The sequence below is a fragment of the Undibacterium hunanense genome (genome assembly GCF_014284335.1).
Classification (GTDB): Bacteria; Pseudomonadota; Gammaproteobacteria; order Burkholderiales; family Burkholderiaceae_D; genus Undibacterium; species Undibacterium hunanense.
In genome coordinates this window covers 1-57439 of record NZ_JACOGF010000022.1, presented here as the reverse complement: position 1 = coordinate 57439, position 57439 = coordinate 1, and the positions used below count along the sequence as shown (strand labels likewise).

The window sequence follows — 57439 nt, the reverse complement described above, 5'->3', positions numbered from 1 at the left end:
GCTACCAACCGGGCTCGTCATGCCCGCATGGAAACGTGGGTTTTGCAACAACAAGGCCGCCAGCAAGGTTGAGCCCGAGCGTGGCAAACCAGAAATAAAATGGTACTTTGCTGCTGTCATAAGGCGCTGACTTCTTTGACGAAGGAAAAAAGTTGATTGGTTGCATCCGCGACTGAGACCTTGTCAGTATCAATCACGCACTCTGGTGAAAGCGGTGCTTCGTAAGGAGCAGATACTCCCGTCAATTGCAAGGCAGGGTCATTTTTTGCCCTTGCATACCAGCCTTTGGGATCACGCTGCTGGCAGACGTGTAAAGGTGTGGCGACATAGGTCTCTATGAAATGCTGCACGCCTACGATGCCTCTGGCCAATGCCCTGCCGCTCATGGTGGGTGATACCAGTGCGACTATCGCATGGATGCCATTGCTGTTGAGCAGTCTGGCCATTTCTGCCGTGCGGCGACCTTGTTCTTCGCGATCAGCGGGGCTAAAACCCAGATCACGGGACAGGCCCTTGCGCAATTCATCACCGTCCAGAACACAAACTGGGAGGGCATGCGTACGCAGGCGATCTGCCAGGTTTTGGGCCAGGGTCGTTTTACCAGCACCTGGCAGGCCACTTAGCCACCAGGTTTTTGTTGCGCCTTTGACTGTATTGGAAAGAGTCTTTATTTGTTCCTGATCACGCATCCGACCACCACCGATAAGCCTGAGTAACATCGGGTGTCATTGATGCCCGATACGAGATACTGCAAAACTGAAATCTGATTGCCTGTCACTCCCGATAATTCAATCATTTCAGTGATTGATATTGAGTCAGCTATTTTTTAACACCATTATTAATGGGTTGCTATCAACGATTTTCCTGATAGCACTATGCTTGCATAGTTAAAGTATCAAAAAAATAACTGTAATACTAACATTGAAATAAGTAAAAATGGCAAGAAACACGTGTTTCTTGCCATTTATTTGAGCAACTATTGCTTGTGAGTAGCTTTTATTAATTGAAAAATGCCTGGTAAAAAAAGCAAGTACTGCCATCTTCGTGCTTTTGTTTGTCTTGCCCCTTGTCGTAATCGGGCATGACGGGTGCGATCAACCAGACGTTTTGCCCCATCTCTGGATGATGGACGATGTAGTTATCCTGCGATAGCAGCTTGGTACCGGTGCCGGAAAATATCAGTAGTAAGGGCGTAGCGAAATGGCTTGGCAAGCCACGGCGTGAACGTTCATCGACTTCTTCCAGTTTAAGTTCGATGTCACCTATGGAGGTTTCTATACGAAAGATGTTGCCAATGTAGGCGTTAAGCTGCTCTTTGGATAATGTCATTGTTTTACGTGGTTAAAGTTTCACTTGCAAGAACACACAAGCATAGGCAGGATGATAATCATGTATTTTAATCATCTTGGGAGTGCTTGTGTACAAATTAACTGGCGGGTGTCAATTGCGAGCACCGGGAGAGGACGATCAGGTTTTTCTGGATGCACTGTATGCCAGCCGTCGCCCGGATTTGCAGCAACTGCCTGTGGACCCCGTAGTCGTGGCGCAAATGATCAAGATGCAACAGCATGTGCAGATGGCTGGCATACGGCAGCATTTTCCTGATGCGCAGCATTGGATTGTGGAACAGGCAGGCCAGCCTGCTGGTCGCGTGATTATTGATGCAGGCACAAACGACTTGCGCCTGGTGGATATCGCCATTGCACCGGAGGCACAACGCCAGGGCATCGCCAGATCGGTATTGCTGGCCATGCAGGAAGAAGCGACAGCGCAAAATCTGTCCGTCAGTTTGGCGGTGGAGTTGAGTAACCACGCGGCAAGGGCGCTGTATCTGCAAATGGGTTTTTTGGTACAGAGCACTGATGGCCTGTTTGAACAGATGCACTGGCATGGCGGTGCTGGCGTAGTTGATGTGCGTCATGTGCTTGATGTGGGCGATGTGGACGATGTGGACGGCATACAAATGGAGCAGCGCGATGTCACAGCCTAGTCGTTATCTGAAGTTACCCTTCTCTTTTGACCTGGAACGCCTGCGTGCAGAACTGACAAGGCTGGAAGCCTCGCAATGGATCAGTCATTTCAATACCAGCGCTTACGAAAACAACTGGCTATGCCTGCCTTTGCGTGCAGTGGATGGGCGTATTGATCACATCATGCCGGTCAACGAAGGGCAGTTTCAGGACACTGTGCTCTTGCAGGATTGCCCCTATATGCGCGAAGTGATTGATTTCTTCCAGTGCGAAAAAACATCCATACGCCTGATGTCGCTGGAGGCCGGCGGCATCATCAAGGAACACCGGGACGATGCCACCTCGCTGGAAGACGGCATTACCCGTTTGCACATACCGATTAATACCACGCCCGATGTACTGTTTCGGATTGACGGAGAAGAAGTGCATTTTTCTGCCGGGGACACCTGGTACCTGAATGCCAGTTGCCTGCATGCCGTGCGTAACCCTGGTACGCAGGCGAGGGTGCATCTGATGCTGGATTGCGTCAGCAATGCCTGGCTGGAAAACGTGTTCCTGGAAGCTGGCTGGGTTGCCAGGCCAAAATCAAAATATCCGGATTCTTCCATCAATGATGACAATGTGCTTGTCGTGATTGAACAACTGCGTGCGTCCGGTCACAGCGCAGGTATCAGGATAGCCGATGAACTGGACGCCATCAGGTTGGCTGGCTGATTTGAATGATCGTTTAAAAAAATGAATATGAAGCAGGGCTTTGCTGCCGAAGAACGCGCACTGCTGCGCGGTCAGCAGATTGATGCACATACTATCGACACCATGCAGGGCTGGTTCCCGGTAGCGATTGCTACAGAAACGAATCGTCTGTGGTGGCGTTATATGGGGGAAAAAAGATTCACAGAATCATTCTTTCAGGACAGTCTGTCCGGCCAGACGTATGAACAAAGAAGGGTCTGCCATACGCCCATCGCCGGTCTGGGCGAATTATGTAATGGCATACAGAGCATCGCGCCGACTGCGTTTATTTTCCATGTGTCACGTTGTGGTTCTACGCTGCTGACACAGCTGCTGGCATCGCTGGAGCAGTGCGTAGTGATGTCTGAACCACCAGTACTGGATGCGTTTTTTCGTTATTATCATCAGCAGCCCGACATGCCGGGTGCGCTGGATTTATTGCGGCAACTGGTAACCATGCTGGGGCAAAAACGGCATGTTGACGAGACCCATTTTTTTATCAAGTTCGATAGCTGGCATATGCCGTGGCTGGCCTTCATACGGCAGGCGTTTCCTGATACCCCTTTCATATTTCTGTATCGTGAACCGGATGCGGTGCTGGCGTCTCACCGGCGTCAGCGTGGGCCGCAAATGATACCCGGGCTTTTGGATATCACCAGGCTGGATGTGCATTGCCAGCCTGTGCCTGCCGCAGATATGGACAGCTATGCGGCAGCGGTGCTGGCGGCCTTGTTCAGGTACGGACTGGAGCAAGTGGCGACATCGCGCCTGCATTTGTTGAACTATTCTCAATTACCGGCGATTTTATGGGATCAGTTGTTTAAGCTCTTTGCGCTTGAGTGTGACGAGGCACAATTGTCCAGCCTGAAAGCCAGATCCACTTTACATTCCAAGCACAGACACATGAGTTATCTGGGTGACCCACCTGCTGCTGAACGGCAGGCGATGCAGGTGCTGGAGTCGAATGAAAATGCTGCAAAGCAATGTCAGATAATGTATGAAGAGCTGGAAAAACTGCGCTCGGAAAAATGATTTTTTTGATGTGTCTGTTGCAAAATTGCGTCGTCTTGCCGCGCTGTAATGTGGCTTTCTCCGCATAGACAGATGCATCTGAGTTTTGCAATCATTTTTGTACCTCATTTTGTATCTTAATAAGAGAAAAGCTAGTGTATTTTTTCTAATAAGGATTGTAGAATTGGTTTGCTTTTTTTGAAATTGCTTTTCGCAAGTACAAGAGGTTGTTGCAAAGCTGGTTATTGCTAAGCTAAGAGGGTTAGATATTGCCTTCGCCATGGCCTCCGGAAAAGTTCCTGATTAAAGCTGTTGATAAAAGTTCTTACTTTTATCAGGGCATCTTCGTATGCCGGATTATTTAATCCCTGTATCAACCACAACTTGAATTGGAGTAAGTAATGGATGCATTTATGGGCACTATATTGGCCGTTGGTTTTAATTTTCCACCACGCGGCTGGCTGTTCTGTAACGGACAAACAGTTTCTATTGCGCAAAACTCGGCGATGTTTGCCTTGTTAGGCACCATGTATGGTGGTGATGGACAAGCGACTTTTGGCATTCCAGATTTGCGCGGCCGTGTTGCGGTTGGTTCACAAGGTGCGGGTCCTGGCATTGCAAATGTATCGCAGGGCGAAAAAGCTGGCGTGAACAATGTCACTGCGATTGCAACAGGTACTGGCAGTGTGACGTTGACAGTGGGGAACTTGCCCCCGCATACGCATGTGGCGACTCTCGATCTGACTGGTGTTTCAGGTAATACTACGGTTAATGTAGGTACTGGCACCAATGGTGGTGTTGCTGCTGTAACAAATAATGGTGGTTTGACAAGTACAGCAACGGGCTCGGGTCTTGCCGCTGCAGTATATTTGCCTGCCGGTACAGCGCCAACCGCACCGGTTGCTTTAGGTGGTGTTACCACCGCATTGCAGGGCACAGGTACAGTAACTAATGCAAATACAGGCTCGGGCACTCCTACAGCATTCCCAGTTACAACGACATCAACTAACACGGTTATGCAACCATACCTGGGTTTGAACTACATCATTGCGATGGAAGGCATTTTCCCATCCAGGAACTAAGCGTCGGTAGCTTCATGAAAATGGCGCCACTTCATTTTGGCGCCATTTTTTATTTCGGTATCGTCTTGCTTCATTTACCTGAAGTTCTTATGTTTAAACAGCTGAATTGAGCCTGCCGCCAGATACCCGCTCTATTGACGCCAGGTCCTGCCAGCTTTGTACTTGTTCAAAGCCAGCCTCCAGCAGCATGGCTCGTACCGCTTCTGCCTGATCGTAGCCGTGTTCCAGCAGGATCCACCCATTTGCTTGCAGATGCAGATGTGCTGCGCCAATCAACTGGCGGTAAGCCGTCAGGCCATCGGCATGATCTGTCAGTGCATCTGCGGGTTCAAAGCGCAAGTCGCCTTGTTGCAGATGACTATCGCCAGCGACGATGTAAGGCGGGTTGCTGACGACGGTGTGGAATTGCCTGCCTGCTACCGCCTGATACCAGTCGCTTTGTAATAACTCCAGCTTGCCGGGGGCTACATGGCGACGGGCATTTTCCTGGGCGACGGCCAGTGCTGCTGCGCTGATATCCAGTGCAGTGACTGTCAGGTCTGGTCTTTGATGGGCGACGCTGATGGCGATCGCGCCGGAACCTGTACCCAGATCCAGCAGGCTGGAATTGACGGGGGCATACTGGATTGCCAGTTCCACCAGCAATTCCGTGTCCGGACGCGGGATCAGTACATCAGGGGTGACATGAAAATTGAGACCAAAGAATTCGCGTTCCTGCACGATGTAAGCGACTGGTTCCCCATCCTGGCGGCGCTGGAACAAGGCACTGATCTGTGTCAGATGGTCGGCGCTCAATACCTGGTCTGATTGTGTGATCAGTTGCGTACGTGATAAACCCAGGCCATGCATGAGCAGGACGCGGGTATCTATGCGGTCCAGCGGGCTGGCCTGTTCGCAGGCACCAATGGTGATGCCGGGGTAAAGCCAGCCAAGCATTAACGTGAAGGGCCAAACATGCTACGCTGGGTTTTCTGATTGCGGATCAGCACATACAGGATAGCAACAGCAAAGATGCCGAAAAAGATTGCTGCCCATGTCGGCAATGACAGACCCAGGGTAGGGGGATAAGGTGTTTCGCACAAACCATCTGCCCTGAACATGGCAGGCCATACCTGCGCCATCAGCATCTTGTTCAGACCGGTTTCCAGCGGGTCTATGCCACAAGACATGGATGGGGTGGACATGACCCAGATGTGCTTGCCAGCCGCTGCCAGCCCAACCAGAGCAGATATGAAGGCCATGCCGGTCGCCAGACGGTGTCCGCTGCCTTGAAGTCCGACGGCTACGATACAAAAGACAGCGATCAGGGCAAAGGCATAGCGCTGGAAAATGCAATAGGGACAAGGCAGCATTTTTTCAACGATTTGCAGGTACAGGGCTGCGCCCAGCAAGGCGATACAGATGGCAGCAATCGACAACAGGATTTTTTTCGACAGATTCATGGTGTGCGCAATGAAAGAATGGGTGTTGGATACCGGCCAGGGATTTTAGTTCGGTATCTCTGAAGCAAAGCATCAATATTTACTGCTGCCTTGCCTGATTGCTAGCGAGTATCCGACAGATTTGGGCTCTAAGGCAATAAAAACCTTTGACAGACAGACTACAGACCGGCGACAGATCGGCTAAAGACCGGCGAATAAGCGATAAATCAGATCATAAGTACTGGCTGGCGGTGACAGATCAAATGCTGTCTTCTCCCAGCTCTGCCAGCAATTCTGCCTGGTGCTCTGCCACCAGTGCATTGGTCAGTTCGCTCAGGTCGCCATCCATGATGAAATCCAGCTTGTACAGGGTCAGGTTGATGCGGTGATCTGTCATGCGTCCCTGCGGGTAATTGTAGGTACGTATGCGCTCACTGCGGTCGCCGGAACCGATCAGGCTTTTGCGCGTTGCTGCTTCTTTGGCCTGTTTCTCGCGTAACTGGCCATCCATGATGCGGGTAGCCAGCACGCGCATGGCTTGCGCCTTGTTCTGATGCTGGCTGCGGCCATCCTGGCATTCGACCACGATGCCGGTAGGCAGATGCGTCAGACGAACGGCAGAATCGGTTTTATTGATATGCTGACCACCGGCACCGCTGGCGCGGAAGGTGTCGATGCGCAAATCGGCATTGTTGATAACCACGTCGGCCAACTCATCGGCTTCCGGCATGACGGCGACAGTACAGGCCGAGGTATGGATACGGCCCTGGGTTTCGGTTGCCGGTACGCGTTGCACGCGGTGACCACCCGATTCAAATTTCAGTTTGGAGTACACGCCCAAACCGGCCAGCCGCACAATCACTTCTTTATAACCGCCCAGTTCAGAAGCCGATTCCGACATGATTTCGGTTTGCCAGCGATTGCGCTCGGCAAAGCGCATATACATGCGCAGCAAATCACCGGCAAACAGGGCGGCTTCGTCACCACCCGTGCCAGCGCGGATTTCCATCAGGATATTGCGCTCATCATTCGGGTCTTTCGGCAGCAGCATTTTTTGCAGATCGCTTTCCAGTGTCTGCATGGTGTTTTTTGCGGCTTCGATTTCATCCTGGGCAAAAGCCTTCATGTCAGGATCGTTCAGCATCTGCTCGGCTTCTGCAGTATCTGCCTGTGCCTGCTTGTAATTGTTGTACAGGGCAACCAGGGGATCAAGCTCGGCATGTTCGCGATTGAGCTTGCGATAGGCATCCATGTCATTGGTGGCCCCTTCCTGCATCAGCAGGTGACTGACTTCATCCAGGCGTTCTGCCAGTTGATCCAGCTTGGTAAGCATTGATGGTTTCATACGATGACTTTATCGACTATTTTGACGGAGGTGGGGCAAGGCCCCTAAGGGAAGTAGAAGGTGCGTGCAACAAGGCTGCACGCCAGACAGCGCAGGCAGTCGCTAACGCTTGGTGCGGAACAGTTGTGGCAGCAACGCTGCCAGGCGAGCACGTTCGTCGCCGCTGGCCTGATGCAGGGCCTGTTGCGGGCCATGCAGGAATTTTGCGGTAATGCCTTTTGACAGGGCTTCCAGCACCGTATCTATGTCTTCACCACGGGCCAGCATCTTGCGTGCGCGTTCCAGTTCCAGCAGGCGCAATTGCTCGCTGCTTTCGTGCAGGTCCTGTATCACGGGGACAACGGCGCGGCCATCTATCCAGTGCATGAAAGATTGGACGCGGGTTTCGATAATCGCTTCGGCCTGGGCAACGGCAGCCTGGCGGTTTTCCAACCCGGACTGGACCACGGTACCAAGATCATCAACGGTGTACAGGAAAACGTCATCCAGTTCGGCGACTTCGGCTTCGATGTCACGCGGTACGGCCAGGTCAACCATGAAGATGGGGCGATGTTTGCGCGCCTTGACCACACGTTCCACCAGGCCCAGGCCGATAATTGGCAACGATGAGGCAGTGCAGGACACGATGATGTCGAATTGCGCCAGTTGCTGTGGCAAATCGGCCAAGCGTATCGCTTTGCCGTTGAAGCGATGGGCCAGGGTTTCGCCGCGTTCCAGCGTGCGGTTGGCAATCGTCAGGGATTTCGGGTTTTGCGCAGCAAAATGGGTGGCGCACAGTTCTATCATTTCGCCAGCGCCGATAAACAGCACATGCTGATCAGCTATCTTGTCGAAAATACGCTGCGACAAACGCACGGCTGCAGCAGCCATGGATACGCTGTGGGCGCCGATCTCTGTCGTCGTGCGCACTTCTTTTGCCACTGCAAAGGTGCGCTGAAACATCTGGTGCAGATAGGTACCCAGGCCACCGGCGGCTTCTGCCTGGCGCACTGCATCTTTCATTTGCCCCAGGATTTGCGGTTCACCCAGGACCATGGAATCCAGGCCGGAAGCAACGCGGAATGCATGCCTTACTGCATTGTCTTGGGGTAGGGTATACAAATGCGGACGCAGATCTGCATACGGCAGGCGATGAAAGTCGGCCAGAAAATGGGCCGCAGCATCGACAGGATTGGCAGCGCTGCTGGCAGCATACAGTTCGGTGCGGTTGCAGGTGGACAGAATTGCTGCTTCGTTACCATGTACCAGTTTGCTGCCATTTTCATGCCTGCCAAACCAGCCACGCGCAGCCACCACCGCCTGAGCAACCTGATCAGGAGAGAAGGCGACCTTTTCGCGCAAGGACAGCGGCGCGGTCGTGTGGTTGAGGCCAACGGCAGACAGTTGCATGCAATAAGCTGGAGGGAGGTGATAAGCCTCCATTATAGCGCGTTGGACAGGCATTTTCCCGGGCAGGGCTGTTTGATGTGCATCAAGGACGCTAACAACAGTTAAATTATGCTATTTTTACAACAAAATTCATGTTGTTTAATTGCTCATTATGTACTGTTTGGCTATTCTTGCTTTTAATCCAGATCGGCCGGGATTCTGATGTGGAAAGTCGTGCCTTCATTTGGCGTACTGGTGAAATCTATTTTGGCCTGGTGGCGGTCAAGTACTGCCTTGACGAATACCATGCCCAGACCCACGCCATCGTTTTTTGGCTGTTCAGTGGTTTTGAAACGCTGGAAGCGCTGGAACAGCTTGTTCTGATCTGCCCTTGTAATGCCATAACCCTGATCGGCGATAGAGCAAATGATGGTGGCATCTGCCAGATGCTGTTCACTGATTAGCGAGCAGGTGATGGTGGTATCCCTGGGGCTGTACTTGATGGCATTCGATAATAAATTGGTCAGGACCCGGGTCATCAGCGAGCGATCTACCAGGACCGGGAATTCTTCTTCCTGTATCTGGGTAGTGATACGGATATTCTTGTTTTTTGCCAAAGACCACATTTCTTCGGTGGCTACCAGCAGGATGTCCTGGAAATCCGCTTCTTCATAGCGGTAATCCTGCGATTCTGCACGCGCCAGTTGTACAAAATTGTCTGCCAGCCCCAGTGTGGAGCGCGAAGCCTTTTCTATCCGGGACATGAATTCTTCTGTCGGCAGGGCGGTTGCACTGTCTTTTTGCAACTCAAGTAATGCCAGGATGGATGCCTGTGGTGCGCGCATGTCATGCGAGATGAAATGCAGGGTTTCGTCACGGCTACGCTCTGCCGCCCGTATGCTGGTGATATCGATCAGGCTGACGATCCAGCCCACCAGTTTTTTGTCACCGTTGTAGCAGGGTGCACTTTTGATCAGTAAATCCTTGCCTTGCGGGTCGCGTACTTCTATGCCTTGCGACATGCCCTTGGTGTGTTTGATGTCAAGAATATCCCACCAACTGAAGCTGCTTTCTTGCGCATGTTCGGCATACTGGGGCGGAGCCATGTTGGCAAACAGATAGGGCACCAGAGCATCATTCACTTTGGGTATGCCTATGCCGGCAAAATAATCGATGGCTGGCTGGTTGGATAGCAGCACGTTGCCATCGGTGGTGGTGACCAGCGTGGCATCCGGCAGGCTGACCAGACTGTCGCTGATGAACTGACGCAAATCCCTGACCCTGTCTACCGCTTCACGCATGGCGTTGATGCTTTGTTCCAGGGTGTCGGTCAGCGCGCGGGCCGGCTGGACTTCATCCTGATCAACAAATTCCGGCAGCAAATGCGGTTCCTGGTCGAGTACCCGGAATTCTTCTCCCAGAAAGCGGATGGCCGCTTCCAGCCGACGCCAGCTCCATAAGGGATAGGCAACGATCAGGGCCAGCAGGGTGGCCGTTGGCGCTATCCAGTAACCCAGATAACGCAATGCCAGCCAGCTGCCTGCCATGGCCAGGCTGGCAATGGCTGCCGTTGCCAGCAAAGCTTTTCTGGGGGATAGCAACTGATAGGCGGACATCGCCATGCCTACTGCCAGCAGGTTGAACAACAGGCTGTAGAGCAACGGGGCGGGCACGATACTGCGCTTGTCGAGCAGGGCTGCAAGGATATTGGCATTGATCTCGACCCCCGAAATCATGCCTTCATTGCCAGACACCGGGGTTGGGAATGAGTCCGCCATGGCGCTGGCCGTCGGGCCTACCAGTACATATTTGTTCTTGAAAAAGGCTGGCGGTACTTCGCCTCTGAGTACCGACACATAGGGTACCGAGCGAAAGTGCCCACTACTGCCGGCAAAGGGGATATGCATCTGGTAATCACGCTGCCAGGTGCCTGGTTCAGGCGCGGCGTTGCGCAGTGCGGCGGCGAGCCTGTTGCCTGGCAAATTGGGTTCGGTGCCAGGGGTGATGTTCTTGCCTACATCTGCCAGCGCCAGGGCAAAATGCGGCCACCATTCCCCATTCATGCCTTCACGCAGGAAGATGCTGCGTACCACGCCATCTTTGTCCAGTTCCAGATTGATGTGGGCTAACTGCCGGGCGGCACTGGCCAGCAGAGGGATGGGACGAACTGTCACCAAACCCTTGCCGGCATTTTCTGAAATCAGCGGCAACACCACTTTGTCACTTTGGGTGATGGCATTGGCAAATGCCTGGTCGCCGTTGATGGCCTGGTCCGGATTGCTGTCTTCGGCTTCGGTGAAGACAAAGTCCATGCCTATGGCCAGTGGCTGGGCGACATCGATCTGTTTGATCAGTTCTGCATGCCGTGCTCTGGACCAAGGCCATTTGCCCAGCTCGCTGAGACTATGGCTGTCGATACCGACGATGATGATATCGTCCCGGGCTGGTCGGGTGTTGACCTGCATCAGCCGGTCGTACAGCACCAGATCGGCGCGTTCCAGTGTCTTGTAAAACAACAGTCCCGCAGTCAACAAGAGCATCAGCACACTGAGAACCAGCCATTCCCTGAGAGCGATGCGCTCTACCTTGAATTGGCTATTTGATTGGCTGTTCGTCATGTGCCGTTAACCCGGGGCTGCAGCAACGAATTAAAAATTCGTACCAACTGCCCCCCCGCTGCTGTTGATGGGCGAACCATCACCGCTGGTCCAGCGTTGTTGTATGGTGATCTTCTGGGTTGCCGAGAAGGGGCTGACATAGCCGTCAGGATCAGTCGAACGGACACGAATGAAATATGTGCCTGCCTGTGGGCGGTCAATTTTCAGTTCCGCCTGGTCGAGCTCACGTGACAGGAACAGTTTGGAGAACTGGGCGTCGGTGCTGATCTGTATCAGGAACTTCTGCCCAGGCTCGGACGCCCAGCTGAACGATAGCTGATTGCCATTGCCTTCACCCGGCGGTGCCAGGCTGGTGACAGGCAAGACTGCAAATTTTTGCACGTCGCTGAAAGGTCCGTGGTCGGCTTTGCCATCCTTGCGGGTAATGGTGGCTATGCGCCAGTAGTAATTGCCCTCGGCTGGACGATCACTGCTGAGTTGCACTTCCTTGATTTCATTCTTTTCTAACAGCAGATTCTTGAATTCAGGATCTTTGGCAACCTGCAGATGATAGGCAACGGCATCACTGGCTTCAGTCCAGGCAAAGTCCAGACGTTCTGCTCTGACCTTGTTCTTTGGCTGGACGGTGAAAGGTGGTTCAGGACGGGCTTTCAGTGTTACTGCCTTGACCAGCGGGAAACCTTCCAGCCCGGCTTTGTCGATGGCCGTGATGCGTACAAAATAATTGCCGTCAGCAAAACCGTCAAACTTGAAGCGATTGTCCTTGAAACGGTTTTCCGTCAGGATGGTCAGGATGTCGGCATCTTTGGCAATCTGCACGCGGTAAGCGACGGCTGCAGCATTCGGCTCCACCTGGAATTGCAGGGTCGGGCGTTCTTGCAGCAAATAGAGTTCGCTCATCACAGGGGCAGGCAACAGGTCGACGGCCTTGCCGACTCCGCTGCTGCTGATGATATTGCCCTTACCGGCGGTCAGCATCAATTCATCCGGTTTCTTGCCTGCCGCATTTGTAGTATTGGCAACGGCAACACCGCCAGACAAAACTTCATTGGCGATTCCATCTTCGTTCACGCCAACGCGGAAATTGGTGCCGCGCACACCCGCTACCGCCAGATTGGTACGGACTTCAAAACGGCCCTTGTTACTGACCAGTGAGCTGACGCGCGACTCGACCTTGCCCTGCAATAAATTGACTTCGGTACGCGGACTGCCGGTGTATTTGGTCTTGCGCAACTTGGCCAGGCTGACCTGGCTGTTGGATGGAATCGAAATACGCGATTCATCAATCAGTGACAGGGTCAGAAAACCATTCTTGTCGGTAGTGATTTGCGTGCCTTCCCTGACGACGGTGCCCAGGGCCAGGTTACCGCTACTGCCATCTTTGGCCTTGTAGGTGGGGGTGCCAGTCATGGCGATGACTTTGGCCTCGCTATCTTCTTCAGGCAACAGCTCCAGCGGGATCAGGATGGCCGTACCGATGGGTATGGCTCTGTCGTCATCAATCTTGTTGCGTTTGCCGAGGATGGTCCAGTTTCTGGTTTTATCGGTGTAGCGCTTGGCAATGGCAGACAGGGTATCTCCCTGTACTGCAAAATAAGTCATGTCCGGCGGGGTGCTGATAAAACTGCCTGGTTCGCCGTTCGCTGATGTCTTGGCCGCCATGGAGTACATGGGCAAGGCCAGAGCCAGGCTGAAAGCGAAACATACGGATATTTGTCGCAGGACTAGGGGGCGGGTTAGTCTCATGCGGACTCCTCGTTTCGTTTGGGGGACGCATTCCGGGCCTGCATATAACAGACCCGGCAGGGCCCGGAGGTTTTATTCTGGTGTCATTTGTTCCAGGCGATAACCGTAGCTGTAGACCGGTGCCAGGCGATAACCGTTTTCAGGACGCAATTCAAGCTTGCTGCGTACCCGGGAAATATGGGTGTCCATCGTGCGTGAGGGAATATCGACATCGCGCGACCATACTGCTTCCAGTATATAGGCACGGGAAAGCGGACGACCAAGATTGCGGAACAATAACAGGGCCAGGTCGAATTCTTTTTGCGTCATTTCTACGGGTACATCATTGACGCTGACACGACCTGCGCGGGTTTCAAACTTGTAGATGCCAAATTGCAAATGTTCCGACGTGGTCTGGGTAGGGTAGGCGCGGCGCAACAAGGCCTGCACCCGCGCCACCATTTCACTGCGGCGTATGGGCTTGATCATGTAATCGTCGGCACCGGCAGCCAGGCCTGCGACGATATCGTCTTCGCCCGAGCGGCTGGTCATGAACAGCACCGGCAGGGTAGGCGAAAGTTTCTCTCGTACCCAGTGCAAAATCTCGGTTCCACTCAGGTCAGGTACTTGCCAGTCCAGAATCAGCATGTCGTAACTTTCACGACGTAGCTGATGCAGCATCTCTTTCCCGCTCAGGAAGGGATGGGTTGTATGCCCCGCAGCATTTAAAATGGTGCAGACCAGTTCTAGCAGATTATTGTCGTCGTCAAGTACAGCGATTCTCATGGAGTGTTACCGTTGATGGCCGGCAAATAAAGTGGAATAACTTCCATTATATCGAAAGCAAGTGAAAAAATAAGTAATTGTGAAGAAATGTGAATATTTCACGATTACAGGTGTTGGGTCTGTGCTTAATCAACCATTTCTACAGTCATTTCCCATCCGTTTTTCATGCTGATGAGAAATAGACCTGATAATACAAATATAAACAGATACATGGAAGGTCCAGTTTATCACCCGTATTACCGGGCAATAAAGCCGAACACCCGGCATTTAACTACGCAATTCCAGTTCTGGTAACACCACGTTGACGTCCAGCACTTCCAGATTGCCCTGTTTGTCCAGGGATACCTTGATGTCTTCCGGATTAACCTTGGTGTATTTCGAAATTACCGCGATCAGTTCTTCCCGCAGGGCAGGCAAAAAATCATAACCACCATCACGACCTGTGCGTTCACGTGCAATGATGATTTGCAGGCGTTCTTTCGCTACATTGGCCGTTTTGGGCTTGGTATTAAATAAAAAAGAAAGCAGAGCCATATTTATTTGCCTCCGAAAATGCGTTGCAGCAGGCCCGGTTTTTCATAATTGATGAAACGTAAAGGAACATCTGTGCCTAAAAAGCGGGAAACCACGTCTTCATAGGCATCCGATACATCACTGCCTTTCATATGAATGGCAGGATTACCCTGATTAGACGCATGCAAGACTGCTTCGGATTCAGGAATAACACCAATCAGAGGGATACGCAAGATTTCTTGCACATCGGTATAGGACAGCATTTCGCCGGCTTCCACCCGTTTTGGTGAATAACGGGTGATCAACAGGTGTTCCTTCACCGGTTCGCCACCGGCTTGTGCACGTTTGGATTTGGCCTGGATGATACCCAGGATACGGTCAGAATCCCTGACCGAGGACACTTCAGGATTGGTAACGACGATGGCTTCATCGGCAAAGGTCAGTGCCATGACGGCACCGCGTTCGATACCGGCAGGTGAATCGCAGACGATAAATTCAAAATCCATCTTGATCAGGTCATTCAGTACGCGTTCCACGCCTTCTTCTGTCAGCGCATCCTTGTCGCGGGTTTGCGAAGCCGGCAGAATAAACAGGTTATCGCAGTGCTTGTCCTTGATCAGGGCCTGGTTCAGCGTGGCTTCGCCACTGATGACATTCACCAGATCATAGACAACCCGACGCTCGCAACCCATGATCAGGTCAAGATTGCGCAGGCCAACGTCAAAATCCAGCACTGCTGTTTTATGGCCACGCATGGCCAGGCCAGAAGCAAAACTCGCGCTGGATGTGGTTTTGCCCACGCCGCCCTTACCGGATGTTACAACGATGATTCTTGCCACAAAAAACTCCTTTAATCTATCCGAAGATACTGAAAATTGAGGCTGCTAATCTCCAGTTTAACCTGTAAATTAGCCTGCAGATTAGCCTGCTGATTTTACAGATGATACTTCAATACTGTCGCCATTCAGCTTAACTTGCGCCGGATGGTGTGCCTGCAAGGGGGGGAAGCCATTTTCAAACGTACGGTAAATGCCGGCGATGGAAACCAGTTCCGGTTCCATCGTCATGGCAAAAATCCTGGCTTCGGTATTGCCGGTGGCTCCTGCCAGGGCGCGGCCGCGCAGGGGAGCATAGATATGGATGCTGCCATCGGCAATCACTTCGGCACCGTTATTGACTGAAGCGGTAATGATCAGGTCGGCACCGCGTGCGTAGACGCGCTGCCCGGCCCGAACCGGGGTATCAATCACCATGGCGGGCATATTGCGGATGATGACTTGTGGTTCGGCTGCCACCGGTGGCGCCACTGGTGTTACTTCCACAGGGGCCGGAACCTGAACCTGGCTGGCCTGTATCTCTGGTTCTGCCCGTGGTTTGCTGACGACATCGATGCTCAGGCCGTGGGAACGAATGGTGGCATGATCTTCTTCCCGCGCATGTCTGACAGCGACCGGGTTCAGGCCATGTGCCTTGAACAGGGGAATCAGTGCATTCCAGTCCAGTTCCTGATCGGTGATGGCTTCAACATCAATAACGGCAAATTCATCATCAAAAAAATCGGGTGAACCCGCAGTCATTTCCTTCAGCGCCGCTTCGACGGCCGGGAAAGACGATTCATTGAGCAGAATTGCAACAGCAACAACAGTAGAAATCTTGATCTCAATTGGCTTGCGCGTCGTACTGTTTTGCATAAAGTCCATGAAAAAGTGAATGCCGCTGTCAGTGCCTTAGTCTGCATATGGGTTGCCTGACAGTATTAATATCTGTTCATGACATCATTCATCGGCAGGAACGAACAGCAAATTCGTCCGTAAAAGACTAATCCTACCAATTGATGGGCAGGATTGCAAAAATATGCACTTTTTCTTTGCAAAGCGGCAAAATAGTTACAGCTGGGTCGCATAGTCTTTATTGAAACTTATTGCGGCTTTATTGCTTTAGGTATTGTTTTCTTAGTAGGACTTACGCAAAATTGTCCCAGCAAGGCTATCGCTTTTAGGAAACCTCCCTTACAGGGGATGTTCGTTACGTCGGCAGGCAACATGTTGCCTGAAACCCCGACTACACCGTAGCGACGAAGACAGTACTTTAGTACGCGGCTCCTATGAGAGGAGCTACAACGCAGCTGGGGCAGTTTTGCGTAAGTCCTACCTAAAATGCATGCGCTGCGTGCAGGCTATCCAGTATGTCCACTTTTAATTGAGATACTGCCGTTTCTCCCCGGTTACGCGGTCTTGCCAGCGGCACATCGAATTGCTGGCGCAAGCTTGCGGTAGCCTGGTCCATCAATACGATGCGGTCGCTCAGATACAGTGCTTCATCAATATCGTGCGTCACCAGCAAGATGGTCAGGCCATACTCTTGCGCGATATTGGTCAGCAAGTCTTGCAGTTTCATGCGGGTAAATGCATCCACGGCAGAAAAAGGTTCGTCCAGCAGCAATAGTTTGGGGCTGGAAAATAATCCACGGGCGATTGCCACCCTTTGCGCCTGGCCGCCTGATAACTGCTTGGGCAGGGCCCGCTCATAGCCGTGCATGCCCACTTCGGCCAATAAGCGCGCTACGCTGGTGCGCTGCGGATCAGAATTGTTGGTATTAAAGGCAATATTTTGTTCCACAGTCAGCCACGGGAACAAGCGTGGCTCCTGAAATATAAAGCCGATATCCGGATTGACGCCGTGGATGCGCTTGCCTGCCAGTTCAATGCTGCCCTCATGCTGCGTATCCAGCCCGGCAATAATCGACAGCAGGGTGCTCTTGCCACAGCCACTGGCCCCGATCAGGCTGACAATTTCACCTTCCTCAACACTGAGATGCAGATTTTTCAGTATGGCGCGTGTGCCATAGCTCTTTTTGTCAATGTGTACTTTTAAAAGAGATGGCATCTTATTTCCCCGGCTGATAGGTATCACGCCAGGCCAGCAGATGCAGTTCCAGTCTGTGCATGAGCCAGTCACTGCCTTTGCCCAGCAGGGCAAGTATGGCGATGGCAGCCAAAACGATGTCGGCCCGGCTGGTTTCGCGGCCATCTGTCAGCAGGTAACCCAGGCCCTGGCTGGCGGCGATCAGTTCTGCTGCCACCATGAACATCCACGCCAGACTCAGGCCATTACGCAAGCCGGTGAGGATGGCAGGCAGGGCCGCTGGCAAAAGTATGCGCCTGATCATGGCTGTGGTTGACAGGTGATACAGCTTGCCGACCTCAATCAGACGCCGGTCGACCCCGCGTATTCCCGAAACCACACCCATGTATACCGGGAAGAAAGCCCCTATCCCTATCAGTACCAGTTTTGGCGCTTCATCAATGCCCAGCCATAGCAATAGCAGAGGGACCCATGCCAGCGAGGGAATGGCGCGCAAGGCTTGAAAGCTGGGATCAAGCAGCGCCTCCAGCCGTGTACTTAAACCCACCATAGAGCCGGTCAGGATTGCCAGGCCAGCGCCAGCGATAAAACCTATGGCCACGCGTACCGTGCTGATACCGATATGTGTAAACAAACCTTGCTGTACCAGATGCACGATGGTCGTGAAAATTTCACTGGGCGCAGGCAAGAGATTGGCAGCGATCCACCCATAACGCACACTGATTTCTGCCAGCAACAAGAAAGCAGTGGGCAACAGCAGACCCCACAAAAAGCTCGGTACAATCAGGCGCGTTTTTATGGCGCTGCTGGCGCCGATGTCGTTATTGCTGCTAGCGTTATTTGTACCATTTGTACCATTTGTGCCATGAGTATTAGTGCCACTGTGGACCGGCGCAGGTGATTCCGTAGCGATAGTAATGCTGGGCGATGACATGATATGCAATTGCCAGACAGGATTACACGGTGATCAGATTCTGGGCAAAACGTGTATCAACCAGATCGCGTATGGTACGACTCAGATCAACACCCGGCTTCACCAGCCCTTCGTCTTGCAGGATAGGTGCTGCTACCTGCAATGCCTGTATATGTTCAGCCGATGGCAGTGTCTGACTGAAATCGCTGCGTAATTTAATTTGCAGCAAGGCTACCGGCAAGCTGACTTTAGCTTCTTCGGATAAAATTTTGGCTGCATCTGTCGGGTTATTACGCACCCAGGCTCGCGCTCTTTCATAGGCACGCAATACGCGACTCACTTCCGCAGCGTGATTACTCAGGAAATCTTCACGTACGTTCAAAAAACCATAGGTATTGAAAGCGACGTTGCGATAAATCAGGCGTGAGCCGGCTTCCAGTTCACTGGCTGCCATGTGTGGATCCAGCCCGGCCCAGGCATCTACCTTGCCTTGCTCCAGCGCGGCACGACCATCGGCATGCTGCAGGCCAACGTGTTCAATATCGGTACGTTTCAAGCCAGCAGTCTTCAGTGCGCGCAGCAAGAACAGATAGGGGTCGGTACCCTTGGTCGCTGCGATTTTTTTACCTTTTAAATCGGCCAGGCTGCGGATGGCAGAATCCTTGCGCACCACCAGTGCGGTCCATTCAGGTCGTGAAAAAATATACGGTGTCTTGATGGGGTTGCCATTGGCTTTGGCCAGCAAGGCTGCCAGCCCGGCAGTAGAACCGATATCCAGGCTGTTTGCATTCAGATATTCAAGTGCACGGTTACTGCCGGCGCTCAGTACCCATTTGATGTTCGTGCCATCTGCCTTGAATTCTTCTTCCAGCCAGCCAAAGCGGCGCAATACCAGGCTGGTGGGTGAGTAATAGGCATAGTCCAGCCGCAATTCCTTGAGGCTGGAGGCTGCATTGGCCAGGGACGGCAAGGCCGTGATGCCGGCAGTTGCCGCGACAGAAGTCAGTTGCAAGAAATGGCGACGTTTCATTGTTTTCCTCGGAGATCGTGTGGTGTTTTATTGTTGATATGGCGCTAAGCTGCATCGGCCAGTGTCGACTTGATTGCGGTATTTCTGCCTATATGGTTTGCTGGCAAATATGGTCCGCGCTGGAATAATTGCTGGCGCAAAGTGCCGGTGCTGTAATTGGTTTTATAACGCCCGCGCCGTTGCAGTTCCGGCACGATAAGGTGCACGACATCCCTGATGGTTTCATGCGCCAGTGCAAAGCTCAGATTGAAGCCATCGATGCCGGTTTCGTCCTGCCATGCTTCCAACTGATCGGCTACTTCCTTCGCGTCACCGACAAATACAGGCCCGCGACCACCAAGGGCAATAAATTCTGCGGCCTCGCGCACTGTCCATTTCTTGCCGGGGTCGGCAGAGCTGAACGAGGCCAGGGCAGAACGACCTGCTTCAGATTCTATGTAGTCGATGCTTGCATCCAGTGGCAGCCTGGAAAAATCCACGCCAGTCCAGCCGGACAGCAGGGCCAAGGACGCATCGATATCAATGTATTGACGGTAATCCTGATACTTGGCCTGGGCTGCATCACTGTTTTCTGCCGTGATGATCAGCGCTTGCGCATAGATATACACATCGTCAGCCTGACGCCCGGCAGCTTTTAATGCAGCGCGCGTGTCATCGACATAACGCCTGACCACCTGTTTGCTGGGCCCGCTGACGAAGGTGCATTCTGCGTGTTGTGCAGCAAAGGCTGTGCCGCGTGCTGAATTGCCTGCCTGGAACAGTAGCGGAGTTCTTTGTGGTGAAGGTTCCGACAAATGTATGCCCGGCACGTTGTAGTATTTGCCCTTGTGGTTGATGGCATGCACATGCGCGGGATCGGTATAGATGCCGCGTTCTTTATCGCGCACCACGGCCTGGTCGTCCCAGCTTTTTTCCCACAGCTTGTAGACCACTTCCATATACTCGTCGGCCAGGTCATAACGTTCATCATGGCTGAGCTGACGTTGCAGCCCCAGGTTCCTGGCTGCACTGTCCAGATATCCCGTTACGATATTCCAGCCTATGCGGCCCCGGGTCAGGTGATCAAGCGTAGAGATGCGACGGGCAAAGGTGTAAGGGTGTTCATAGGTCAGTGCGCAGGTCACACCAAAGCCGAGATGCTTCGTGACACTGGCCATCAGCGGCACCAGTGCCAGCGGGTCATTCAATGGTACCTGTATGGCATGGCGCAAGGCCGCATCGGTGTCACCCGCATACACGTCATACACACCCAATACATCTGCCAGAAAGACCGCGTCAAACAAGCCATATTCCAGCAGGCGTGCCAGTTCCGTCCAGTGTTCAGCATTGGTATATTGATGACTGTTGTCCCTGGGATGGCGCCACATGCCGGGCGATTGATGTCCGACCGTGTTCATCTGGAATGCATTGAAGCGTATCGATTTTTTGGTCATGACACTACTTACTTGACCGCAACTTCTAGTGCCTGCTGATAGTCAGGTTTGGAGAAACCGGCGAAATGCTTGTTGGTCACTTCCAGGAATTCTTTGGAGCGATAGGCCGCTTCCAGGTCTTTCACCCAGGGTTTGCTTTTGTCCGCGGTACGTATGGCGATCAGGTTCTGATAGTTGGCAGAAATTTTCTCGCGTGCCAGTGCTTCATTGAGCTTCAGACCGGACGCCAGTGCGAAATTGCCATTCACAAATGAGAAATCAGTATCTTCAAGAGAGCGCGGTAGTTGCGCAGCTTCCAGCGGTATCAGTTTGATTTTTTTCAGATTGTCTGCGACATCTTTTTCCGATGCACGTATCGGGTCTATATTGGCCCGCAACTTGATCCAGCCCAGTTGATCCAGCAATACCAGCGCCCGCGCCTGGTTGGTCGGGTCATTCGGCAAGGCGACCGTGGTGCCTTCCTTGACCTCATTCAGCGATTTGTGTTTTTTGCTGTAGATGGCAATCGGTGCGGTCGGCACCTTGATCAATTCTGACAGTGCCAGTTTATTGTCGGTCGAAAATTTGGTGAGGTAAATGATGTGCTGGAAGGCATTCGCATCCAGTGCACCTTCAGCCAAAGCAAAGTTAGGCTGGATATAGTCATTGAACTCCACCACCTTGACTTTGTAACCCTGTTTTTCCAGTATCGGTTTGATACCCAGTTTGACCTGGTCTGCATATGGTCCGGCACTGGTGCCGATGACCAGTTCTTTCGGGTCTTTGGCAAAAGCAGGTGTGCTCAATGACGTGGCGAATGCAAGCGCAAGTGCACTGATTAATAATGGGCGACGGTACATGATATGTCCTTTGGAAAAAGAGAGTTAACGTTTGTCGAGAACACGTGCAACGCGGTTCCCGGTAAATTGTATGAGCTGCACCAGCGCGATCAGCAGTGCCACCGTAATGAACATGACATCCGTCTGGAAGCGGTAATACCCATAGCGAATAGCCAGGTCACCGATGCCACCGCCACCGACCACACCTGCCACTGCGGAATAAGACAAAAAGCTGATCGCCAGCACGGTCAGTGCCAATACCAGGCCGCTACGTGCTTCCACCAGCAGGACGCGAAAGATGATTTGAAGTTCTGACGCGCCCATTGCGTGTGCGGCTTCAATTACACCGCGTGGCACTTCGCGGAAATTTTGTTCTACCAGCCTGGCGAAGTAAGGAATGGCAGCAATCGACAAGGGCACTGCCGCTGCCAGCGGGCCGATTGATGTACCAACCAGAAAACGCGTGAACGGCACCAATGCCACCAGCAAAATGATAAAAGGGAAGGACCGTATGGTATTCACCAGCCAGCCCAGCACGACGGCCAATGGACGGTTTTGCAGCGATTGTCCATCCGCCACCAGAAAAAGAAGAATCCCCAGAGGGCCGCCTATCACAACAGCGGCGGTCAAACCTATGGCCAGCATGGTGAAAGTCTGTAATACAGCCGTACCCAGTTCGGGCAATAGTGAAATCAGGTTTTCAAACATGGCTTAATTCCTTCCACTGCGCATTGCTGCCCGCTTCCTGACCATGAAAGGCCAGTTCACGACCGAGTGCCGTTTTGCGCAACACGCCGGTATCTGCCAGTAAGAAACTCTCGGCAATTTCACCATCTTCTATCACCGCTACTTTGTTGCAGATGGTGCTGAGTACGGATAATTCATGGCTGACAATGACGATGCTGACTCCCAGCCGCTGATTGATGTCACGCAAGGTGTCCAGCACTTCACGAGTGGTTTCCGCATCCAGGGCAGAAGTTGGTTCATCGCATAAGACCACATTGGGTTTGCTGGCCAGCGCACGGGCGATTGCCACACGCTGTTTTTGCCCGCCTGATAGTTGTGCCGGGTAGCTGTCTGCTTTATTGGCAAGGCCGACGATGTCCAGACATTCGGCAACACGCTGCGCGATTTCCTGCTTGCTTTGCCTGGTATGTATTCTCAATGGGAAGGCGACATTGTCAAACACGGTGGCATTTTGCAACAGATTGAATTGCTGGAAAATCATGCCTATGTTTTGCCTGGCGACTCTTAATTCTGTCTTGCCTAGCTTGGTCAGTTCTTGTCCGGCGACAATGACTTCGCCGCTGTCCGGGCGCTCGAGTAAATTGATCAGTCGCAGCAGTGTGGATTTACCTGCGCCGCTTTTTCCTATCAAACCGTAGATATCTCCCTGGGCAATATCCAGGCCGACAGATTTCACTGCCTGGAAAATCTTGCCACCGGCCAAAGAGAATGCCTTGCTGACAGATTTGATTTGTATGATGGGGTGGCTCACTATCGTTACCATTCAGGAATAGGACGTGGGTTCGGGAAAGCTGCCATTCAGTACAAAGCGGCCAAGGTCACGCAATTTATAGTCGACAGGATCATGCAGGGTATGCACTCTGACATTGCGCCAATAGCGGTCATAGCCATAACGTGCTGAAGTTGAACGGGCACCTGTCAGTTCAAACATTTGCGAGCTGACCTCAATGCCGGCGCGATGCGCCAGGCACTTTGCTTCTGCTACCGCGATGGCCAGTGCGCCCCTGGTCTCGGCAGTGACCAGCGGCCCCTGGCGAAACGCCTGTTCCAGCGCAAGTGCAGCCTGATCTGCCAGTACTTCTGCTGGGCGTAATAGCAGCCATAATTCACCATAGCGATGCTGTATGAAAGGGTCTTCCGTTGCTTTATCGACACCCGCAGTAAACCATGCCCTTGACTGTTCCTGCGTATACTGGCGGGCACTGTCAAATGCACCCAGACCAATTCCCAGGTACAGATTCGCCATGATGAGTTGCGCGACCTGCGAGCGCAATGTGGCCTGCGGCGTGGGGCTTTGGCCAGGTGACTGCAACACCAGTTCAGAGGGAAGCAGGACATCATCAAAATGCACATTGCCACTGTCTGTTTGTTTTTGACCAAAGGCATCCCAGTCGGCCTGTATGGCAATACCTTTCTGTGTGCTGGGGATAACGGCGATCAGTGCGCTTTCAGTGGCAATATCCCAGGCTGAAATCGTCAGCCAGTCAGAACCAACGGAGCCGGATGAAAAGCTCTTGATGCCATTTAACAGATAGCCGTCTTCTATCTTTTTTGCGGTTGTTCGCTGATCCAGGGGATTGAGTGCATTACCCCAGAACAGTCGCTGTTCCACCGTTGTTGTCAACAGATTGCGCTGCTGCTGTGCATTGCCATACAGTTGTATGCCAGCCAGTTGCAGGTGATGAAAGGCAAACACATGGGCCAGTGCGCTGTCGGCTTTTGCCAGCACGCGTATCACTTGAAAGACGACAGGCCAGTCGGCACCCTGGCCACCGAATTCACGCGGTATGGATAAACTTAACAGGCCGGATTCACGTATCCATTCACGCTCCTGGCTGGCATGCCCACCAGCGCGGTCACGTTCAACAGCCGTGCTTGCCAGCCGCTGTGCCAACGCAGTAGCGATGGCCAGCACGTCGTCGTGCTGATCGCTGGATGAGTGGGGCGTGGCTAGGCGGTGCAAGGCAAAAGACATGGTCAACCTGATATTCGGGACAATTTGGAAAATCAGTATTACATTGCCTGCCGGGCACGTACACGAACAAATCTGCGATAGCTTATGTGTTAAAGGTCTATGTTGAAAATGGAATTCTGATAGTTGAAATTCGTATGATGGTGTGGCGCGGAGTCATGCCGGGAATTGTCTGACCCGTAGAATAATAGAAGCGACACTGTATTTTCCGTGTGCCAAACCAGTTCGCTGCCCCGGTAAAGAGGAGGAAACATCAAATTTTCATGGGAAATTACACCGCCTTACCGCATAATCTGGTAAAAATTGCCAAATCAAGGTGTAAACCTGCGAAAAACTGCCTGTCTGCCAGGCATTTGGGTAATGTAATCGCCTGATCAGGCAGCAAATTCATATCAATGACCATCATCGGGGGCATAGTGGCACTTGGCTGGATAAAACAACCGCAACAATCTGATCGCCTGCGGCGTTTGTCAGGTGTGGCGCTCTTTTCTACCCTCAGTCCGCGTGAATTGAAGATTATCGATGGCATGCTGCATGACCGTCATTACCTTGCCAATGAGGTGATTTTTGATGAAGGTGAGGAAGGTCAGGCTTTATATATCCTGCTGTCTGGCACCATACACATCTGCCGTACCCGTGAACAAGACAATGCTATCGCCACCGATGTGATTGCCGAACTGGCTACAGGTAATTTTTTTGGTGATGTTGCCCTGCTGGATAATTCACCACGCAGCGCTCAGGCACGTGCCGCCGAAAATTGTGATGTGGCCGTGTTTTTCCGGGCCGACTTCAGCTCATTGCTGGAAACCAATGCTGTGATCGGTTACAAGATATCGCTGGAGCTGGCACGCCTGATCAGCCGTCGCCTGCGCGATTCCATGGCAGACTCAACACGTATCGAGGCACTGTGAATCAACGCGAATCCGGTCCTGTAGTCTGGCTGGGGGTGCTGACTGCTACCTGCCTGCTACTTATCCTGCTGCCGAAAGTATTGCTGCTGGTTGTTCCCTTCCTGCTCGCAATGATTCTGTATTACATTTTGATACCCGCAGTATCACGCCTGACACTGTTTGGTTTGCCGCGTGAGACGGCTGCCCTGCTGGTGGGGGGATTGTTTTTCATTATTATGGGCGGCGTGCTTGGCTATGCGATAACCACCTTCGCTACCCGCATGGGTTCATTGCAAGAACTGGTGACGCACTATGTGGATGGTGGTCTGCAGTTTGTGCGCAATACCATGCAGAGCCTGGAAGGCAATTTGTCAATCTTGCGCAAAGCACATGCCAGCGAAACGGTCGATGCCTGGATGATGGCCAATACGGACAATTTTGCCCAACAATATGCGGCGAATATCCTGATGTCCGTGGCGAGCTTTTTACCGGTTATTTTCCTGACGCCCTTCCTGACCTTCTTCTTTTTGCGCGATGGCCGCAAGTTCAAGCATTTTCTGGCTCGCGCCGTGCCGAATGCGTTTTTTGAAGAAACGCTGTATCTGATGTATGAAGTCGGCCAGACCGCACGCCGTTATTTCCAGGGTTTGCTGAAGCTGACTGTGATCGACACCGTCATCCTTGCCCTGGGTTTATGGATGATAGGCATGTCTTCACCACTGGTGCTGGCCCTGATATCGGCCATCCTGGCCTGGGTGCCATTCGTCGGCTCGGTGATGGGTTGCATCATGGTGGTGCTGGTGGCTGCCACCGATGCACCTGATGTGCCCTTGCTGGCGTATGGTGCGATTGCCGTTTTCGTCATGGTGCGTCTGCTGGATGATTTCATCTTCATGCCATTGACGCTGGGGCGCAGCCTGCACATGCATCCGCTGATTTCCGTGTTAATGATTATTGTTGGTGGAGAGCTGGCCGGGGTGCCCGGCCTGATGCTGGTCTTGCCGCTGTTGGGTGTCGCCATGGTGATAGGCGAGACCGTTGGTCATGTCGTCACCAATCAGCGTTTGCGGGCACGGCACCGACATGCCAAAATTATCCGTAAAAATCAGGCCAGCGCAGATTTGATCTGAGAACCTGTTCACGATCTTACTGCGCGGGCGTGATCGTGGCTCATGCGCTGCTCAAAATGCTCATGTACTTAGAGTACATTCCGCTTTTTGCGCTGCTCTTCACCCCGCTGACGCCCGCTCGCTACAGATCGTGAACAGGTTCTGAGCGCTGGCCATTGTTTTGCTAGGCGTGATAGGTCAGGAAATCGATACCGTTTTGTATCGCGCCTATGACTTGCAACTGGTTTTCCTGACTTTCGGAAAAACTTGCCAGTACCCCGGCTGAAGTGATGTGGCCACTGGAGAGTTCGGCGCGCCAATAGTCAAGCCCGGCCTGATCTGGCACCCTGTGCAATACGTTCGCATACAATAAGGTAATCAGCTTGTCCGTGCCGGGATTGACGCCATACAGTGACTGGAATTCTTTCGACTGGAAGAAGCCGGCTGCGACCGACGTCAGGCTGCTGCCCTTATCCATGTCCGCAATCCAGTATCCCAGACCGGCCAGGTCAGGCTTGCGGGCAAATGCTGCCTGATAAATGCGGTAAGCCTGGCCAGCGATGCCATTGATATCAAGCGCGACCGAAGTATCCGAAAAATTCAGGCGCTCGATATTGATCAGGCCGTCCGTACCATTCATACCGCTTGCGTCTTTTACGGTAAAACCGTTACCGTTCTTGGTGATAGTGTAATTCGATCTTGCGTTGCCATACAGTGCGGTATCAAAACCGGCACCACCGTCAATATTGTCATTGCCGAAACCACCGGCCAGGGTGTCGTTGCCTATGCCTCCCAGCAAGGTGTCGTTGCCATCCATGCCATACAGCAGGCTGCCTTTGGCATTGGCAATCAGTATGTCATCACCGCCACCACCGTAAGCATTTTGTATGGTGGTACCCTTGGCGATAGTCAGTGCGCCACCATTCAGATTGGACGCTGTAGTGCCACTTAAATCAATCCTGTTATCCAGGCTGAGGGCGCTCGCATTGATGGTATCAATACCACCAGTCGGGTCGCTCAGTACACCGCGCGTGGGATCGGCTTTCACCAGGTCAGGGAAGGCATTGGTGTAGACGAAGGTGTGATTGTTGCTGGTGGTATGGCCTATCAGGTCTATGGTCCAGCTATCAAAGGTGCCGACCGATTGTGCTGCCAGATCGCGTACATTCAGGGTCCAGGTGCCGCTGGCTGCTTCACCCATGTCCAGCACGGTATCGAAGGTAAAGTGGACATTATCCTGGCTTGATCCATAGGCACTGAGGCTGCCCTTGGACGGGCGGTACATCAGATAACTGGCCGTACCTGTAGGCGAGTACAAAACGATTTCCAGGTCACCGATATAAGAATGCGTAATATTGACGGTGACATCCACACGCTCTACGGTCAGGTTGCTGGAAACGTTGATTGTGCTGTTGACACCGGTACGGTTGTTGTCCGGTATGGCCTGGTTAACAGTCTGGCTTGCGATCACTTCTTTGGTATTGGCGACCGTTTGCGCAGGAGTGTTCCAGGTTTCTGCCAATCGTACTGCGCCCAGCGCATCCACCTGACCAAAGCCGGATGACTGCGTGACGGATTCAAATCTAAGGCCACCGCCGTTCCAGTCTTTTGCACCGTTACTGATCCATGCACTGGGATCACCGGTCTGACGTGCGGTGTAGGCCAGTATCTGTTGCACATCACGATAGCCCAGGTTGGGATTCACTTCCAGCATCAATGCGACTATGCCTGACACGATAGGCGCAGAAAATGAAGTGCCGTCAGAAAAAGCGAGATCATTCAAATTTTCACCAGCCGCACCACTGCGATCCGTGGTAATGATGCTGTTGAAGTCACGGTAACCGGCACCACCAGGTGCTGAAACCAGTATCGATGCACCTGTCGTGCTGAAATTTGAATCGTTACCGAAGTAATCAGTTGAACCAACGGTGATGATGTAGCGGCTGTTCTGGAAATTATGCAGATTGGTGTCGTCACCAACGCTGTATGAGTTGCCAGCGGACTGGACGACGATAGTGCCGAGCCCGTTGCGACCAACCGTTGCCAGATCCTTCAGCGCTTTGAAGGCGGGTGCAAAACTGGGGTCGTTTGCATTATCAAGAAACGCCCAGTTGGTGCTTTGTGCCAGCAGGTTGCCATAGCCCCAGGAATTGTTCAGTATGTCAAACGACTTCGCGTAGGTGAAGGCATTGACTGTTTCGGTCAGATATTTCTGCCCGTATGCTGAAGACGTATAGATAGGTATTAGCTGGGCATCATAGGCAACGCCAACAATACCTTTGTTATCGCGCGCTGCCCCGATGATACCTGCTACCAGCGTACCGTGATTGTCAGTGCTGAGAACAGGTGAGCCGCCATAGGTCAGACTGTAAGCGTTGACACCAAGGGCTGTATTGTCATTTCTGGTCAGGTCGCTGTTGCTGGCATCAATGCCCTGATCAAAAATCGCGATCTTGATGCCTTTTCCTGTTGCATGTGTCCAGGTCAGTTCTGTCCTGGTGGTAAACAAATACCATTGATATTGAAAATAGGGGTCGGTTGGCAAGAAGCCGCTAGGGCCATAGTCAGAGCCAAATATCACGCCCCAGGCATCTGCCTGGCGTGTCGTTTGCAATGTACCCGTTGGATCATAATAATTGGCCTTGATGGTGGCACCAACTGCATTGCTCAGGTTGAGTTCAAATGCCAGTGCCGGAACCAGGCTACTGCTTCCGAGGATAGGGATTTTGACTGTGGCAGTAGTGCTATTGGGTTGAAATGTGACCGTTTGATTAAACAGCGTATAGTCAACACCAGGCTGTGCGGTTTCACCCAGTGTCTTGGCTGTCACGGTCACAGCATTGGGTACTGCATATGACAGGGTCAGCGTGAACACCATTTCACTGTTGCCGCTACTATTGCGGTTGATGTACTGATTGCCGACTTGAATGCTTGGCATTTGTGCCGTTTGCAGTTCACTGACCTGCAACTGATAGGTGCCAGTACCTCTTAATGAATTGGAACTGATATCAACATAGTAGGCGCCACTGACCGTGGGTGTAAAAGTCAGACTGCCAGTGGTTGAGTAAGTTAATGTTACACCATCTTCACTTCCATAGATTTCAAGGAGTGCATTGGACAGGGTGCCGCCGGTGTTGGATATCGTATAGGTATGACCAGCTACAAGGTTCATCTTGTGCCAGTCAGCATCGCTCCAGCCTTCCAGCGTTCCAAACTTTGTCTGGCCCAATGTTAATACACTGCTGGTATTGACGCGTGCGGCATAGTCGTCGGCAAGATTGCTGGCTGCGCTCATTGAGTAAAAACCGGCTGTGCCCGTACCTTCAACATCCCAGAAATATGTACCACCGGTGGTCGGGGTATAGCTGATGGAATTGCTGCTGCCACTGTTCGCCAGCGCGGTGTACAGGATTTTTCCTGTGCTGTCGCGCAATACCAGATTCAGGTTGGCACCTGAAGAAAAAGAATTGAGCGTGATTGTGTAACGGACTCCGGCCTGCATGTCCATACGGTACCAATCCGTGTCAATTGTCGTATCGATTTTGCCGTACACAATGCCACTTGCTTCCAGAAATCCGAATGTGTCTGTTCCACCAGGTATATCTTTACTCTGTTCGTACCAAGGCATGAGAATCTCTGATTTCTACAAGTTAAGGTTGGTGTAATTTTAACTGATAGTCTTTGGGTTGTTACACTTTTGTAACACCTTCTTTACTTTTTCGACGAGAATTTTCAAGTTTTTGAATATTTTTCTCAAAGAAGTTGCAGTATGCATTTCATGAAATGCATAACAGGATTGAACGCACTTTGATCTGTAGGCATGATGCCTTCGGGTGTATCAAGTGAAAAAATAAGTGAAAAAATAAGCAAGAAAATAAACTGAAAAATAAAACGGGCAGCTTGCGACAAGCTGCCCGCTTTATTTCCAGTGAATGAATTATGGCACCAGCACCTGCCGGTTCCTGGCATGGGCTTCCACCTGTCTGGCGGCAAACCACCATGGACGGTGCTGATTTTTCGCCCACAGTTTTGCCATATCATTTTGATGGGGCTGGAAATGTCTTTCGCTGACACCACCGGCCAAGGCGGCTTCAATTTTATCGTTATCTCCAAAATCAACGATGACCTGCATGGAGGCGAAAAAATTCGCTTCATAAGGTTTCTGGAAATCGTAGACACCACGGCTCAGGGTTTCACCGCTACCTGAACGCTCTACCGTAAAGCCACCCAGTAATTCTTGTCCGGCACCGTTGCGGCGCAAAGGGCTGACGAAGCGCACGGTATGGGCCTTGCCCCAGCGCCAGTTGCCAGGGTCTTTACCTTGCAGGGCTTCCAGGCTCGCACGTGCACGTGGTGCTGCTGCACGTATTACATCTGCCAGCGTTTCGCGCTTGTTGGGAGTACGTACATCATCGAACCAGACCGAATCCGGTGTCGCTACCAGCGCATCAAAGCGTTGCTGCCAGAAATACCAGGTAGACAGCATGTCTTTCGCTACGTCTTCACCCAGTTCATCTGTGAAGGTGCCTATCACGGTTTCACGATACAGGGCCTGATACACCAGCGGTGCTGCCAGATCGGCATTGTCCCAGCCATCCCAGTTCTTCAGGATGGTAGCCAGGTCTTTGTTTGCCGGATCGTTTTCCAGTGCAGCAATCAGGGCGGGGCGCAATATATCCGACTGTAAATTGCGGTCATCATGCATGAGATTCCAGTGGTCTTCCACCGTCATTTTCTGCGTAGTACCCAGCACCTGTCCTATGCGCGTATAGCGATAATTCGGTGATACATAATTGGTGTAATACCAGGGAAATCCTTCAGGACGGGTGTCATGATTAGCGGTCCCCACCCAGGCGCGTTCGGGGTTGAACATGCCGGGCATCTTGTCTTTGGGAATGAAGGCGGTCCAGTCATCACTACCATCTGCCGGCGGCAGACGCGGGAACCCGCCATCGGCACCGCTGCGTATCGGTACCGCGCCGGATGCCCTGTGGGCAATATCACCCTGATCATCGCCAAATACAAAATTGAACATCATCAAGTCTATCTTTTGCACTTCCTTGTCAAAGTCTTTGGCATTGGCCGCGGTCAACAAACCTTCAATACCGATCTGTGGCGCGAATACTTCAGCATCGGTAGAACGCAAGACCAGCAATTTGTCACCCTTGGGCCCCAGTCCGGGGTGATCGGTAATGACTGGGCCACGTCTGGTAAAACGTATCTTCAAAGCCTGTTCAGTAAATCCGCCTGGCGCATTTTTATCCTTGATGCGTATGCTTTCATTGATGACGGTGAAAGGCAGGCTGTGCCCGCCGTCCATGTAATGGTCCTTGTTGGCCGGGTCTATGGTTTCCACGTACAAATCCTGTACATCGCCATAGGCATTGGTCACGCCAAATGCGACATGCTTGTTGCGCCCTACCAGTATGCCCGGCATGCCGGGCAGGGCCGCGCCCACTGCCTGTATATCCGGTGTGAACAAGCCCACCGGATGCCAGGTGCCTGGCAAGATGCGGTTGTCCAGATGCGGATCATTGGCGACCATGGCTTTGCCGGATTGCGAACGTGAAGGCCCGATTGCCCAGTTGTTTGAACCCAAACCCTGGTGATTCAGGGTTTCTGGCGCGATGTTCAAATCTTTCCAGGCCAGGTTCAGTTGCGTTGACTGTGCCTGCGTAGCGCTATTACCAGCTTGTGTGACGGGTGATGCATTTTTCCAGTCAGGATTGATGGTCAGCGGGAAAATGGCGCGTGCGCGTTCCATGCCCAGGTGATCTATCAGTTTCTGGGCGACGACCTCGGCCTTGAAATTGGTTGAATGGGTGTAGTGCACATAGTGCACAAGGGCGATCAGGTCGGCTACTTTCCAGGGTTGCGGCACCAGACCAACGGCTTTCAGCTCTATCGGATGTTCATCTGGATAGGTCCGGATATAAGCATTGATGCCATCGACGTAATACTGGAAAAAGGCGCGGGATTCCGGGCTCAGTTTTTCGGCATGGCGTTCGCCATTACGGCGTATGCCCAGTACGCGCATACGTATATCGCTGGGCAGGGTTTCCGCGCCCAGACTGGCGGACAATTCGCCGCGCCAGGTCGCACGAAACAACTCCATCTGCATGAGCCGGTTTTGCGCCGTAACAAAACCTTGCGCTCGCAACAGGTCGGGCGTATTGGCAGCAAATATATACGGTACACCCAGTTCGTCACGTAAGACCTTCACCGGTGCTGTCAGGCCGGCCAGCTTCATTTCACCATCGATTTGTGGGTGACCTGAACTGCGTACCTTCAGATAGGCAGCAGTGCCTCCCAGAGCGATCAGCACCAGCAGGCCGATCGCCGTGCGTTTTAAAATCTTGTTCATCGATTCTCCAGGGAAGATGAAATACAAGTTGTCTCGTTATGGTTTTCTCTGACTTTGTCATGGATGACGTTGGTCAGGAAATTTTATGGCGCACACGTATCCACACGTATCCACGCGTATCATTAAGCATGCCCGACTGATCGTCAAGCGACATTCAAAGAGCGTGCGTTCTAAAACAGCATTGCTGGACGTAGTCTAAAGCCTGGACTACACTCCAGGGTCAAGCTGCATATCGAACGTACTAAACATATCGAACACGGAAAAGCGCAGACAAAATGAATATCAGCCAATTCGCTCTAGCCTGCCAGGTATCTACCGATACCGTGCGCTATTACGAAAAGCAGGGCATCATCAAAGCACCAGCCCGGCAAGAGAACGGCTATCGACGCTACAGCCAGGTTGATATTGAACTCTTGCGCTTTGTCCGGGGTGCCCAGGCCCTGGGGTTTTCGCTGGCAGAAATCCAGGCTATATTGCCACGTCTGGCGCAGGGCCAATTTGGCCGTGCTGATATTGAACAGCAATTGCTGACCAAGATGGCGCAGATTGATGCCCATATGCGCCAGCTCCGCACGCTTAAAAAAGAATTGCAGGCTACCTTTACCTCGCTGACTTGCGAACCAGAGCAAGCCGTCAATACCCGGCAAAGCACCGCCACCCCAACGGGTAGCGGCGCTGCAGAAGCATTGACGCGCAAGGCCTTTGGTAAAGCTGCAGGCCGCAGTAATTAAAACAGCGTCATCTTGCTTGTTCCTTGAAATCTGGCCCGACAAAGACCCTGCTGGCGTTCCCCCTTTCAGTCGTGTGATGTTGCATATGCCTTTCTGCCTTGCTGTCACGTTCTTTGGCATGCCGTAGTTCTGCCAGTTTCAGACCCAGCAATTGAGTCGCCAAACGTTTGTTGGCGAACTGACTGCGCTCGGTCTGCACTTTGACCGATATGCCGGTAGCGACATGGGTGGCACGGATAGCGCTATCCGTTTTATTGACATGCTGGCCACCCGGGCCGGATGCCCGTGTCGCCTCATAAATAATGCCACTGTCAGACAGATCGCTGTCAGGCCGCGTGTGGTCTGGCACAAACAGGCTGCCGCCCACAAACCAGTTCTTGCGCCTGTGTGCCGGCCGGTAAGGGCTGTCGCAAATCCATAGCAGACTGCCTTGCCATTGTTTGGCAAAAGCCTGTGCGGTCTCTGCTTGTGAAGCATGCGTCAACTCCAGCAGCACGGACCGGAAAGTGCCCGCGCATGGCCCTGGCATTTGCTCAAATATTCTGATTTGTACGCCAGCCTGGTCTGCATCCTTCAACAGACGCGTCAATACCTTGGCAACCGCCAAACAGCATTCTGCCGGCCCGGTGTTTGCAGTTATTTGTAGATAGATCATGCTCGATACTCCTCAAGTGCAGCTGCATTGAAGAGAAGCTTCATATTGCCCATAGAAATTCCAAAATTGAAGTCAGGAACAGGGCACTGGCACACAGATATACGCAGGCAAGACATAACGCCAGCCGCAATAAACATACAGTGATTTGAATGACAAAAATGTCAGGCAGACTTGCCTTCAGATCTTATAAGAATCTTATGTAACAGTCTTATGACAAGCAGCAGAAAACCAGACCCATGGAAGGAGATGGTAGGTGTGAGCTGTGCATGTTTTCTCCTTTCGGCAATGAGGGGTGAATAAGTTGTGATCAAGTGGTGTATGAATAGTAGCCCAGGCGTTTTATGGCTGGCAAGTGTTTTATTGCAGGTAGTCTCTTTGTTTTCTCCGCATAACTTGCTTTGAATAAACCCGAAAACCAGGAGGCATGTGGAACTTAATAAAGTTTTTATTTTTTTGAATCCGCTTGTACTTCTTGTACGTATATGAAGTGTTGGTCTTGCAGACCGATACTTCATTTCACCTATAAGGAGACTGCTATGAAACTGTCCAATCGCATTGGTACACGTGTTACCGCCCTGTCCGCCATACTGGCAGGTGCCTTTCTGGCTGGATGTGCATCCATGTCACCTATGGCTGCCACTTATTCGCAAGATACCCTGCCAGACGCAGTCAAGGTACCGGCCGGCCATAAGGTAGCCATGCAAACCGTAGGTGTAGGCATGATTACCTATGAATGCCGCGCCAAAAAAGACATGGCGGGCCAATATGAATGGGCATTTGTCGGCCCCGACGCCGCATTGAACGACCGCAGTGGCAGCAAAATAGGCAAATACTACGGCCCACCAGCCACCTGGGAAAACATGGATGGCTCAAAAGTCACCGCCACCCAGGTCGCCGTTGCACCGGCCGGTACCGGCAACATTCCTTACCAGTTAGTCAAAGCCAACCCTGCCATGGGCAATGGCGCAATGACCGGTGTCACCTATATCCAGCGCGTAGCCACCAAGGGCGGCGTCGCACCAGCCAGCGCCTGCGATGCCGGCAATATGGGCAGCAAGCAGACTGTCAATTATCAGGCTGACTATATCTTCTGGAAGATGATGTAAGAAGGCTGTCAGGTTTCTTTTTAAAACAAAGCCAGGCATGGGTAAATGACCTATGCCTGGCTTTTTGCCGTCCGATAGCGTTGTATGAGTTCAGCAGCATTTTGCGACTACTGCGTCTGAACACAGCCTCTGTCAAATCTGGTTAAAATTCGTACGCCGGATACGCACTGATATGTTGCCTTATCCAGTGCATGGAAGCTCTTCCCTGCTTCGTGATTTTCTGATTGACTCATGGCGAGCAACATATCCGGAAAAATTTAACAGGCTCAATTTGTGAAATGAGTTCTAATTAATTCCACTGGTCAGTTTGTCTGTTTGGTTAACAGGCGCATTAGCGCATCCATGTCAACAGGCTTGACCATATGATGATCAAAACCAGCTGCTGATGATTTCTGTCGATCTATGTCGTGTCCATATCCAGTGATTGCCACAAGCATCGTGTCAGCCATCGCAGGCAAGAGTCGTAGATTCCTGGCTAACTGCATGCCATCCATATCTGGCAAACCAATGTCCAGCAGGCAGGCATCTAAAGTCTCGTTTTTTGCAATATCCAAGGCTGCTTTGCCAGAGTGAACAATTTTCACACTACATCCGGCAAGCTCCAAAAACATGCCCAACATGGATGCCGCATCCTCATTGTCATCCACTACGAGGACTTTAATATTTCCCTTTGCCGATTCAAGCGTAAAAGCAGGTTCGGTATCAATTAACGCTGTTGGATAGAATCGGGGAAGCGTTATGGTAAATACACTTCCCAAGCCTAATCCATCACTACTTGCCGTGACAGTGCCGCCGTGAAGCTGAACCAGGTTCTGTACTAATGCCAGCCCTATGCCTAGCCCCCCTTGCGTGCGGTCTGAGGTGCGTTCTGCCTGTGCAAACATATCAAAAATGCGGCTTATGGTCTGGGGCTCTATCCCAATACCGTTATCGCGGATGGTGAAGACAATTGCATCATCCTCAATATTCAAACTTAATGTAATTTCGCCACCTTCCTGGGTATATTTTGCGGCGTTATTTAGTACGTTTGACAGGATTTGAATGAGCCGTTTTTGATCGCCTTTTATATAAACAGGGACGAGAGATGTTTGCAGTGTTAACTGGTGACGGCGGGCATCAAGCAGTGGCCGCACTTGTTCGATAGCGCTCGTGGCGATGTGCCTTGCATCAAGTGCCTCCTCCTTGAGCGTGACCAAGCCTCGCGATACCCTGGAAACATCCAAAAGATCATCGATCAATCCCGTCATATGTTTCACTTGTCGAGAAATGATCTCGCTCGTGCGCTTGATTCTTGCGGGGTCCAAATTAGGAAAATTCAATAAATCGGACGCTGCACTGATTGGGGCTAGTGGATTGCGCAATTCGTGCGCGAGCATAGCCAGAAACTCATCCTTGCGGCGATCCACTTCACGCATCGCATATTGGCGTTGCCTCCCACGAAAGGCCGACATAGCGGCACTGATGAGCGTCAGTCCTTGAAGTGGGCGCTCCAGCAAAGTGACGTTACCTAGTTGGAAAAAACTGGAGGTATTGGGAGACCCTATCCCACTCTTGCTTAAAATCAAGATAGGAAAATCTGACCACGTCGGTTGGCTATTCAAAAATTGATTTAAAAATTTGAGCAGATAGGCACTTAGTGCTTCGTCTGAAACGATCAAAGCGGCAGCACCAAGACGCATTTCTGCCTCAACATCCAGATCGCTTTTGCATATAAAGGTTTCCATCTTGGTGCGCTGAAGCACTTGATCGACTAGCCGGGCATCTTTTCCAATTGGTGCAAAAATTAAAATCCTGCTTTCCACGTAGGCCTTTTTCTATTGCAAAGATTAAATTTGACTCGAAGCATGGACTGCTTCAGAAAATTACACCTCCTCTGAATTTAACAGAGTAGGTACGCCAGTAAGTATTCCCTGGAAGTTATCGAGAATAGGGCCTACTTCGATACCCGTTTTCGTTATGGTAAAGCGTCTTAGCGTAGTTTCATGTGCGCTACCTCGCTTTTTGAACACGGAAATGGCTTTTTCCACTGCCCCTCGCGCTTCAAAGTAGCGCAAAATCAAGACATTGTCTGCCATGTAGCTCACGTCAATGCCAGTTGTCATCGCACCGACAATGCCTTGCTGCACGCCGATCAAAAAGGTTGCCACCCCTCTCTGGCCCAAATAGGTAAGTACTTCGTGCAGATGCGTGGTCAAAAAACCTGCTTCAGGCATTGCATTCAAATATCCGTTCAGGCTGTCGATAATAACAACTTTGGCACCATTATCGGCAGCGCGACATACAGAGTGCGTGAATTCACCTGGACTCATCTCGGCGGGATCAATCTGATTCACTTCCAGCAGTCCGGCTTCGTATGAAGGGCGCAAATCCATACCTAGACCGATACAACGGTTTAACAGTGTATTGAACGACTCCTCGAACAAAAATATTGCTGCCCGCTGGCCTGCATCAGTCGTGGTTTTTACGAACTGTATCGCTAAAGTCGATTTCCCTGTCCCGGGAGGGCCAGAAATCAAGGTACTTGACCCTTCTTCGATACCGCCGCCCAATAGTGAATCAAATTGTGAGATTCCACTCGAAACTTGGGCGCGCTGAGCAAGCTCACGTGTTTCAGCAGCGATGATTCGGGGGTATACGACGATGCCGCCAGTGATGATCGTATAGTCGTGTGGCCCACGCCTGAATGCTACGCCACGGTACTTCATCACTCGGACGAGGCGACGCTCTGCGCCATACTCGGAATCTGTATGTTGTAAAGTAATCACGCCATGGGCGATGCTGCGGACTTGTTGGTCTCCGCGTACAGCAGTCTTGTCGTCTAATAGAAGTGCCGTACACGCGCGCTTGGCAAAATATTGCTTGAGCGCCAGGACGTGACGACGATAGCGCAACGCGCTGCCCGATAGTAATTGCAGTTCCGATAGCGAATCCAAAACGACACGTTTAGGATTCAGCTTTTCAATCATTTGAAGAATGAGCGAATTGGTTTCTCCCAATTCCACTTCGGAAGGATGGAGAACAGTGTATTGCTCACTTGGGTCTAGAAGACTCTCTTCCGGAATTACCTCATGAATATGTACGCCATCCATTGACAAGCCATGCGCATCGGCGACCGCTCGCAGTTCCACATCATTTTCTGCCAAAGTGATATATAAAACTGTCTCACCGCGCTTCGCTCCTTCGATCAGAAACTGAAGTGCTATCGTGGTCTTCCCTGAGCCTGGATCACCTTCGAGCAGATATAAACGTTCTTTGGTTAAACCCCCGCCAAGCACATTGTCCAGGCCGGCAATTCCAGTTGAGATAAAAGCATTTGTTAATGAATTCTGCGCAATCATATCAACCCTCAGTTATGCATCCAGTAAATATGCCTTGCCTCACGCTGTTGCATGGGTGAAGGAATTATTTACTATTATACAAGCTAATATATTTAATGCCGTATAAACACATCTGCCCTAAGCATTCGTTCTCATACTCAGACGCGATGATTGAGGGTAAGTTGGGTCAATTCACAATCCCGGAAAGAAGGACTAAAAAATGGGGGGGCGTACTCAGATGAATGCCACATAGGCCAGATGACAAGATTTTTCATGTGATAGGGCAGCGCTACATGAAAGACGTGCTCCCTACTTTGAAAGCGCATACGCAAAGAGATTACTGCCAGTATTTCAAGTTGCTTGATGCCGTATCCGGGGAGTTACCCATTGATAGCATTCACCCATTTGATGTTGCTGAGTATGTGCGCCTAAGAGGTGAAGCATCAAAGGTACGTGCAAATCGTGAGAAAGCGTTTTTTAGCACTTTGTATAACCATGCCAGGACATGGGGCTACACTGATGCAACGAACCCATGCATTGGTGTTAAAGGTTTCAAAGAAAAGGCGCGTGACAGATATGTTGCGGATGATGAATATGCGGCGGTCTGGGCTGTCGCACATTCGACAGTGCAAGATGCTATGGATTTGGCTTTGTGTACTGGCCAGCGCCCCGCAGATGTTCTAAAAATTACCGTTGCTGACATTGCTGATGGCAAGTTATCCATTAGGCAAAATAAGACGGGCAAAAAATTGAGAATTGCCATTGAGGGTGGGCTAACTGATGTTATCGCTCGCATAATGGCTAAACCGCGTGACAAGGTGAATAAAGCACTTTTGCAAGATACAGATGACCAGCGTCTCGCATATTGGGCTATGCGTTCAAGGTTTGATAAGGCCAGGGAAGAATCGGGTGTTAATTTCCTGTTTCGTGACTTGCGTGCAAAAGCGGCCACCGATACGCAAGATTTGGCGCATGCACAGAGTCTGCTGGGACATAAGAACAGAACCACCACAGAAATTTATACACGCGATCGAAAGGGGGATCTGGTACGGCCTTTGAATCGTGCCGTACCGACAAAATGATCAATTACATTTGATCAAACAAAATATTAGGCAACGGCCAAAATTCGATCAACGATTGGCATAAAATGCTGCCGAGAATTCCGGGCCCTGCTAATGTGAGCACCAGTAAGACCATCAGCGCTAGTGCAGTCAAACACAGGTTTTCTTGCTTCTAAGGAATAAGGTACAAGACTATGAAGGTTCGGTATTTGACCTAAATTCCAATTCCCGTCACCCCACTCGTGAACTTGACCATTTGGAATGAGTTTGTCGACTATATTTTCTTGTACTGCCTGTCCTACTCGGTCACCGAAAATACCCCAGCCTCTAGTCATCCCGCTTGCATTGTCTCTGATGTTGTGCTGTTGCATGACGTATCCCAAAAAAGTTGGTAATCCCGATGGAATTTCAAGGCCAGTCCCAGTCCACGACGTGTTACATTGATCCCAGTTTTGACGCCACATAACCAGCTTATTTCCCAGATTCTCAGTACCTTTGATTGAGAATAGGTCGGGAGACATTGGCACAATAAAATAGTCACTGCCAGAGAGAACCGCACGGTTTAATGACCCAAGGTTGGGACCTAAATCCAACATGACTATGTCAGCATTAATTTCTCTCGCGCACCACAGAATATATCGATAAATTGCAGACTGAACTCGGAGGGCTGGTTCGTCCCCGCCCTTTGCGCTATTCCAAGTATCGCCAAGGCGATCTTCGTAATTGCTAAGGGTAATGTCTCCGGGCACTAAATATAGGTTCGGATAAGCCGGATTTATTACTGTAGGACGTCTTTGACGAATATCGCCCATACCACTATATACACGCTCAATAGCATTCCAAATACTGTTTCCGCGATCGGGTCTCCAACAAAACGGTTTTACCTGCACGCTCAAGAAGGTGGGCTATATGAAAGAGATAAGTTGTTTTACCAACGCCCCCCTTATTGTTAAATATACTAATAATTTTCATTTACGAAGCCCCTTTTATCTGAGAATTGGTTTATACGTTTTTTCATTGCTTACACATCATTAAGGTATGTTAAATGTGACCTTGTAGATTTATGCTATCACAACAGTTTCGCAAAACGACACGCCCTGACATGCAGATGAAGGGGAATTGTAGAATGGCCAGACCAATGCAAAAAGGACTTACATCGCTGTAAGTCCTTCTTTTTACTACATATTCCTTGGTGGCCCGGGGCGGAATCGAACCACCGACACAAGGATTTTCAATCCTCTGCTCTACCGACTGAGCTACCAGGCCAAGACCAAGAATTATAGACATGTTGGGCGTGGTTTGCAAGCTTTTTCTGAAAATAGCTTTACTCCGCTCTATGGCGGGGCTTTGATCTGGCGCATCAGGCGGGTGGGTGGGCTTACCGTATAATGGGCTGATTATCCGGTTTTGGTGGTGGACTTATGTCAACTCAGATTTACGACACAGATATTTGCATCGTCGGCAGTGGTGCAGTGGGTAAGGCGGCGGCGCTGGGGTTTGCGCAGGCGGGCTTGCGGGTTTGTTTGTTGAGTGCGGGTGGTGTGCCGGTGTCGGCAGCACCTGTGGCATCTCCTCTGCCTGCTGCGGCAGACTGGGATGTGCGTGTGTATGCGCTGAACCATGTGGCCCATGATTTGCTGTCTTCATTGAAGGTGTGGGATGCGCTGAATTTGTCGCGCGTTGCCCCGGTGACTGCCATGCAGGTGCATGGCGGTGGTGAGGTGGATGCGGGCAAGCTGGGGTTTGATGCCTATGGTGCGCATGCGAATGAGTTGGCATGGATAGTTGAAGACAAGAATTTGAACCAGGCGCTGGATAGCGCTTTGCGCTTTGCCCAAAATCTGACGCAGGTACAGGGCCGTGCAAAACAGTTGGTGCAGGAAGTGGATAGCGCGCATATTGTGCTGGAAGATGGCAGTATCTTGCGTGCGGGCCTGATTGTTGGTGCTGACGGCGCGCAGTCCTGGGTGCGGGGAGCTTGCGACATCGGGTTGGATTACCGGTCTTATAACCAACAGGGCGTGGTGACGAATTTTGAATGTGAAAAGCCGCACCTCGGCATCGCACGCCAATGGTTTGTGCAAGAGCAGGGCATTATTGCCTTGCTGCCTTTGCCGGGTAATCGTGTGTCGCTGGTCTGGTCTGCGCCGGATGCGTTGGCGCAGACTTTGGTGAATGAGGCTTTGTCTGCTTTGGTCGAGCGTTTGATGCCATATTGTGGCGAAGGGCTTGGTGCATTGCGCCCGGTTTTGCCAGAGGCGATACGGGCTTTCCCTTTGCGTTTGATACGGCCACACAGTGCCATCGCACAGCGGGTGGCCCTGATCGGTGATGCCGCGCATGCAGTGCACCCGCTGGCCGGGCATGGCATGAACCTGGGTTTTGCGGATGTACGTGATTTGCTGAGAGTTGTCAAAGAACGTGAAGCCCATCGTGATTGCGGTGATGCCCGCCTGCTGGAACGTTACCAGCGCGCCCGCAAGGAAGAAGTGTTATTGATGCAATTGACGACGGATGGTTTGGCACGCCTGTTTGGGTCTGACCTGACACCATTGCGGGTAGTGCGTGATTTTGGATTGAACTTGCTGGATAAATTGCCGGTCATAAAAGGCAAGCTGATTGCCCATGCCATGGGCAAGTGATACGTCTGAATGCAGGCGTGTGCAAGCTGGCATACAATAGCGACAATTAAATTGCCTGTTGGCAGACCGAGAATTGAAAGATAGATAGTGATGAAAACATTAAAACAAGCCCTGCTGATGCTGGCACTTGGTATTGCTGGCCTGACCAGCGCGGCAGCAGAAACGCCGGTGGAAGCCACTGTGCGCAAACTGGTAGAACCACGCCTTGGTGAGGGTGTGAAGGTGGATTCTGTCGTCAAGACACCGTATGCAGGCATGTATGAAGTACGTATCGGGTCTGATATTTTGTACACCGATGAAAAAGCCCAATACCTGTTTGTTGGCAATGTGCTGGATTCCAAGAGCGGCACCAACTACACCAAGCAGCGCACGGATGACCTGAACAAAATAAAGTTCTCTGATCTGCCGCTGGAATCTGCCCTGAAAATGGTCAAGGGTGATGGCAAGCGTGTGATTGCGGTGTTTGAAGACCCTAATTGCGGCTATTGCAAACAGTTCCGCAAGACCCTGACGAACCTGGATAACGTGACGGTGTATACCTTCATGTATAACATTCTGGCGGAGGATTCCAAGGTCAAGTCGAAAAATATCTGGTGTTCTGCTGACCGTAACAAGGCCTGGGATGAATGGATGTTGAATGGCAAAGCCGCGCCAGAAGCAGCGGCCAACTGCAGTACGCCACATGAAAAGATTTATGCGCTGGGTCAAAAATTGCGTGTAACTGGTACGCCATCAGTATTCTTTGTCGACGGTACCCGTGCACCGGGCGCGATGGATGTCAAAGTCCTGGAAGCGCGTATGGCTGCTGCTGCTGCCCCCAAACCAAATTAATCAACGCAGTTTCTTCAACGCTTTTAACACATACCCTTCATCCCATGTCGTCGCCCGGTCGCAGGACAGGAATCTTGCTGGCAGCAGGGCGCGGGCGGCGTTTTGATGCCAGCGGCGTCGAAAACAAGTTGTTGCAAACGCTGGATAATGGCCAGACCGTGGCCAGCCAAAGCGCGCTGAATCTATTGTCTGCTATGCCACACACTGTGGCTGTGCTGCGCCCCGGCAGCGACATTTTGTGCGCGCGACTGCAGGCCCTGGGCGTGGAATGTGTGTTTTGTGATGATGCCGATGCCGGTATGGCGCATTCTTTGCAGGCGGCCTTGCGGGCCAGTGCTGGCAGCGCCGGCTGGCTGATTGCTCTGGCGGACATGCCCTTCGTACAACCTGATACCATGCAAAAACTATTGCAGGCTTTGCAAAATGGCAAAGACATGGTGGCCCCCGTGCATGCTGGCCGCAGGGGTAATCCGGTTGGCTTCTCCCAAAAATATCTGCCGCAGTTATTGGCCCTGCAAGGTGATACTGGCGCCCGCCAGTTGTTGCAAACACCTGATCTGCATCAGATTGGGGTGGCCGACGCTGGCATTCATCAAGATATAGACCTGCCGCAAGACCTGCTGACCCCGCGCAGGTAGTGGACTGGTTTTAATCTGGTGCACCTGCCGTTATGGCTGTATCCATATATTGATGCAAATAAAATATCTCAATACGCATGAATATGACAAAATGCGCATCGTTTTGCCACAATGTTTTACCTTTGCAACTGAACTTACCGAAGTGAAATCCTTACCTGATATATCTATACGGCCCATTTAGCCCTAGAATAGCGTTTTTCTTCGACCTGATTTAATGCAGGGGTAAGTAGTACAGCGGCCCAACTCTATGAATAATCTCAATCAGAAACTGGTGATACGTCTGGGCTTTCTGGGCCTGGTGCCTTTTGTCTTGCTGACGCTGGCATGCTGGGTCGTGCATCCCGACTGGCTGGGTTATTTCATTAAGGCGCAGTTATATTACGGCATCGTGATTTTGTCTTTCCTCGGTGGTTTGCACTGGGGCGTGACGATCATGGCGGGTGGCAGTGATCATGAAGAAACCAAAAAAGCGTTGATCTGGGGTGTGATTCCTACCCTGATTGCCTGGTGTTCAATGATTAACATGTTGTTTGGCTTTGTGGTACAGGTGGCGGGTTTTATCGCTGCTTACCTCATCGACAAACGCCTGTACCAGAGTTATGGTGTGCCGCAGTGGTTTATTGACCTGCGTTTGCAACTGACCCGTGTGGTCGTTGGTGCGCAGATATTTACCTTTATTGCCGCGAATGTGCGTAGCTACTAAGTCAGCTAATAAGTTAGCCAATAAGTCCTCCAATAAATCAGCAAACCAATTAATAAAGATTCGGAAAGATCGTTCAGAATGAAAAAAACGATAACTACAAAGAAGCAGGGGACAATCACCGCCGCATCTGCACATGGCTTGCTGTATTCCATCGTGCCCAAAGATCTGGCGGGACATCTGTATCAGATTACACTGGACATCGCCACTCCCGACGCTGCCGGGCAAGTGCTCAGCCTGCCGGTATGGATACCGGGCAGCTACATGGTGCGCGAATTTTCTCGCAACATCGTACAGATCAAGGCCAGTTCTGATGGTAAAAAAGTCGCGCTGAAAAAGCTGAACAAAAATACCTGGCAGGCAGCCCCATGCAAGACGACATTGCGCATCACTTATGAAGTGTATGCCTGGGATTTGTCGGTGCGCGCAGCACACTTGGATCAAAGCCACGGCTTCTTCAACGGCACCAGTGTGTTCTTGAGCGTACATGGCCAGGAAATGAACCCGCATGTGGTTGACATCCAGCGTGCCGACGATGCTGCCTGCAAGACCTGGCGCGTGGCCACTTCTTTGCCTGAACTGAAAGCAAAACGCTATGGCTTTGGCACCTATGTGGCTGCCAATTACGATGCACTGATTGATCATCCGGTTGAGATGGGTGATTTCGCCATGGCCACGTTTGAAGCACATGGCGTGCCGCATGATTTTGTCGTGACCGGCAAAGTCCCGAATATGGATATGGACCGCATCATCGCTGATGTGAAAAAAATCTGCGAGACACAGATTGCCCTGTTTGAACCACGCACCAAAAAAGCGCCGATGGACCGTTATGTGTTCATGACCATGGTCGTCGGTGAAGGTTATGGTGGGCTGGAACATCGCGCATCAACCGCATTGATTTGCAACCGCACTGATTTGCCGCTCAAGCATCAGGCAGAAATGACAGATGGCTACCGTGGCTTTTTGGGTTTGTGCAGCCATGAATATTTCCATACCTGGAATGTGAAGCGCATCAAACCTGCGGCGTTTGCCCATTATGATTTGCAGCAAGAAAATTACACCAGCCTGTTATGGTTGTTTGAAGGCTTCACCAGTTATTACGATGATTTGATGCTGGTGCGTGCTGGCGTGATTGATGAAGCAGCGTATTTGAAGCTGATCGCCAAAACCATCAACATGGTCACACGTGGCAGTGGTCGCACAAAGCAAAGCGTGGCTGAATCCAGCTTTGATGCCTGGACCAAGTATTACCGTCAGGATGAAAATTCGCCGAACGCCATCGTCAGTTATTACACCAAGGGTTCACTGGTAGGCTTGGGGCTGGACTTGACGATACGCGCAGAAAGCGCCGGCAAGAAATCGCTGGATGACGTCATGCGCGTGCTATGGCAAAAATTTGGCCGTGATTTTTATGAACGCCTGCTGACAGGCAAGCAACAAGGTCTGGCAGAAAATGAATTTGAAGCACTGGTCGAAGCAACAACCGGTGTGAATGTACGCCGCTTCCTGGACAGGCATGTACGCGGTACGGAAGATGTGCCACTGGCAGCCCTGTATGCAGACTTTGCCGTGTCGGTGAATGATGGCAATGCAAACAAAAAAGCCAGCCTCGGTGTTCGCGTGGTGCGTGACGGTAATGACTGCAAGATCGCCAATGCCCACGAAGGCCGTGCTGCCCATCTGGCCGGTTTGTCGGCCAATGATGTGTTGATGGCGGTTAATGGATTGCGATTAACGGCAGCAGATGCGGCAGACAGCCTGGCAACGGCATTAGGCCGTTATCGCGTTGGTGAAACGGTGCAGATACATGCCTTCCGCCGTGACGAACTGTTGACCGTGCAAGCCAAATTGCAGGGTGATGATGTGCCGGCGCTGTCGCTGTCCATACAGCCGCCAGCCAAGGGTGGCAGTGTTGTCAGGCCCAGTTTTCAAAAGCCGGGCAAGCGATAAACGCCACAGATAAGCACTAAGATGCAATGCAGCGAACCGCAATACAGACATTCTGTATTGCGGTTTTTTATTTCACGAAGACGCTATGCTGTTGAGCGCCGTCATTGCATCTGCCGGCAAGTTGATTTGTGCAGTCGCCAGGTTTTCCCGCAGATGTGCGACGGAAGAGGTGCCGGGGATCAGAAGGATGTTTGGCGCACGTCGCAGCAACCAGGCGAGCGCCGCCTGCATGGGAGTAACACCAAGGCCGGCAGCCACATCGGACAGGATAGTTGACTGCAGCGGGTTGAAGCCGCCCAGCGGGAAGAACGGCACATAGGCAATGCCCGCATCCGCCAGATCATCGATCATGGCATCGTCAGCCCGGTGTGCCAGATTGTAGTGGTTTTGTACGCAAACAATCTCGCAGATACCGCGCCCTTGCGCTACCTGCGTAGCAGTGACATTACTCAGCCCGATGTGGCGTACCAGGCCTTGCCGTTGCAGTTCGGCCAGAGCAGTGAGTGGAGCTTCTATCGAACCTTCGGCAGGCCCATGCGTGTCAAACATGACGCGCAGGTTGACGACCTCGAGTGCATCGAGTCCGAGGTTGCGCAGATTGTCGTGAACAGCCTGGGTCAGATCCGTGCTTGAAAAAGCCGGAAGCCACGCGCCATCCGCCCCGCGCCGTGCACCAATCTTGGTAACAATTACCAGATCATCAGGGTAGGGCACAAGCGCCTCGCGGATCAACTGGTTGGTCACATGGGGGCCGTAGAAATCGCTGGTGTCGATATGATTTACCCCGGAAGCGACAGCTTCCCGCAAGACAGCCAATGCCGCATCGCGGTCTTTGGGGGGACCGAACACGCCAGGGCCGGCAAGCTGCATGGCACCGTAGCCAAGGCGCTTTACGGTACGATTACCCAGGGTAAATGTATTTGACTGATCGATTCTTGACATGCTCTATCTCCTTTAAGGTTCTACACAGGACTTACGCAAAATTGTCCCAGCAAGGCTATCGCTAAGGTAGCCTCCCTTACAAGGGAGACTCGTTACGTTGGCAGACAACATGTTGTCTGAAACCCCAACTACACCGTAGCGACGAAGACAGTACGGTCGTACGGTTAGGAGCTACAACGCAGCTGGGGCGGTTTTGCGTAAGTCCAACTAAAGTGATCATGGTAGCCATTGTTTATGTTGTTGATAAGTCGGTATAATCAGTACGGGCTGTACGATATTATGCACAATGAATATTGATCTGAATGATCTGAACGCCTTTGTGGCGGTAGCACGTGCCGGCGGTTTTCGCGATGCCGCACGGGCGAGTGGCGTCAGCGCGTCGGGCTTGAGCGAGGCAGTACGCCGTCTTGAGACACAGCTTGGCGTCAGATTGCTGCATCGCACGACACGCAGCGTTGCACCGACCGAAGCTGGCAGGGGTTTGCTGATGCGGCTAGCACCAGCGTTGAACGAAGTGGAAGCGGCGCTGGACATCGTGAATGGCTTTCGCGACAGGCCAGCGGGCACATTGAAGCTGAATGTCCCTGTCAGTGTGGCCAGACTGGTGTTACCCGCCATCGTTTCACCTTTCCTTGCGGCTTATCCTGATATCAAACTTGAGGTGGTCGCCGAAGAAAGCTTTGTCGATGTCCTGGCTGCGGGATGCGATGCAGGCATTCGTTATGGTGAGCGACTGGAACAGGACATGATCGCCGTGCCGATCGGACCTCGTTCCCAGCGCATGGCCGTCGCCGCCGCACCGGCCTACTTTGATCGCCACGGCCGCCCGGAGCATCCGCGTGAATTGGTCAACCATGCCTGCCTGAGCGGTCGCTTTCCCAGCGGGACGGTGCCGGCATGGGAATTCGAGCGCAGTGATGAGCTGGTACAGGTTGCCCCGGCAGGGCAGCTGATCGTGCGTATCGGTGGGGCCGTTGATCTTCTGGTTGACGCTGCAATCGCTGGTAGCGGCATCATCTATCTTTTTGAGGACTGGTTGCGCCCGCATCTTGATAGCGGTGCACTGGAACCGGTGCTCGAACCCTGGTGGCAGCGTTTTCCTGGCCCATTCCTGTACTACCCGGGGCGTCGTCTCATGCCCGCACCGCTGAAGGCTTTTGTCGATTTCGTCAAGGCATCGGCTGATTCCACTTTTCCTGGTACGGTGACCACGCACAGCTGATCAGCCCTGGCCCTGATAGTGCGGCGAGTTCCATTGCAGAAAACATCAGCCAGCGTTGATGTTCAATAGCAAAAATCTCAAAGCTGAACTTTCTGGCGTATGATTTTGTCATAGTCCATCATCACACCCTTCGCCGCCTGCATGACTGCATCGCAATTTTACTTGTCGAAACCGGTATGGCAAAAGCCTGCTTATTTGCTTGGTATTGTCATCTTGCATGTGTTGTTACTGCTTTTTGTGCGCCAGGCCTTACAGAAAAATACCGGACAGTCGGAAGCCTACAGGTATCTGGATGTCAGTTTTATTGCCCCTGCACTGAAGGTGTTGCCTCAGGTGCCACAAATACCTGCGGCCGCGACACCATCGCAACCCATCACTCAACTACCGCAGCGCTTGCGTAGTCAATCACGTGACAGCCAAAGCCAGGTATCAAACACTGCACCATCGGCGATCAATCAGGGCAGCGAACATGAGGCATCAGGCGCTCCCATATCCGCAGCACATGATGCCATCTCATTGGACCTGGACAGTTTGCGGAAAGCCGCATTGGCAGAAGACAAAAAACACATGCGGTCTCAGGCCAATCGTATACCCATGGCCGCAACTGCCGATTTAAAATTCGAAGAAAAATTTGGCAGGGATGTGCAGGAAGCCAAACGGAAAGATTGTCTTAACGCTTATTCAAATGGTGCACGCGTAGGCAATGTCGCGCTGGCCGGTCTCCTGGTAGCCGGTGTGATTGTGGCAGATACGGTGACCGGAAAAGGGTGCAAGTGGTGACAGGGGTTTCGCAAAACTTAATTTGCAAAACCCCTGATGTGCTCCCTGGAAGAGAGTGTTTGAAAAACAGCAAATCAGCCAAATACCTTCGCCAGTTCTTCCCCCGGGTTCTCAGCCCGCATGAAAGCTTCACCCACCAGGAAGCCATGCACATTTGCTTCACGCATGCGGGTGACATCGGCGGCTGACATGATGCCAGATTCGGTAATCACCAGTTTGTCTGGTGTAATACGTGACAGCAAGCCTATGGTTGTATCCAGCGATACTTCAAACGTGCGCAGGTTGCGGTTATTAATACCCAGCATGGCGGTCTTCAATTTCAGGGCCGCTTCCAGTTCTTCCCCATCGTGCACTTCCACCAGCACACCCATGCCCAATTCATGCGCACAGGCTTCCAGGTCGGCCATCAGACCGTGATCCAATGCCGAGACGATGAGCAAGATACAATCCGCCCCCCAATGCCTGGCCTGATAAACCTGGTAAGTATCGATCATGAAATCCTTGCGCAATGCTGGCAGGGTACAGGCAGCACGTGCCTGTTGCAGGTATTCCGGCGCGCCCTGGAAGAATTGCACATCTGTCAGCACCGACAAACAGGCAGCGCCATGCTCTGCATAGCTTTGCGCAATCTCAGCAGGTTTAAAGTCGGGACGTAACACGCCCTTAGAAGGGGAGGCTTTTTTTACTTCGGCAATCACCGCTGCCTTACCTGCCGCAATTTTGCCACGCAAACCAGCTTCAAAATCACGCAGGTCTGCATGTGCCTCCTTGTTCGATTCAACTTCTGCACGCAGACTGGCGAAGGACTGGTATTTCCTGGCGGCAGCCACTTCATCAGCTTTTACTGCCAGGATTTTATTCAAGATGTCAGACATGGGCTTACTTCCCTAATTGCTGGGTGACTTCAATAAACTGTTCCAGCTTTGCTTTGGCGGCACCGGATGCGATAGCTGACTGGGCCAGTTTGACACCATCTGCTATTGAGGTTGCGATACCTGCTCCGTACAAGGCTGCACCCGCGTTCAGGGCAACGATGTCGGTAGCTGCACCGGGCACATTACTCATCACTTCGAGTATCTTTGCTTTTGATTCATCCGCACCGGACACACGCAGATTACGGTTGGACACCATTTGCAAGCCAAAGTCTTCAGGGTGGATATCGTATTCGCGAATCTCGCCATTCACCAGCTCGCCCACCATGGTTGGTGCCCCGAGCGAAACTTCATCCATATTGTCACGCCCCCATACCACCAGCGCATGTTGTGCCCCAAGGCGTTGCAGGACGCGGATTTGTATACCTACCAGATCAGGGTGAAACACACCCATCAAAATATTCGGCGCGCCAGCGGGATTGGTCAATGGCCCCAGGATATTGAAGATGGTACGTACACCCAGTTCACGTCGTACGGGTGCTGCATGTTTCATCGCTGCGTGGTGATTCGGTGCAAACATGAAGCCTATGCCGGTTTGTGCAATCGACTGGGCGATCTGTTCAGGCTTGAGATTGATGTTCGCGCCCAGAGATTCCAGCACATCAGCACTGCCTGATGATGAAGACACACTGCGGCCACCATGCTTGGCAACACGCGCACCGGCAGCAGCAGTAACAAACATTGATGCGGTAGAGATATTGAAGGTATGCGCACCATCGCCACCCGTACCAACGATGTCGATCATGTTGGTGGTATTTGCCAGCGGCACCTTGGTCGAAAATTCACGCATCACTTGAGCTGCTGCGGTGATCTCGCCTATGCTTTCTTTCTTGACGCGCAGGCCCATGGTCAGCGCGGTGATCATGACTGGCGACATTTCGCCACCCATCAGTTTGCGGAACAGGAACAGCATTTCATCGTGAAAAATTTCACGGTGTTCTATCAGGCGTGTCAGTGCTTCTTGTTGAGAAATGGTCATGATGCTGTTCCAGTCAAAAAGTTTTTCAGCAGGGCGTGGCCATGCTCGGACAAGATGGATTCGGGGTGGAATTGCACGCCTTCGAGATTGAATTCCTTATGGCGCACACCCATGATTTCACCGTCATCTGTCCATGCAGTCACTTCCAGGCAATCCGGCAGGCTGGCACGTTCTATTGCCAGCGAGTGGTAACGGGTAATTGTGTAAGGGCTGGGCAAATTCCTGAAGACACCGACGCCAGTATGGGCAATGGCAGAAGTCTTGCCATGCATGACTTGCTTGGCGCGGATAACCTTGCCACCAAAGGCTGCACCTATGGCCTGGTGACCAAGGCAGACGCCGAGAATAGGCGTTTTGCCAGCAAAGCGTTCTATCACGGCGATGGAAACGCCTGCTTCTGCCGGAGTGCAGGGGCCGGGTGAAATGCAGATGTGATCAGGCTTCAGCGCCTCAATTTCTTCTATCGTAATTTCATCATTGCGGTAGGTACGTACATCTTCACCCAGCTCGGCAAAATACTGCACCAGGTTGTAGGTGAAGGAATCGTAGTTGTCTATCATCAGTAACATAAGTAAGACCTCTCAACACAGAGTCACGGAGACACAGAGTTTCACAGAGAAACCCTTTTGATCCCGCTTTTTAATACGGGCACCATGAAATTAATAAGTAATCCAGTTTTATAACCTGTCAGGCGCAAGTAGGTAAGAAGTTGTGCTGTATGAACTGGGAGCAGTGACTCTATCGCTTTCAGTTCCAGAACCAGACTATCTTCTACTACTAGATCGAGTCGATAAGCAGACTCAACTTTTACACCTTTGTATTCTATGTCCAGGCAAACCTGGCGTTTGAAACTGAGTTTGCGCAAATACAGTTCATGACAAAGACAGCTTTCATACGCACTCTCCAAAAGACCCGGACCCAGATGCTTGTGCACTTCTATTGCTGCACCGATGACTTGTTCACTCAATAAGTCATTCTCTGTTTTTCTCTGTGTCTCGGTGCCTCTGTGGTGAGTTTTTTGGTCTGGCATTTGATCAAATCTCTCCATCCAGGCCATCTTGCACTTGTTCTGCCGCACGTAATACTGCGCGTGCCTTGTTTTCGGTTTCCTGCCATTCCATTTCTGGTACTGAATCAGCCACTACGCCGGCGGCTGCCTGTACGTACAACATGCCGTCTTTCAAGACGCCGGTGCGTATCGCAATCGCCAGATCCATTTCGCCGCCGAAGGACAGATAACCGCAGGCACCGCCATAAATGCCGCGTTTGACGGGTTCGAGTTCATCGATGAGTTCCATTGCCCTGACCTTGGGGGCACCAGACAATGTGCCCGCCGGGAAGGTGGCTTTCAATACATCAAGATTGGACAAATTGGCTTGCAAGACACCTTCTACATTCGAGACGATGTGTTGTACGTGCGAATATTTTTCGATGACCATCTGGTCGGTGACCTTGACGCTGCCAGTCTGGGCGATGCGGCCTATGTCATTGCGGGCCAGGTCTATCAGCATGACGTGTTCGGCGATTTCTTTCGGGTCTGCGAGTAATTCTTTTGCCAGTGCGGCATCGCGTTCTGGTGTGGTGCCGCGTGGGCGGGTGCCAGCCAGCGGACGTATGGTGACTTTTTTGCTGCCGTCATTCAGGCTTTCATTGCGCACCAGAATTTCTGGGGATGCACCTATGATTTGCATGTCGCCAAAATTATAGAAATACATGTACGGCGAAGGGTTCAGCGAACGCAGGGCGCGGTACAGCGACAGCGGTGAATCGACATAGGGTTTTCTGATGCGCTGGCCCACCTGCACCTGCATGAGGTCGCCTGCCATGATGTATTCCTTGGCTTTTTCTACGGCCTTCAGGTAATCATCCTTGGCGAAGTCGCGTATAGCTTCTGTGCGGACAGACGCCGATGTGACCGGCGCATCAACGCTACGGCGCAGCATGGCGCGCAAGTCTTTCAGGCGTTGACGGGCTTTGGACCAGGCTTCCGGCTGGGTCGGGTCGGCATACACGATGAGGTAGAGTTTGCCGGATACATTGTCGATAACGGCCAGCTCTTCCGTCAGCAATAACTGGATTTCTGGCAAGCCCAGATCATCTTTCGGTGCCTTGCCAGCCAGGCGTTTTTCTACATAACGTACAGCATCGTAGCCGAAGTAGCCAGCCAGGCCACCACAGAAACGTGGCAGGCCAGGGCGCAGGGCAACCTTGAAACGGGACTGGAATTCAGCAATGAAATCCAGCGGATTCATGTTGTGGCTTTCTATGACCTGGCCGTTTTTCAGGACTTCGACTTTTTCACCAAAACTGCGTACCAGGGTATTGGCAGGCAGGCCTATGAAGGAATAGCGGCCAAAACGTTCGCCACCCACGACGGATTCGAGCAGGAAGGTATTCTTGCCAGCGTTCTGGGTTTGCGCGAGTTTCAGATACAGGGTGAGCGGGGTTTCCAGATCGGCGAAGGCTTCCGCAATCATGGGGATACGGTTGTAGCCTTGCGCGGCCAACGATTTGAATTCGAGTTCGGTCATGGTTTTCTTTCAACCGCCTGCCTGCTCCTGAAACTTGTGCACGCGTCTGCAACAGCAGCCAGCAGCGCACGCAAATTCGCTCAAGAGAGTATGGACGGGTAAGACAAATTGATATAACAAGCAAGAAGATGTGCTGGGGATGTGCACAGCCACTCGCGGCATTCGTGGTTTAACAGAATTGCCAGCGTCGCCATAGCCAGGCCTCAAAAGTGCCTGGAGTGATCATGGAACGTTTGTTATCGATGAACATTCGTTATGTGAATGGTTTGAAAGTCAATGAGAGTTTTTCGCTAACAGCAGTTGTGCTGCTATCAACAGGGTTTCGACTATACCATCACTTTGAATATTTTGTACAGCTTCGCCGTGGTTGTATCCATACGGCACGGTCAGGACCGGGCAGCCTGCTGCACGGGCAGCAATTGCATCATTGCTGGAGTCGCCTATGGCCAGCACTTGTGATGGTGGCAGACCCAGAACCTTGCAGGCTTCCAGCATGGGCAGGGGATCAGGTTTCTTTTTTGCAAAGCTGTCGCCGCCATAGACTTGTTCAAAATAATGGAATATTTCCTTCTTTTGCATCAGTGGCAAGGCAAAGGCCAGTGGTTTATTGGTGACGCAGACAAGACGCAGTCCCAGGTCGCGCATGGCTTGCAAGCCTTCATGCACCTCAGGGTAAAGCTGACTGTGATCACCATTGATAGCCAGGTAATGACGCTGGTAAGCAGCCAGAGCCTCATCAAAGCGTGCTGCCACGCCATCGGCATCAAAATCCTGGGATAAAACTTTATGGATGAGATTTTCAGAACCCTTGCCCACCATGGTCTTGATGACATCCAGCGTCAGCGGTGCCAGTGTAAAGTCCTCACGCATGCGGTTGATGGCGACCAGAAAGTCTGGCGCGGTATCTATCATGGTGCCGTCAAGATCAATGATGGCGGCTTTGATGTGGCTGAACATGGTTGGGCGATCAGATATAGGCTTTCCGCCTGGTGTGGCGAAAAGCCTGAAGATGAAATTGGGAGATTAAACCTTGGACAACTCAACGCGCATGGCATCAATAATGGCTTTGTAGTCGGGTTTGCCAAAAATGGCAGAACCGGCAACAAAGGTATCGGCACCGGCACGGGCTATCTCTGCGATGTTCTCGATTTTGACGCCGCCATCCACTTCCAGCATGATGTCGCGGCCGGATTCATCAATGATTTTGCGTGCTTGCGCAATTTTCTTCAGTGTGTGCGGGATAAATGTCTGACCACCAAAACCAGGGTTGATCGACATGATAAGAACGATATCGATTTTGTCGATGACGTTTTCCAGTACATGCAAGGGCGTGGCGGGGTTGAATACCAGGCCAGCCTTACAGCCGTGGTCACGTATGGTTTGCAGGCTGCGGTCTATATGTTCAGATGCTTCCGGATGGAAGGTGATGATATTTGCGCCTGCCTTGGCAAAGTCGGGGATGATACGGTCCACCGGTTTGACCATCAGGTGCACATCGATAGGCACCTGCACATGCGGGCGTATCGCTTCGCACACCATAGGGCCTATGGTCAGATTAGGCACATAGTGATTGTCCATGACATCAAAATGGATCATGTCAGCGCCAGCGGCGACGACATTGCGGACTTCTTCTCCCAGACGGGCGAAATCGGCAGACAATATACTGGGAGCAATACGGAAAGTAGTCATGATGGAATCGTGCTTGAAAAAGATATGCTATTTTACCTTGTGAGGGCAAGCGGCTGTTGCCCCGGTCTGGCACAATGACCACAATTCATCATGAAAGAAAATTATGGCAGCGTATGAAATAAGTGTATCGGTGGCCACACAGTATCTGAAAGACCAGTCCGATCCTGAGCAAAACAATTTTGTTTTTGCCTACACCATCACCATCAAAAATACCGGCACCGTGGCAGCGCAGGTGATTTCCCGTCACTGGATCATCACTGACAGCAAAAACCATGTAGAAGAAGTCAAGGGCCTGGGTGTTGTTGGCCATCAACCTTTCCTGGCACCGGGGCAAAGCTTTGAATACACCAGCGGCAGTTCCCTGAAAACGCCACAGGGCAGCATGAAAGGCAGCTATTTCTGCGTGGCAGAAGACGCGCACCGCTTTGAGGCAGACATCCCCGAATTTGTTTTATCCTTGCCGCGTACCCTGCATTAATCCGGGTTATTGCGGATTGTCGCTGTCCTGGGTTTGTTCGACTGGTTTTTTATCTTCTTTGGGCGGTGTTTCTGGCGCACGGCCTTGAAACATCGTCCACCAGACGATAAAAATCAGTATAAACATCGCAACGCCTGCTTCCAGTGCCAATAGCCACATCGCATTCACCTCGTAAATAAATTAGGTGCATTGTACCTGCTTCACAGCAAGCCCTTGTTTGGCGCATTACAATACACTTATCGGCATTTGTGCTGCATATCCCTACACAATACCCTACACAATATATCTCAGGAGCATCCATGACTTACGAATGTATTTTGACTGAAACCCGCGACAAAGTCGGCTTGATCACCCTGAATCGCCCCAAGGCCATGAATGCGTTGAACGATCAGCTCATGGATGAACTGGGTTTGGCATTGAAAGCTTTCGACAAGGATGAAAACATCCACTGCATCATCCTGACAGGCAGTGAAAAAGCCTTCGCCGCCGGTGCTGACATCGCCGCCATGGTGGGCTATAGTTTCATGGATGCCTATAAAGATGACTACATCACCCGCAACTGGGAAACCATGCGCCAGATCCGTAAGCCAGTTATTGCTGCCGTTGCCGGCTATGCTCTGGGCGGTGGTTGCGAAGTCGCCATGATGTGTGACTTCATCATCGCTGCTGAAAATGCCAAGTTTGGCCAGCCAGAAATCAAGCTAGGCACTTTGCCTGGTGCTGGCGGCACACAACGTTTGCCACGTGCGATCTCCAAATCCAAAGCCATGGACATGTGCCTGACTGCACGCATGATGGATGTGGTCGAGGCAGAGCGTGCTGGCCTGGTATCCCGCGTCGTACCTTTGGATAAGCTGATGGAAGAAGCTTTCGCTGCAGCGAATGTGATTGCTTCCATGTCCCTGCCCATCATCATGATGGCCAAAGAGTCAGTCAACCGCGCTTATGAAACCACGCTGTCAGAAGGTATACAGTATGAGCGCCGTTTGTTCCAGGCAAGCTTTGGTACTGAAGACCAGAAAGAAGGCATGCAAGCCTTTTTGGAGAAGCGTCCGGCTGTATTTAAGAATAAGTAATTTGTCTTTAGTTATATAGAGACTATATAGAGGCGCGTTATATGTATGACGCGCCTCTATAAATTAAATCGCATCTATGCAGTTTTAAAAAAACACATCTCATTCGAGAAGCAAAGCCAGCATTTTGCAGAGCCGTGCAAACTCCTTCCCCTTCAAGGGGAAGGTCGGGATGGGGATGGGTTTCGGTCGATGAGCGAAATGCCATCAATATAGAAGCCCATCGGACTCGTCGCTCCTGCGCAGGCCGGAGCCCAGTGTCGTCCGTGGAGTCGCAGAGCCAAAGCATAGTAGGGTGCGCCATGCGCACCATTGCATCTACATATGTACAAGGCATGATCAACCAAAGAGCCGGTGCGCGGAGCGCACCCTACAAACCGCCACCCCAACGCCAGCCTGCCAAAAAACAATCTAAATAATTCCCGCAAAGCACTTGCAAAGTGGGGGAAGAGTTTGCTATAGTTCGCCTC

55 protein-coding genes and 1 tRNA gene (1 of these 56 cut by a window edge) are annotated in these 57439 nt (G+C 51.8%); 18 read left to right on the top strand and 38 right to left on the bottom strand.

Features of this window, described 5'->3' with window-relative positions; all coding sequences use genetic code 11:
• The 3 genes from H8L32_RS26225 to H8L32_RS26215 form a co-directional block, all read right to left on the bottom strand.
• Positions 1-120, bottom strand: the start of a protein-coding gene (locus tag H8L32_RS26225) for a sulfotransferase (RefSeq protein ID WP_186950819.1). It extends 726 nt beyond the left edge of the window; only the first 120 of its 846 coding nucleotides appear in the window; the start codon lies at positions 118-120; the stop codon falls past the left edge of the window.
• A complete protein-coding gene (gene cysC, locus H8L32_RS26220; RefSeq protein WP_230412427.1) occupies positions 117-719 on the bottom strand; it encodes an adenylyl-sulfate kinase in 603 nt (200 codons plus the stop codon). The genes H8L32_RS26225 and cysC overlap by 4 nt, the downstream gene beginning before the upstream one ends.
• Positions 720-999: 280 nt before the next feature.
• A complete protein-coding gene (locus H8L32_RS26215; protein WP_186950818.1) occupies positions 1000-1329 on the bottom strand; it encodes a DUF6916 family protein in 330 nt (109 codons plus the stop codon).
• A gap of 88 nt (positions 1330-1417) precedes the next feature.
• On the opposite strand from H8L32_RS26215, the gene H8L32_RS26210 reads away from it, so the two are divergent.
• From H8L32_RS26210 to H8L32_RS26195, 4 genes are all read left to right on the top strand, one after another.
• Positions 1418-1990: a GNAT family N-acetyltransferase gene (locus H8L32_RS26210; protein WP_186950817.1), complete on the top strand. Its 573-nt coding sequence runs from the start codon at positions 1418-1420 to the stop codon at positions 1988-1990.
• Positions 1977-2684, top strand: coding sequence for an aspartyl/asparaginyl beta-hydroxylase domain-containing protein (locus H8L32_RS26205; protein WP_186950816.1), 708 nt, complete (start codon positions 1977-1979; stop codon positions 2682-2684). Before H8L32_RS26210 ends, H8L32_RS26205 begins: the two co-directional genes overlap by 14 nt.
• Before the next feature lie 21 nt (positions 2685-2705).
• On the top strand, positions 2706-3734 hold the full coding sequence (locus H8L32_RS26200; RefSeq protein WP_186950815.1) for a sulfotransferase: 1029 nt from the start codon (positions 2706-2708) through the stop codon (positions 3732-3734).
• A 380-nt stretch (positions 3735-4114) separates the two neighbouring features.
• Entirely contained in the window at positions 4115-4795 is a 681-nt protein-coding gene (locus H8L32_RS26195) for a phage tail protein (RefSeq protein WP_186950814.1), read from the top strand.
• 93 nt (positions 4796-4888) lie between these two features.
• On the opposite strand, the gene prmC is transcribed toward H8L32_RS26195, so the two are convergent.
• From prmC to H8L32_RS26105, 18 genes are all read right to left on the bottom strand, one after another.
• Positions 4889-5731, bottom strand: a complete 843-nt coding sequence (gene prmC / locus H8L32_RS26190) for a peptide chain release factor N(5)-glutamine methyltransferase (protein ID WP_186950813.1) — start codon at positions 5729-5731, stop codon at positions 4889-4891.
• Positions 5731-6237 (bottom strand): disulfide bond formation protein B, encoded by a 507-nt coding sequence (locus H8L32_RS26185; protein WP_186950812.1) that lies wholly within the window; start codon positions 6235-6237, stop codon positions 5731-5733. The genes prmC and H8L32_RS26185 overlap by 1 nt, the downstream gene beginning before the upstream one ends.
• 238 nt (positions 6238-6475) lie before the next feature.
• A complete protein-coding gene (gene prfA, locus H8L32_RS26180; RefSeq protein WP_186950811.1) occupies positions 6476-7561 on the bottom strand; it encodes a peptide chain release factor 1 in 1086 nt (361 codons plus the stop codon).
• A 102-nt stretch (positions 7562-7663) separates the two neighbouring features.
• A complete protein-coding gene (hemA, locus tag H8L32_RS26175) occupies positions 7664-8950 on the bottom strand; it encodes a glutamyl-tRNA reductase (RefSeq protein ID WP_186950810.1) in 1287 nt (428 codons plus the stop codon).
• A 176-nt stretch (positions 8951-9126) separates the two neighbouring features.
• Positions 9127-11547, bottom strand: a complete 2421-nt coding sequence (locus tag H8L32_RS26170; RefSeq protein ID WP_186950809.1) for a CHASE2 domain-containing protein — start codon at positions 11545-11547, stop codon at positions 9127-9129.
• A gap of 30 nt (positions 11548-11577) precedes the next feature.
• Entirely contained in the window at positions 11578-13293 is a 1716-nt protein-coding gene (locus tag H8L32_RS26165; RefSeq protein ID WP_186950808.1) for a FecR domain-containing protein, read from the bottom strand.
• Between the two features lie 72 nt (positions 13294-13365).
• On the bottom strand, positions 13366-14058 hold the full coding sequence (locus tag H8L32_RS26160) for a response regulator transcription factor (protein WP_186950807.1): 693 nt from the start codon (positions 14056-14058) through the stop codon (positions 13366-13368).
• Positions 14059-14325: 267 nt separating this feature from the next.
• Positions 14326-14592, bottom strand: coding sequence for a cell division topological specificity factor MinE (gene minE, locus H8L32_RS26155; RefSeq protein WP_186950806.1), 267 nt, complete (start codon positions 14590-14592; stop codon positions 14326-14328).
• A gap of 2 nt (positions 14593-14594) precedes the next feature.
• Complete coding sequence (gene minD / locus H8L32_RS26150; protein WP_186950805.1) at positions 14595-15410, bottom strand: septum site-determining protein MinD; 816 nt, start codon at positions 15408-15410, stop codon at positions 14595-14597.
• An 81-nt stretch (positions 15411-15491) separates the two neighbouring features.
• A complete protein-coding gene (minC, locus tag H8L32_RS26145) occupies positions 15492-16262 on the bottom strand; it encodes a septum site-determining protein MinC (protein WP_186950804.1) in 771 nt (256 codons plus the stop codon).
• A 460-nt stretch (positions 16263-16722) separates the two neighbouring features.
• Entirely contained in the window at positions 16723-17457 is a 735-nt protein-coding gene (locus tag H8L32_RS26140) for an ABC transporter ATP-binding protein (protein ID WP_186950803.1), read from the bottom strand.
• A 1-nt stretch (position 17458) separates the two neighbouring features.
• The gene (locus tag H8L32_RS26135) at positions 17459-18370 is read right to left on the bottom strand and encodes an ABC transporter permease (RefSeq protein ID WP_186950802.1); all 912 of its coding nucleotides are present in this window, start codon (positions 18368-18370) and stop codon (positions 17459-17461) included.
• Positions 18371-18392: 22 nt separating this feature from the next.
• Positions 18393-19379 carry an aliphatic sulfonate ABC transporter substrate-binding protein gene (locus H8L32_RS26130; protein WP_186950801.1) on the bottom strand — a complete coding sequence of 329 codons (987 nt, stop codon included), beginning with the start codon at positions 19377-19379 and terminating at the stop codon, positions 18393-18395.
• Between the two features lie 44 nt (positions 19380-19423).
• The gene (locus H8L32_RS26125) at positions 19424-20812 is read right to left on the bottom strand and encodes an LLM class flavin-dependent oxidoreductase (protein ID WP_186950800.1); all 1389 of its coding nucleotides are present in this window, start codon (positions 20810-20812) and stop codon (positions 19424-19426) included.
• 8 nt (positions 20813-20820) lie between these two features.
• Complete coding sequence (locus H8L32_RS26120; protein ID WP_186950799.1) at positions 20821-21651, bottom strand: MetQ/NlpA family ABC transporter substrate-binding protein; 831 nt, start codon at positions 21649-21651, stop codon at positions 20821-20823.
• Between the two features lie 24 nt (positions 21652-21675).
• Positions 21676-22338 carry a methionine ABC transporter permease gene (locus tag H8L32_RS26115; RefSeq protein WP_186950798.1) on the bottom strand — a complete coding sequence of 221 codons (663 nt, stop codon included), beginning with the start codon at positions 22336-22338 and terminating at the stop codon, positions 21676-21678.
• Positions 22331-23140 (bottom strand): methionine ABC transporter ATP-binding protein, encoded by an 810-nt coding sequence (locus tag H8L32_RS26110; RefSeq protein ID WP_186950797.1) that lies wholly within the window; start codon positions 23138-23140, stop codon positions 22331-22333. Before H8L32_RS26110 ends, H8L32_RS26115 begins: the two co-directional genes overlap by 8 nt.
• Complete coding sequence (locus H8L32_RS26105; protein WP_186950796.1) at positions 23141-24352, bottom strand: acyl-CoA dehydrogenase family protein; 1212 nt, start codon at positions 24350-24352, stop codon at positions 23141-23143.
• Between the two features lie 392 nt (positions 24353-24744).
• Between H8L32_RS26105 and H8L32_RS26100 the strand changes: the two genes are divergently transcribed.
• Positions 24745-25260 (top strand): cyclic nucleotide-binding domain-containing protein, encoded by a 516-nt coding sequence (locus tag H8L32_RS26100; protein ID WP_222619506.1) that lies wholly within the window; start codon positions 24745-24747, stop codon positions 25258-25260.
• Positions 25257-26369 carry an AI-2E family transporter gene (locus tag H8L32_RS26095; protein WP_186950795.1) on the top strand — a complete coding sequence of 371 codons (1113 nt, stop codon included), beginning with the start codon at positions 25257-25259 and terminating at the stop codon, positions 26367-26369. Before H8L32_RS26100 ends, H8L32_RS26095 begins: the two co-directional genes overlap by 4 nt.
• A gap of 163 nt (positions 26370-26532) precedes the next feature.
• Here H8L32_RS26095 and H8L32_RS26090 read toward each other — a convergent pair whose 3' ends face one another.
• Positions 26533-29976 (bottom strand): S8 family serine peptidase, encoded by a 3444-nt coding sequence (locus H8L32_RS26090; protein WP_186950794.1) that lies wholly within the window; start codon positions 29974-29976, stop codon positions 26533-26535.
• A 309-nt stretch (positions 29977-30285) separates the two neighbouring features.
• Positions 30286-32712 (bottom strand): penicillin acylase family protein, encoded by a 2427-nt coding sequence (locus H8L32_RS26085; RefSeq protein WP_186950793.1) that lies wholly within the window; start codon positions 32710-32712, stop codon positions 30286-30288.
• Between the two features lie 275 nt (positions 32713-32987).
• Here H8L32_RS26085 and H8L32_RS26080 point away from each other — a divergent pair, with 275 nt between their 5' ends.
• Entirely contained in the window at positions 32988-33443 is a 456-nt protein-coding gene (locus tag H8L32_RS26080; protein ID WP_186950792.1) for a MerR family transcriptional regulator, read from the top strand.
• A gap of 7 nt (positions 33444-33450) precedes the next feature.
• Here the strand turns inward: H8L32_RS26080 and prfH are convergent, their stop codons facing one another.
• Entirely contained in the window at positions 33451-34098 is a 648-nt protein-coding gene (gene prfH, locus H8L32_RS26075) for a peptide chain release factor H (RefSeq protein WP_186950791.1), read from the bottom strand.
• Positions 34099-34634: 536 nt separating this feature from the next.
• On the opposite strand from prfH, the gene H8L32_RS26070 reads away from it, so the two are divergent.
• Positions 34635-35204 carry a DUF3455 domain-containing protein gene (locus tag H8L32_RS26070; RefSeq protein ID WP_186950790.1) on the top strand — a complete coding sequence of 190 codons (570 nt, stop codon included), beginning with the start codon at positions 34635-34637 and terminating at the stop codon, positions 35202-35204.
• Between the two features lie 302 nt (positions 35205-35506).
• Here H8L32_RS26070 and H8L32_RS26065 read toward each other — a convergent pair whose 3' ends face one another.
• The gene (locus H8L32_RS26065; RefSeq protein WP_329605232.1) at positions 35507-37006 is read right to left on the bottom strand and encodes a hybrid sensor histidine kinase/response regulator; all 1500 of its coding nucleotides are present in this window, start codon (positions 37004-37006) and stop codon (positions 35507-35509) included.
• Between the two features lie 60 nt (positions 37007-37066).
• Positions 37067-38542, bottom strand: a complete 1476-nt coding sequence (locus tag H8L32_RS26060) for an ATPase domain-containing protein (RefSeq protein ID WP_186950789.1) — start codon at positions 38540-38542, stop codon at positions 37067-37069.
• Positions 38543-38814: 272 nt separating this feature from the next.
• On the opposite strand from H8L32_RS26060, the gene H8L32_RS27920 reads away from it, so the two are divergent.
• A complete protein-coding gene (locus H8L32_RS27920; protein WP_186950788.1) occupies positions 38815-39603 on the top strand; it encodes a tyrosine-type recombinase/integrase in 789 nt (262 codons plus the stop codon).
• 26 nt (positions 39604-39629) lie between these two features.
• Here H8L32_RS27920 and H8L32_RS26050 read toward each other — a convergent pair whose 3' ends face one another.
• The 3 genes from H8L32_RS26050 to H8L32_RS26045 all read right to left on the bottom strand — a co-directional run bounded on the left by H8L32_RS26050 (position 39630) and on the right by H8L32_RS26045 (position 40848).
• Positions 39630-40472 carry a ParA family protein gene (locus tag H8L32_RS26050; protein WP_329605233.1) on the bottom strand — a complete coding sequence of 281 codons (843 nt, stop codon included), beginning with the start codon at positions 40470-40472 and terminating at the stop codon, positions 39630-39632.
• On the bottom strand, positions 40411-40554 hold the full coding sequence (locus tag H8L32_RS28070) for a ParA family protein (protein ID WP_222619504.1): 144 nt from the start codon (positions 40552-40554) through the stop codon (positions 40411-40413). Before H8L32_RS28070 ends, H8L32_RS26050 begins: the two co-directional genes overlap by 62 nt.
• Before the next feature lie 218 nt (positions 40555-40772).
• Positions 40773-40848, bottom strand: a tRNA-Phe gene (locus H8L32_RS26045).
• A gap of 155 nt (positions 40849-41003) precedes the next feature.
• Here H8L32_RS26045 and H8L32_RS26040 point away from each other — a divergent pair.
• The 5 genes from H8L32_RS26040 (at position 41004) to H8L32_RS26020 (ending at position 46343) form a co-directional block, all read left to right on the top strand.
• Positions 41004-42224 (top strand): FAD-dependent monooxygenase, encoded by a 1221-nt coding sequence (locus tag H8L32_RS26040; RefSeq protein ID WP_186950787.1) that lies wholly within the window; start codon positions 41004-41006, stop codon positions 42222-42224.
• Between the two features lie 90 nt (positions 42225-42314).
• Complete coding sequence (locus tag H8L32_RS26035) at positions 42315-43055, top strand: DsbC family protein (RefSeq protein ID WP_186950786.1); 741 nt, start codon at positions 42315-42317, stop codon at positions 43053-43055.
• Positions 43056-43099: 44 nt separating this feature from the next.
• Positions 43100-43693 (top strand): nucleotidyltransferase family protein, encoded by a 594-nt coding sequence (locus H8L32_RS26030; RefSeq protein ID WP_186950785.1) that lies wholly within the window; start codon positions 43100-43102, stop codon positions 43691-43693.
• Between the two features lie 247 nt (positions 43694-43940).
• The gene (locus H8L32_RS26025) at positions 43941-44396 is read left to right on the top strand and encodes a DUF3429 domain-containing protein (protein WP_186950784.1); all 456 of its coding nucleotides are present in this window, start codon (positions 43941-43943) and stop codon (positions 44394-44396) included.
• A 78-nt stretch (positions 44397-44474) separates the two neighbouring features.
• The gene (locus H8L32_RS26020) at positions 44475-46343 is read left to right on the top strand and encodes a M61 family metallopeptidase (protein ID WP_186950783.1); all 1869 of its coding nucleotides are present in this window, start codon (positions 44475-44477) and stop codon (positions 46341-46343) included.
• A gap of 72 nt (positions 46344-46415) precedes the next feature.
• Here H8L32_RS26020 and H8L32_RS26015 read toward each other — a convergent pair whose 3' ends face one another.
• Positions 46416-47285 carry an aldo/keto reductase family oxidoreductase gene (locus H8L32_RS26015; protein WP_186950782.1) on the bottom strand — a complete coding sequence of 290 codons (870 nt, stop codon included), beginning with the start codon at positions 47283-47285 and terminating at the stop codon, positions 46416-46418.
• A 286-nt stretch (positions 47286-47571) separates the two neighbouring features.
• Between H8L32_RS26015 and H8L32_RS26010 the strand changes: the two genes are divergently transcribed.
• Both H8L32_RS26010 and H8L32_RS26005 read left to right on the top strand, forming a co-directional pair.
• Complete coding sequence (locus tag H8L32_RS26010) at positions 47572-48507, top strand: LysR family transcriptional regulator (RefSeq protein WP_186950781.1); 936 nt, start codon at positions 47572-47574, stop codon at positions 48505-48507.
• A gap of 141 nt (positions 48508-48648) precedes the next feature.
• Positions 48649-49287 (top strand): hypothetical protein, encoded by a 639-nt coding sequence (locus H8L32_RS26005; protein ID WP_186950780.1) that lies wholly within the window; start codon positions 48649-48651, stop codon positions 49285-49287.
• 74 nt (positions 49288-49361) lie between these two features.
• On the opposite strand, the gene trpC is transcribed toward H8L32_RS26005, so the two are convergent.
• The 7 genes from trpC to rpe all read right to left on the bottom strand — a co-directional run bounded on the left by trpC (position 49362) and on the right by rpe (position 55418).
• Complete coding sequence (gene trpC, locus H8L32_RS26000) at positions 49362-50162, bottom strand: indole-3-glycerol phosphate synthase TrpC (protein WP_186950779.1); 801 nt, start codon at positions 50160-50162, stop codon at positions 49362-49364.
• Between the two features lie 4 nt (positions 50163-50166).
• Positions 50167-51198: an anthranilate phosphoribosyltransferase gene (gene trpD, locus H8L32_RS25995; protein ID WP_186950778.1), complete on the bottom strand. Its 1032-nt coding sequence runs from the start codon at positions 51196-51198 to the stop codon at positions 50167-50169.
• Positions 51195-51767, bottom strand: a complete 573-nt coding sequence (locus tag H8L32_RS25990; RefSeq protein ID WP_110258194.1) for an anthranilate synthase component II — start codon at positions 51765-51767, stop codon at positions 51195-51197. The genes trpD and H8L32_RS25990 overlap by 4 nt, the downstream gene beginning before the upstream one ends.
• 41 nt (positions 51768-51808) lie before the next feature.
• The gene (locus tag H8L32_RS25985) at positions 51809-52228 is read right to left on the bottom strand and encodes a GxxExxY protein (RefSeq protein ID WP_186950777.1); all 420 of its coding nucleotides are present in this window, start codon (positions 52226-52228) and stop codon (positions 51809-51811) included.
• Positions 52229-52232: 4 nt separating this feature from the next.
• Positions 52233-53729, bottom strand: a complete 1497-nt coding sequence (gene trpE / locus H8L32_RS25980; protein WP_186950776.1) for an anthranilate synthase component I — start codon at positions 53727-53729, stop codon at positions 52233-52235.
• 273 nt (positions 53730-54002) lie between these two features.
• Complete coding sequence (locus tag H8L32_RS25975; protein WP_186950775.1) at positions 54003-54686, bottom strand: phosphoglycolate phosphatase; 684 nt, start codon at positions 54684-54686, stop codon at positions 54003-54005.
• 66 nt (positions 54687-54752) lie between these two features.
• On the bottom strand, positions 54753-55418 hold the full coding sequence (gene rpe / locus H8L32_RS25970; protein ID WP_186950774.1) for a ribulose-phosphate 3-epimerase: 666 nt from the start codon (positions 55416-55418) through the stop codon (positions 54753-54755).
• Positions 55419-55521: 103 nt separating this feature from the next.
• Here rpe and apaG point away from each other — a divergent pair, with 103 nt between their 5' ends.
• Positions 55522-55896: a Co2+/Mg2+ efflux protein ApaG gene (apaG, locus tag H8L32_RS25965; RefSeq protein WP_186950773.1), complete on the top strand. Its 375-nt coding sequence runs from the start codon at positions 55522-55524 to the stop codon at positions 55894-55896.
• Positions 55897-55902: 6 nt separating this feature from the next.
• Here apaG and H8L32_RS25960 read toward each other — a convergent pair whose 3' ends face one another.
• Entirely contained in the window at positions 55903-56055 is a 153-nt protein-coding gene (locus tag H8L32_RS25960; RefSeq protein WP_186950772.1) for a hypothetical protein, read from the bottom strand.
• A gap of 140 nt (positions 56056-56195) precedes the next feature.
• Here H8L32_RS25960 and H8L32_RS25955 point away from each other — a divergent pair, with 140 nt between their 5' ends.
• Positions 56196-56972 carry an enoyl-CoA hydratase gene (locus H8L32_RS25955; protein ID WP_110258199.1) on the top strand — a complete coding sequence of 259 codons (777 nt, stop codon included), beginning with the start codon at positions 56196-56198 and terminating at the stop codon, positions 56970-56972.
• The last annotated feature ends 467 nt before the right edge of the window (positions 56973-57439 follow it).

What these genes read in the sequence shown, in the direction of transcription:
- prmC (WP_186950813.1), bottom strand. Translation starts at nt 5,731, where the DNA reads ATGCTTGGCTGGCTTTACCCCGGCATCACCATTGGTGCCTGCGAACAG.
- H8L32_RS26165 (WP_186950808.1), bottom strand. Translation starts at nt 13,293, where the DNA reads ATGAGACTAACCCGCCCCCTAGTCCTGCGACAAATATCCGTATGTTTC.
- trpC (WP_186950779.1), bottom strand. Translation starts at nt 50,162, where the DNA reads ATGTCTGACATCTTGAATAAAATCCTGGCAGTAAAAGCTGATGAAGTG.
- H8L32_RS26130 (WP_186950801.1), bottom strand. Translation starts at nt 19,379, where the DNA reads ATGAAACGTCGCCATTTCTTGCAACTGACTTCTGTCGCGGCAACTGCC.
- H8L32_RS26115 (WP_186950798.1), bottom strand. Translation starts at nt 22,338, where the DNA reads ATGTTTGAAAACCTGATTTCACTATTGCCCGAACTGGGTACGGCTGTA.
- H8L32_RS26090 (WP_186950794.1), bottom strand. Translation starts at nt 29,976, where the DNA reads ATGCCTTGGTACGAACAGAGTAAAGATATACCTGGTGGAACAGACACA.
- H8L32_RS26135 (WP_186950802.1), bottom strand. Translation starts at nt 18,370, where the DNA reads ATGTCATCGCCCAGCATTACTATCGCTACGGAATCACCTGCGCCGGTC.
- cysC (WP_230412427.1), bottom strand. Translation starts at nt 719, where the DNA reads ATGTTACTCAGGCTTATCGGTGGTGGTCGGATGCGTGATCAGGAACAA.
- H8L32_RS26100 (WP_222619506.1), top strand. Translation starts at nt 24,745, where the DNA reads ATGACCATCATCGGGGGCATAGTGGCACTTGGCTGGATAAAACAACCG.
- H8L32_RS26060 (WP_186950789.1), bottom strand. Translation starts at nt 38,542, where the DNA reads ATGATTGCGCAGAATTCATTAACAAATGCTTTTATCTCAACTGGAATT.
- H8L32_RS26030 (WP_186950785.1), top strand. Translation starts at nt 43,100, where the DNA reads ATGTCGTCGCCCGGTCGCAGGACAGGAATCTTGCTGGCAGCAGGGCGC.
- minC (WP_186950804.1), bottom strand. Translation starts at nt 16,262, where the DNA reads ATGCAAAACAGTACGACGCGCAAGCCAATTGAGATCAAGATTTCTACT.
- H8L32_RS25955 (WP_110258199.1), top strand. Translation starts at nt 56,196, where the DNA reads ATGACTTACGAATGTATTTTGACTGAAACCCGCGACAAAGTCGGCTTG.
- H8L32_RS25960 (WP_186950772.1), bottom strand. Translation starts at nt 56,055, where the DNA reads ATGTGGCTATTGGCACTGGAAGCAGGCGTTGCGATGTTTATACTGATT.
- H8L32_RS25990 (WP_110258194.1), bottom strand. Translation starts at nt 51,767, where the DNA reads ATGTTACTGATGATAGACAACTACGATTCCTTCACCTACAACCTGGTG.
- H8L32_RS27920 (WP_186950788.1), top strand. Translation starts at nt 38,815, where the DNA reads ATGAAAGACGTGCTCCCTACTTTGAAAGCGCATACGCAAAGAGATTAC.
- H8L32_RS26070 (WP_186950790.1), top strand. Translation starts at nt 34,635, where the DNA reads ATGAAACTGTCCAATCGCATTGGTACACGTGTTACCGCCCTGTCCGCC.
- trpE (WP_186950776.1), bottom strand. Translation starts at nt 53,729, where the DNA reads ATGACCGAACTCGAATTCAAATCGTTGGCCGCGCAAGGCTACAACCGT.
- H8L32_RS26025 (WP_186950784.1), top strand. Translation starts at nt 43,941, where the DNA reads ATGAATAATCTCAATCAGAAACTGGTGATACGTCTGGGCTTTCTGGGC.
- H8L32_RS26010 (WP_186950781.1), top strand. Translation starts at nt 47,572, where the DNA reads ATGAATATTGATCTGAATGATCTGAACGCCTTTGTGGCGGTAGCACGT.
- H8L32_RS26035 (WP_186950786.1), top strand. Translation starts at nt 42,315, where the DNA reads ATGAAAACATTAAAACAAGCCCTGCTGATGCTGGCACTTGGTATTGCT.
- H8L32_RS26215 (WP_186950818.1), bottom strand. Translation starts at nt 1,329, where the DNA reads ATGACATTATCCAAAGAGCAGCTTAACGCCTACATTGGCAACATCTTT.
- H8L32_RS26005 (WP_186950780.1), top strand. Translation starts at nt 48,649, where the DNA reads ATGACTGCATCGCAATTTTACTTGTCGAAACCGGTATGGCAAAAGCCT.
- H8L32_RS26020 (WP_186950783.1), top strand. Translation starts at nt 44,475, where the DNA reads ATGAAAAAAACGATAACTACAAAGAAGCAGGGGACAATCACCGCCGCA.
- H8L32_RS26110 (WP_186950797.1), bottom strand. Translation starts at nt 23,140, where the DNA reads ATGGTAACGATAGTGAGCCACCCCATCATACAAATCAAATCTGTCAGC.
- H8L32_RS26080 (WP_186950792.1), top strand. Translation starts at nt 32,988, where the DNA reads ATGAATATCAGCCAATTCGCTCTAGCCTGCCAGGTATCTACCGATACC.
- H8L32_RS26140 (WP_186950803.1), bottom strand. Translation starts at nt 17,457, where the DNA reads ATGCCATCTCTTTTAAAAGTACACATTGACAAAAAGAGCTATGGCACA.
- H8L32_RS26040 (WP_186950787.1), top strand. Translation starts at nt 41,004, where the DNA reads ATGTCAACTCAGATTTACGACACAGATATTTGCATCGTCGGCAGTGGT.
- H8L32_RS26205 (WP_186950816.1), top strand. Translation starts at nt 1,977, where the DNA reads ATGTCACAGCCTAGTCGTTATCTGAAGTTACCCTTCTCTTTTGACCTG.
- H8L32_RS26120 (WP_186950799.1), bottom strand. Translation starts at nt 21,651, where the DNA reads ATGTACCGTCGCCCATTATTAATCAGTGCACTTGCGCTTGCATTCGCC.
- H8L32_RS26195 (WP_186950814.1), top strand. Translation starts at nt 4,115, where the DNA reads ATGGATGCATTTATGGGCACTATATTGGCCGTTGGTTTTAATTTTCCA.
- H8L32_RS28070 (WP_222619504.1), bottom strand. Translation starts at nt 40,554, where the DNA reads ATGAAAATTATTAGTATATTTAACAATAAGGGGGGCGTTGGTAAAACA.
- H8L32_RS26200 (WP_186950815.1), top strand. Translation starts at nt 2,706, where the DNA reads ATGAATATGAAGCAGGGCTTTGCTGCCGAAGAACGCGCACTGCTGCGC.
- H8L32_RS26105 (WP_186950796.1), bottom strand. Translation starts at nt 24,352, where the DNA reads ATGTCTTTTGCCTTGCACCGCCTAGCCACGCCCCACTCATCCAGCGAT.
- minE (WP_186950806.1), bottom strand. Translation starts at nt 14,592, where the DNA reads ATGGCTCTGCTTTCTTTTTTATTTAATACCAAGCCCAAAACGGCCAAT.
- H8L32_RS25975 (WP_186950775.1), bottom strand. Translation starts at nt 54,686, where the DNA reads ATGTTCAGCCACATCAAAGCCGCCATCATTGATCTTGACGGCACCATG.
- H8L32_RS26170 (WP_186950809.1), bottom strand. Translation starts at nt 11,547, where the DNA reads ATGACGAACAGCCAATCAAATAGCCAATTCAAGGTAGAGCGCATCGCT.
- H8L32_RS26160 (WP_186950807.1), bottom strand. Translation starts at nt 14,058, where the DNA reads ATGAGAATCGCTGTACTTGACGACGACAATAATCTGCTAGAACTGGTC.
- prfA (WP_186950811.1), bottom strand. Translation starts at nt 7,561, where the DNA reads ATGAAACCATCAATGCTTACCAAGCTGGATCAACTGGCAGAACGCCTG.
- trpD (WP_186950778.1), bottom strand. Translation starts at nt 51,198, where the DNA reads ATGACCATTTCTCAACAAGAAGCACTGACACGCCTGATAGAACACCGT.
- H8L32_RS25985 (WP_186950777.1), bottom strand. Translation starts at nt 52,228, where the DNA reads ATGCCAGACCAAAAAACTCACCACAGAGGCACCGAGACACAGAGAAAA.
- H8L32_RS26085 (WP_186950793.1), bottom strand. Translation starts at nt 32,712, where the DNA reads ATGAACAAGATTTTAAAACGCACGGCGATCGGCCTGCTGGTGCTGATC.
- H8L32_RS26015 (WP_186950782.1), bottom strand. Translation starts at nt 47,285, where the DNA reads ATGTCAAGAATCGATCAGTCAAATACATTTACCCTGGGTAATCGTACC.
- hemA (WP_186950810.1), bottom strand. Translation starts at nt 8,950, where the DNA reads ATGCAACTGTCTGCCGTTGGCCTCAACCACACGACCGCGCCGCTGTCC.
- rpe (WP_186950774.1), bottom strand. Translation starts at nt 55,418, where the DNA reads ATGACTACTTTCCGTATTGCTCCCAGTATATTGTCTGCCGATTTCGCC.
- H8L32_RS26125 (WP_186950800.1), bottom strand. Translation starts at nt 20,812, where the DNA reads ATGACCAAAAAATCGATACGCTTCAATGCATTCCAGATGAACACGGTC.
- apaG (WP_186950773.1), top strand. Translation starts at nt 55,522, where the DNA reads ATGGCAGCGTATGAAATAAGTGTATCGGTGGCCACACAGTATCTGAAA.
- H8L32_RS26185 (WP_186950812.1), bottom strand. Translation starts at nt 6,237, where the DNA reads ATGAATCTGTCGAAAAAAATCCTGTTGTCGATTGCTGCCATCTGTATC.
- prfH (WP_186950791.1), bottom strand. Translation starts at nt 34,098, where the DNA reads ATGATCTATCTACAAATAACTGCAAACACCGGGCCGGCAGAATGCTGT.